This window comes from Paenibacillus sp. CECT 9249, from assembly GCF_918697855.1.
GTDB lineage: Bacteria > Bacillota > Bacilli > Paenibacillales > Paenibacillaceae > MSJ-34.
In genome coordinates, this window is sequence record NZ_CAKKLI010000013.1 from 1 (window position 1) to 57,671 (window position 57,671).

Consider the following 57,671-nt stretch of genomic DNA (forward strand, 5'->3'; position numbering starts at 1 on the left):
AAATGACTTGATTTTCGGGCTGGGTTTAGTTTGGTGCTGTCATTTTCCCTGACTCCCTTGCTTTACGGCCAAGAAAATTTCCAATTCTCAAGAATCAGGGACTTGACATCTTACCGCTGGACTTAGACGAGAGACTCTGATGACATCCGCAAGTATGCTGATCGCAATCTCATCCGGGCCTTCGGCTCCAATGGGCAGGCCTACGGGCGAATGGAGCCAGCTTGGGACATCTCCTCCGAGCAATCGCCGGGTTCGTTCTTTCGATCCTAATAATCCGATATACTGCAGTTTTCGCAACCGTAAAGCATGGATAATTTGTCGATCCTTCTGAAAATGGTGTGTCATCACAATCACGGAATCGCGTTCCGAGAACGGATAATCGGCCGCAATCTCCTCCGGCAAACCGGTGACCCATTCCTTCGCTTCCGGAAAACGAACGTTATTGCAAAGGGCCGGACGCCAATCGGCAACGACAACGCGGAAACCGGCTCTGGAGGCAAAGTCGGCAAGGGGCTTGGCGTCCGGACCGGCGCCGAAAATGATAAGCCGCGGCTTAGGCTCGAACCGTTGGATAAAGAACCGCTCCGAGGGTTCCATTCTTTCCGCCCAACCGGCCTTTCGGTGTGGAATGAACCGGTTCAAATCGTTCGGAACCGCGCCGCTCCATTGGCCAAACCACCGATTATTCCCGGAATGAAACAGATAATCCGTAACCGTTCCCCGGTCGGAAAGCCTCTTGACGTGAAGCACGGTCCTTCCTTCATTCAGTTCGCGGCGCACAAGCGCAAAATGCTCCGTCAGCTCTTCATTCACCGGCTCCATGAGAACATGGATGGTACCGTTACAGCCGTTTCCTTGTCCCCAGGACAAATCGTCCTCCGAGCTCAGATCGTATACCAAGGTTTGGGAAACATTTTCTATCCTTAACCGAGGGGCTCTTTCCGCAAGATCGTCTTCCAAGCATCCGCCGCTTAAGATCCCATATCTCTTACCATCTTCCGTAAGCAGCATCATCGTTCCCTCTTTGCGGTACGCTGAGCCTTCCACCCGAATAATGGTGGCCAGCATGGCCCTGCCGTTGGTATTGGTCATCGCGTCCAATATGCAGTATTGGTCTCCCACGTCGCATGCACCTCGATTGAGAAAGGTATCCTTATACAATATATCCAATTGCAATTTCGGCTAATCGAGCACAGGGCGTCTGAATAATCTTGGATATATTGAGTAAAATACCATGCAATCAGAGTGTTCCAAAAATTGACAAGAGGTCGGCCGAATGACGATAGGAGACAGCATTTACAGAAAAGAAGCGCTGGAGAAGGTGACCGGCGCAGCGAAATATACGGACGATTACCTGAATCCGGCGATGCTGCATGCGAAACTGGTCATCAGTCCGCATGCCCATGCGAGGATTCTATCTATCGATACATTGGAGGCGAGCAAGTCTCCCGGCGTACGCGCCATTATTACGGGACAAGCGGATTTTCCGCTTACCGGCGAGGAAATTCACGATCGCCCGCCGATCGCATACCGTAAAGTTCGCTATCATGGCGAGCCTGTTGCGGTCGTCGTCGCCGACACCCCTTACTTGGCCAAGAGGGCTGCCGAGTTGATATCGGTCCGTTACGAGCCTTTGCATGTCGTCAATTGTCCGTCTGATGCAATAAGCACAAGCGCTCCGCTCGTTCATGAGAACTTGGCGCATTATGCCAAGATCCAGCATGTGTATCCGGAACCGAATACCAACATTGCAGACCGGATCAAAATACGCAAAGGCAATATGGAGATTGGCTGGCAGGAAAGCGAAGTGACGGTGGAAGCCCGTTTCTCGTTCGCTCCTTCCGATCATGCCGCCATGGAAACCCGGTGCGCAACTGCGGAAATTCGTCCGGACGGCCATATTCTCATCTCCTCTTCTTCCCAGGCGCCGTATATGATTAAGAAGTTGATGAGCGAATATTTTAAACTGGATGCCGGGAAGATTACGGTGACCGCGCCTCTTGTCGGCGGCGCATACGGGGGAAAGGTACCTACCCAGTTGGAGATCATTGCGTATTTGGCTTCCAAAGCGGCCGGCGGGAGGCCCGTAAAAATATTCAACGAGCGGGAAGAAGACATGATTGCGTCTCCCGTTCATATCGGACTTGAGGCGACAGTCAAGCTGGGCAGCACAAGAGACGGTAAATTAAAAGCCGCCAAACTGTTTTACTTGTTCGATACCGGAGCCTATTCGGATAAAGGGGCGACGATCAGCCGCGCCGCCGCCGTATCTTGCACGGGACCCTATTCTATCGACAACATTTGGTGCGATTCGCTCTGTGTCTATACCAATCACCCCTATGCAACCGCATATAGGGGGTTCAGCCATTCCGAAGTATTGTTTGCGTTCGAACGAACCATGGATATGCTTGCCGAGAAACTGGGCATGGATCCCCTCGAGTTGAGGGAGAAAAACGCCATTCTTCCCGGCCATACGACACCGACGCAAGTCGCTTTGAATGACAGCAATGTAGGGAATTTGCCCGAATGCGTCAGAAAGCTGAAGGCTTTGATGAATTGGGACGAAGGAAGGCTCATTCAAATCGATGCGAGAAAAGTGCGTGCCAAGGGCATCGGTTGTATATGGAAAACTTCGACGATTGAGACGAACGCAAGCTCCGGAGTCGTTCTGACATACAACCCGGACGGCAGCTTGAACCTGCTGTCGGGCGTCGTCGAAATCGGCACAGGGACGAAAACGGTTCTTGCGCAAATGGTCGCTGAAAAAATGAAGATGGATGTCAGTCAAATTCATGTCCGCATGGAGGTCGATACCCAGACGATGCCGGAACACTGGAAGACTGTCGCAAGCAGAGGCACCTACATGGCGGGGAGAGCGGCTTTGCAAGCGGCGGAAGATCTCATCCGGCAGTTGAAGGATATCGCTTCGCGCGTATTGGTTTGTTCTCCCGACGAATTGGAGGTTGGATACGGTAAAGTATATGTAAGGGACGAGCCTGCCCTCTATTGCAAGATCGCCGATATCGCTTACGGCTACAAGCATCCGAACGGCAATGCGATCGGCGGACAGGTAATGGCGCAAGGCAACTTCATGTTCAGGCATATGACGCATCTGGACCGCGGGACCGGAGCCGGAAAGCCGGGGCCGGAATGGACGGTAGGAGCTCAAGGAGTAGAAATTGAGTTCGATACAAGAGATTATAATTACCGCATTGTTAAGGCTTATTCCGTGATCGACTGCGGGAAAATATTGAATCATAAAGGGGCGGTCGGGCAAGTTATGGGCGCCATGAATATGGGGCTCGGATTTGCGGGCAGAGAGACGTTCATCTTCGACAGTCAGGGCAAAATTCTTAATCCGCAGCTGCGCAACTACGTCCCGCCCCGATATGGCGAGCACCCGGAGTATGTCGTGGAATTCGTGGAAACTCCCCATAAGGATGCACCGTTTGGCGCACGCGGCTTAGGCGAGCACGGCTTGATCGGAATGCCTGCGGCGCTGGCCAACGCTCTGTCGGTCGCTGCCGGCGTACAACTGAACAAGCTGCCTCTCGTTCCGGAGTTGATCTGGAAGACGAAACGAGAAGGAGGTGCGGGATGATCCCCTATGACTTCGCCTATTATAAACCGTCGACTGCAGAGGAAGCGGTCCGGTTGTATTGGTCCTTGAGGGAGCAGGGAAAGCGCCCTCTTTACTATGCCGGCGGGACGGAAATCATTACGCTTGGCAGAGTGCATGAAACTTATACGGACGCCGTAATCGACATGAAAGGCATTGCGGAATGCCAGACGCTGGAACTTCGGCATAATCAATTGATCATGGGAGCGGCCGTTTCTCTTACAAGACTCCGGGAGTCGAACCTTTTCCCGCTGCTGGGCCAAACGGTTAGCGAAATAGCCGATCATACGGCGCGAAACAAGATTACCTTGGGCGGCAACTTATGCGGTCAAATTCATTATCGGGAAGCTGCGCTTCCGCTTCTGATCGCGGATACTGAAATCGTCATTGAGGGGAGAAGCGGTAGAAGGAACGTTCCGTTGAATTCGATTTTCGACGGACGTCCGCGTCTGGAAGACGGGGAACTCGTGATTCAGCTTATTACGCAAGCGGACGATCTTGAGTTGCCTTATTATAGTGTAAAAAGACGGAGACAATGGAGCGTCGGTTACCCTTTGATTACGGCCGCAGCGCTTAAAAAAGACGACAAGATCCGCATGGCATTCAGCGGAATATGTCCTTTTCCTTTCCGCAACGAACAGATGGAGGAGATTTTAAACGATAGCCGGATGAATGAGGAAGAGAGAATCGAGCGGGCTGTTCAACATGTGCCCGGGCCCATCTCGAACGATGCGGAAGGGACTCCGGAATACCGCCTATTTGTATTGAAAAATACGCTGCTGGATATTTTGCAGATACTGGGAGGAGAAGCGCATGCACACTGCTGAAATTACTTTGCATGTTAATGGAGAATACCGCTCCGTCTTTGTAAGGAACGCCGATACGTTGTTATATGCGCTCCGGGAGAAGCTGGGTCTGACCGGCGCCAAGCCCGGATGCCTGAATGGAGATTGCGGTTCCTGCACGATCGACATGGACGGAATGCCAATGAAATCTTGCTTGATGCTGGCCGTTGAAGCGGAAGGCGCCAGCATCACGACGGTGGAAGGTCTGAAATATACGTCCTTGCAATCGCAATTCGTCGATAAATTCGCTTTTCAATGCGGATATTGTACGCCCGGTTTCATTATGAATGCCAATGCTTTGATCCATAAATATCCTTACGCGGACGACATGATCATAAAAGAGTGGCTCGAGTCGAATATATGCCGCTGCACGGGATATAAAGAAATCGAGGATGCCGTCAAGGCAGCGTTGGCTGCCGCTCAAGCCGCATTGGGACAGCAATGATCCGACTATTCATTTCAATTGAGGAAAAGCTCTCGCGTGGATCAAAAAAAGAAAAATTCGGCGGCGCGGAATGACTATAGGTGCATGACCAGTAGGTAGACTAGATGATATAATTGCTGGTGAAACTCCCGCACAAGGTATCATGAGGGAGGTGAAAGAAGAAACCGGCTTAATGATACGTCCGGAACGAATTATAGGGATTTACGGCGGGGAAGAATACAGGTATACGTATGGGAACGGACATCAAGTAGAATACATAAGCATCGTTTTCGATTGCAAGGTTATAGGCGGAGAGTTGAGTCCGAATAATGAAGAAATGAAGGAGTTGCAGTACTTTTCCGAAGAGCACATACCGCCAATGGCGAACCGTTATCCGGGGACAATATTTACATCAAAGCAAGACAACAGAACCCATTTTGATGTTTAATTAGGTGAATGCTTGGATCTTGGATCGGACAGTTCAACGGGATGCCTTGATCCAATTTTTTGCCGCCTTCTGCATTAGCGTGACATGAAATCTGCTAGCTGGGAGGCAGGGCCTATGAAAATAACGGATTGCCAAGGTCTTATTTTTCAAATTCAAGTCGATTTTTTGGAATTAACGGATTTTCGAACCGTTAACATGTCGCGATCGGCCTGAGAATGCTCGGTTTTGGGAAGTTTCGGCAAAATAGCGCCCTCAAAATCCGCTAACTCCGCCAAAACAGCGCTAATGGACAAAATAAGGCCTTCAAAATCCGTTAACAAAAAAAAGTGGGATGAAGTACAATTGTTTGTGGACAAGTGTCGGCGTGAAAAGGAACAGATAAATTGATAACAAGAATATTTGAATAACATGCGGCATATCAACGAATATAAACGAAAGGGAGTGCTCTATATGGTATTTTTTCCGAAACCCGATGCCGGGCAATTTCTTCGGACGCTCGCGATTCAGGATTTCGCGGTTAGCCCGGACGAGAGACAGCTCGTGTTCAGCACCAATTTGAGCGGCAAATATAATCTGTGGGCGATGAATTTGCCGAATACGTTTCCTTATCCGCTCACCTTCGTCGACCAAAGTTGCCATGCGCTGCTGTACGACAAAAAAGGCCGTTTTATCGTTGCAGGTTTCGATCGGGACGGCGACGAGAATGCGCAGTTCTACGCGGTTCCGCCGCAGGGTGGGACGATGAAACCGATCGTATACCATGAAAATACCCGCAACTTCTCGCCGATTTTATCCGAGGACGGCAGCAAGATCTATTACACATCGGCCAAGGACAATCCCAAATTTTTAAACGCGTATTGCAAAGATATCGAGTCGTGCCGGGAAGAGATCGTGCTGGAAGGAAAGGAAGGGGCGACGTTTTTGACGGAGTTGAGTCCGGACGAAACGTCGTTCCTGTACTACAGACACTTCGCCAACACGCATACGCTTATGTACGCCTGCCACGAGGGTGAGGACATTTTGCTGACGCCGCCGACCGATAAGCAGCATATGGTAGACGGCGGTACGTTCGTTTCGGATTCGCTCGTTTATCTGACAACCAATTACGATTCCGATTTTGCCTACTTAGCGTCGTTCGATTTGGAGACGAAGGCATTCCGCAAGGTCAAAGCGCTTGAAAACGAAAGCTTGGGAAGTCTGAGATTCAATAAGGAACAACAGATGCTCTACCTGGTCGGCGAACGCGGCGTCGAAGACCGTTTGTATACATATGACATTCATACCGGGGAATGGAACGAGCTTCCGGCTCCTTGCAGCGTGATCGACAAGCTCGTGACGGCTCCGTCGGGTACGCTGTATGTGTTGGGGCGGAGCGCGACGAAACCTCATAACATTTACAGGCTGGCAGACGGGGAATGGGTGCAATTGACGAAATACAACGTTCCCGGCATCGATCAGGACGAATTGGTGGAGCCCGACACCGTGACTTACACCTCTTTTGACGGTTTGGAGATCGAAGCCTTATTTTTCAGAGCCAAAAAAGAAAACGACAACGGCGAAATTATCTTCTGGCCTCACGGCGGCCCGCAGGCGTCGGAACGGAAGTTTTTCCGGGCTTCGTTCCAGTTTTTCCTGAACCATGGGTACAGCATCTTCGCCCCGAACTTCCGCGGTTCATCCGATTATGGACTGAAATTCATGAAGATGGTGGAAGGAGATTGGGGGTATGGACCGCGGCTCGACAACGTCGCCGGCCTGGATTGGCTAATTGATAACGGATATGCGGAAAAAGGCAATATTTTATTGATGGGCGGAAGCTTCGGCGGGTACATGGCTCTTCTCTTGCATGGCCGCCATGCGGATTACTTCAAGGCGGTTGTCGATATATTCGGACCGTCCGATCTGTTCTCGTTCATCGAGTCCGTTCCGGAAGATTGGAAGCCGGCGTTGGACCAATGGGTAGGGAACCCGGAGCGGGACAGAGAGAAGCTTATCGAATTTTCTCCGATCACTTATTTAGAGAATATGACCAAACCGATGCTCGTTATTCAAGGGGCGAACGACCCGCGGGTCGTGAAAGCGGAATCCGATCAAATCGTGAAAGCGCTCCGGGACAAAGGCCGGGATGTCGAATATATGCTGCTGGAGGACGAAGGTCACGGTTTCTCGAAAAAAGAGAACGAAATCGCGGTCTACCAGAGGATCCTCGCTTTCTTCAGTGCCCGCAGCGGCGCGTAGCTTAGCGACTACAAGAGAAAGTAAAAGCCCACCCCAGGTTTCCGCCGAAGGTGGGCTTTCGAATGTTCATGGTTTGCTGGGAAAAAGGAGCTGAATCGATGCTTATACGGATACTGCAAGAATCAGACGCTCAAATGTAGCAAGAATTACGATTGATTGGATTGCAAACGAATCCGGCCGGAAGCTTTCGGTTCAACATACGATCGGGAATTAACCATTTTCATCGAGTTTTGGTCTGCATACGAAACACAGTATCGCTATTCAGGCAAGATGGACTTTCTATATTTTCTAAGGAAACTAGGAATCGCTATTGACCAAAATAGAAGGTGATGGAGCAGGATTTCGCACTGATAACGCTCCTGAGTTTCGCTAGATTTGAAATGGCATCGTTTTTGCGGCAATAGCGGTTCTGAGATTCGTTGGGCGAGGCATTTGACTCTTCAACCGCGAGAAATTCATATGAATTGTGTTATAATGTCGAAGCGAAGATGGAAGACTGAATCTTACAAGCAAATCTAGTAAGGATGATCCGCAAATGAAAATTTTATTAGTGGAAGATGATCGAACGATTGCGTCCGGTCTTGAATATTCATTGCAGCAAGACCACTTTTCTACCGTTCTTTGCCATGATGTCGAATCCGCCAGGAAGGTGCTCGCCGAAGACATCGATCAATTCGCTTTATGTTTGTTTGATTTATCGCTTCCGGATGGAAGCGGGTATGAATTATGCAAAATGGTGAAAGAGCAAAGGGATATACCGGTCATTTTTTTAACGGTGATCGACGATGAGGTCAATGTCGTGATGGGGCTCGATATGGGGGCCGACGATTATATTACCAAGCCCTTTCGCATTCGCGAGCTTCTCTCGCGGATCAAGTCCGTCTTGCGGAGATACCATAAGCCGTCGCAAACCAAAGCGATCATTGATATAGACCATATCCGCATTCATACGCTGGAAGGGAAAGTGTATAAAAACGGCGCTGAAATTGCATTGACCGCTTTAGAGTATCGCTTATTGCTGATCTTCGGCAACCATATGGGACAGGTTCTCTCAAGAAGTCAGCTATTAGAGCAGATTTGGGATGTGGCGGGGGACTTCGTTAATGACAATACGCTAACGGTTTATATCAAAAGGCTGAGGGAAAAGCTGGAGGATGATCCGCAACATCCGACATTGATCAAAACCGTGCGCGGACTAGGATATAAGGTCGGTGATTAGATGCTGCGCAATCGCGAGATTCAAATTGTATTGCTGCTCATGTGTTCGATCGGCCTGGCGGCGATTGTGGCTGCGGCCTTTATTTCGCCGGTTGCCGCGGCGCTCGTGTTCGTCGCGTCTGTGTTGCTTATTGGAAGCAGCTTGATATTCACCAGATGGAGATATCGCGAACTCGCGAAATTGTCCTTCTATTTGCGTGAAATTAGCAGCGGCAACGATTCCCTCGACGTTCGCGATAATCAAGAAGGCGAGCTTAGCATTTTGAAGAATGATATCTATAAAGTGACGCTTATGCTCTCGGAGCATCGATCGCTGTTGCAGCAAGACAAAATTCAACTGACGGATGCCATTTCCGATATATCCCACCAGCTCAAAACGCCGCTTACCTCCATGACGGTGATGGCGGATTTGTTAAGCGACCCTCACTTGCCTCCAGCCAAAAGAACGGAGTTCACCCACAATATTCGCATTCAGCTTGAACGAATCGATTGGCTTGTTTCATCCTTATTAAAACTATCGAAAATCGACGCGGGGACCGTTCCGTTCAAAAAGGATCAAGTAAAGGTAACAGAGCTTATCCGAAAGGCATTAGAACCGGTTTCGATTCCGATGGAGATTAAAGAACAAACGGTTTCGATCCAGGGCGATGACGCCGCCGCTTTTGTCGGCGACTTCAATTGGACTGCCGAAGCGGTCATCAATATCTTGAAAAACGCTGTAGAGCACACGGAGGAAGGCGGAGCGATCGCCATTTCTTATTCCGAAAACGCGCTGTTTACGGAATTGGTCATTGCCGATAACGGGAAAGGCATTCCCAAAGAAGATTTGCCCTATATTTTTAAACGTTTTTATAAAGGGAAGAATGCCGGCGAAGGCAGCATTGGCATCGGTCTGGCGATGGCCCACAGTATTATTGCAAGCCAGAACGGAGTAGTCGATGTGACGAGCGACAGCGAGAAGGGCACGCAGTTTCGGATTAAATTTTATAAACAAGTGATTTAACCGTGAGTGACTAAATTGTCATCTTCCCAGTCACTTGAAAGTCATTTTAGACAGATATAATGATATCCATCAGCAATACTATGGAGGTTTTACAGTGGAAATTTTAAGAATAGAACATCTGTCTAAAATATACGGGAAGGGCGAATCGGCGGTAAAGGCGCTTGACGACGTGTCATTCACGGTGCGCAAAGGCGAATTCGTCGCCATTATCGGCCCGTCCGGATCGGGGAAATCGACGCTTCTGCATATGTTGGGCGGCGTGGATCGGCCGACCGGCGGCAAAGTCTTCGTTGAGGATACGGACATGTATCATCTGGACGAAACGCAGCTTGCCATCTTCCGGCGCAGGCAAATCGGCTTGATTTACCAGTTCTATAATCTGATTCCCGTCTTGACGGTGGAAGAGAATATGACGCTGCCGCTCTTGCTTGATAATCAAAAGGTCGATAAGAAGCAGTTGGACGGCCTCGTGAAGACGTTGAATCTGCAGCAACGTTTGCACCATCTGCCGAATCAATTATCCGGCGGACAGCAGCAGCGGGTGTCGATCGGCAGAGCGCTTATCGCCAATCCCGCCATCATGCTGGCGGACGAGCCGACCGGGAATTTGGACAGCAAGAACAGCCGCGAGATCGTCGACCTATTAAAAATGTTGAATAAAACCTATCATCAGACCTTGATTGTGATTACTCATGACGAACGAATCGCTTTGCAAGCCGACCGGGTCATTTCGATCGAAGACGGAAGGATTGCCAAAGACGAGGTGATTCGTCCATGAATATTGTCAATAAACTTACTGTCAGACATTTGAAGGAGAACAAAAGACGAACGCTAGTCACCATCATAGGCGTCATTATTTCGGTTGCCATGGTGACGGCGGTTGCCACGCTTGGCTTTTCTTTTTTGGATTTAATGAAAAGGCAGTCCATCGCGGATCGAGGGGAATGGCATGTCCTGTACCAAGATGTAAACAAGGAACAGCTTGCCGCGATTCGAAACGATGACGCAACCAAAGCCGTTGCGATCACAAACGATCTTGGCTATGCCCTTTTGGAAGGCGGGCAGAGCATCAACAAACCGTATTTGTTCGTCAAGGAGTATAATGCCCAAGGTTTCGCGCAATTCCCGGTTGAATTGATTGAGGGGCGCCTCCCGCAAACAAACGAGGAAGTCGTCGTCTCAGAGGCCGTTGCGGCGAACGCCAAGGTGAAATACGAAATCGGCGATCGTCTGTCCCTGCAAGTCGGCGAGCGATTCATCGAAAGCAAGGATCATCCGCTGGATCAAACCGAGCCGCTGCATGCGGTCGACGGTAAATTAACGGAAACGTTGGAAAATATAAAGGCAAGGGATTACACGATAGTCGGCACTATGAAACGTCCCGTGTGGGAACCGGCATGGGCTCCGGGATATACGATCATCAGCTATGTGGATGAAAAGATCATGGGGGCAAACGATCGGGTCGATGCGGCGGTTGTCTTGCAAAAAGTCAATCGCACCTTGTTCGCTCATGCGGAACAATTGGCACAGAACAATAACATCGACTCCGTCCAATATAATTACGATTTGCTTCACTATTACGGCGCGGTCAAAAGCGAAGTGTTGCAAAGCACGCTGTTTTCTTTATCGGCCATCATTATGGCGGTTATTATGATCGGTTCGGTTTCCTTGATCTATAACGCTTTTGCGATTTCCGTCTCGGAACGTTCCCGTCATTTGGGAATGCTTGCAAGCGTAGGGGCTACGAAAAGGCAGAAGAGAAATTCAGTGTTCTTCGAAGGGGCCGTCATCGGGATAATCAGCATTCCGATTGGAATCATATGCGGCCTTGTCGGGATTGGGGTTACCTTCTGGTTCATTAACTCGATTATTCAAGGGGCATTGGGAATTACGGAAAAGTTAACGGTCGTCGTCACGCCGTTATCCCTTCTGATTGCGTGTGTCGTTTCGATGCTGACGATTTTCATTTCGACGTATCTCCCGGCCGTCAAAGCATCCAAAATTTCCGCCATTGACGCGATTCGGCAAACAACCGATGTGAAGCTTACGGGGAAAGCGGTGAAAACATCGAGATTCATTCGCAAGCTCTTCGGAATTGAAGCGGAGATCGGATTGAAAAATTTAAAAAGGAACAAACGGAGGTACCAAGCGACCGTATTTTCGCTCGTCATCAGTATCGTTCTGTTTTTAGCGGTATCGTTTTTTACCGCCAACTTCAAACAATCCCTGCTGCTCTCGCAGGAAGGCGTCAATTTCGATATTCAAGTGGCGTACGGCAATGAAAAAAGTATTGACGATCGGTTAGTGCAATCTATCGTATCTCTGCCCGATGTAACGGAATACAGCTTGATTCGCGAGTTGTACATGGAGGCCTGGATTCCGGCAGCGTCTGTTGCCGATGAACTGCGGGAGAAAATAAAGAAGGACAAGAGCATGCTTAAAGACGGAAAATATCCTTATAATCTGAAGATCCATGCATTAAACGATTCGAATCTGCAAGCTTACGCCAAAGCGGTCGGCGCGGATTACGAACAGCTGACGGATCCGGATCGCCCCGCTGCCATCGTATTGGATACGATCCAATATCGGGATATGGATACGGAAAAATATGTACAAACGAAAGCCATTCACGCGAAGGCAGGCCAAAGTATCGATGTAACGGCTTTCGAGGCGGAGACGGTAGATGAGACGGAGGGAGTCCAACTGACCGTTGCAGCCTTGACGGATCAATTTCCTATGGGAAAGAATCCGATCGGAGTCGGCGGATTGAATATCGTCGTTTCGGAACGAGTTATGAATCGACTGGCAGATTCCAAGGGGATGGCCGACATTGGGACATATCTCTATCTGAAAAGTACGGATCCGATGAAAACGCAACAGGAAATCGAAGAAATGAAAGAGCCGAATCTGTACCTTTACAATTTGCATCAATCCAGAAGACAGGAAGAACAAAAGATACTATTGATGTCCGTCTTTTCGTACGGCTTTATCGTCTTAATTTCGGCGATTTCCATTGCAAATATTTTTAATACGATATCGACGGGCATCGCCCTTCGAAAACGGGAATTTGCGATGCTGAAATCCGTTGGAATGACGCCGCGCGGCTTCGCGAAAATGATGAACTACGAAAGCATTTTTTATGGGATCAAGTCGTTGCTGTTCGGGCTGCCAATCAGCTTTGTCGTGATGTATGCGATCTACAAGACATTAACGAACAAATTTACCTACGGATTCGCCTTTCCGTGGATGAGCGTACTTTCTGCCATTGCCGCCGTCTTGGTCATCGTTAGTTTCGCCATGTTATATTCCAGCGCGAAAGTAAAAAAGGAAAACATCATTGATGCATTGAAGCAGGAGAGTATATAGAAGATAAGCCTGTCAAATTGTATTTCTATCCCGGAGATACCTTTAACGTCTAAAGAACCTATCATCCGCGTGTGGATGATAGGTTCTTTTCTATGGTTGAGGCGATGTCGCGAATGATAACTTCGAATTCGCTGTCAGTCCATCCGTTCCCGGAGAAAAAGAACGATCTCCTCGAATGCTCTCTTTACCTGGGGATTCGCGAAATCCTGATCGAATACATGCTCGCCGTCCTTGATCACGATAAGCTTGCTAGGCACGCCCAATTCCTTAAGTTTCTCATGGAAGGCGATCGATTGCTCAAGGGGAACGTCGGTGTCCCGGTCTCCGTGAAGCAGCAATGTTGGGGGGAATTGCGAATTGAGAGTGGAGAGCGGACAGTATTGCATCAGCAACTCCGGTTTTTGTATGGCATCGAATCCGGTCACTTCGGATAACCAAACACCGTGCTGTCTGCAAAATAAATAAAATTGGAAACGCGCCCAAGGACCTTCGGATATCTCCGTTTCGCCAATCGCCCGGTACGCATCCGCTTGGGCGACGATCGGTTTCCGGCGGTAATGTTCGCTTGGGGAAGCAATCCAATCCCCCGCGATATCGCCATAACCGTAAAGGGAGATAACGGCCAACGGCTTGACGGCCATCGTTCCTGCCAGCAGGCTTAAGTAAGCTCCGGCCGAGCTCCCGATGACGGCTACTTTGTCCGGATGGAACTGATAGTCCGGAATTGCAGTATGCCTTGCCCAGTTCAACGCGTCCTTCAAGTCTTCGACGATCTGCTCAAGTTTCGTTTCCGGCGCCAAGCGGTAATCGAAACTGATGATACTGAATCCTTCCTGCGTGAAATAGTCGATTTGCTCCCGGGGCAGCCAATTCCGATCCCCGAAGATGAAGCCGCCGCCGTGAAAATAGAGAAGCACGGGCGAGCCTTTGCCTCGATTGTAAACATCCGCGCGAATGGCAGCCCCCTGCTTCGTACGCTTGTAAATATGAGTGGTTTTCAAAACCGTTTCTCCTCTCCAATTGTTGACATTAATTCTATTATACAACTATTGTTTATTTCAATCTCTTTTTACATAAATTTCGGGGTACCTGCGAGTTGTGAAATAAGTTTTTGTACAAATGTGATGCGGCTCACAAGGTTGCCGGTCCATCCTCCTTATAATCGACTTACAAGGTTATAAGCCATATATAGGAGGTTGGTGGAAATGAACCGAGTGTTCGACGGAACCGATAAGATCGGCGACATTGTCGCCGAATTTCCAGGCGCTAGCAACTTGTTCAAACAATATCGAATCGATTTCTGTTGCGGGGGCGACCGTCAGTTGTCCGCCGCGCTGCGGCAGCGGGACCTTCATGAAGAAGAGTTCCTCGGTCAACTGAACGAAGCGTATCGGTTAGCCCGGCAGCAGCCGGACCCGAACCGGGATTGGCGCCATGTTCCTTACGGCGAGTTGATCGATCATGTCATCCATACGCATCATGCCTACTTGAACAAAGAACTGCCGCTGCTCAGCGAGTTTGTGACGAAAATATTGCGCGTTCACGGGGCGGGCCATCCCGAATTGACCGCACTCCATAAGCTGTTCCATGAGCTGAAAATGGAGTTGGAGCAGCATCTGATTTCCGAGGAAACGACGATTTTTCCGAAGATTCGAGAATACGAAGCAACGGGCTCGCAACAAACGCTTAGGGAAGCGGTCGATGCAATCGATAAGCTGGAGTCGGAACATGAATATGCCGGAGAATTGCTGAAGGAAATGAGGGCCGTTACAGAGCAATACCGCTTGCCGGAGCAAGCATGCAGAACCTATACGCTAACATTTCACAAGCTGGAAGAACTCGAATCGGATATGTATCAGCACATCCATCTCGAGAACAACATTTTGTTTCCCAGGATTGAAGCGGAAGCATAAAATCGCGCAAGGGGCAAGGGGATGTTTGAGGCCGACATCATGGGGCCCGGACATCCCGTTTTTTGCTTAAGGCGACTGGTTCATCTGCGACAGCGCTTCATAATCGACGATGATCAGCTCGTGAGTCTTCATGCGAATCACGCGCTCTTTCCGCAATTGGTTTAACAATCGATTGATCGTTTCGCGCGTCGTTCCGATCGCATTGGCCAGTTCCAAGTTCGTCATCGGCATTGGAATCGTAATCATGCCGTCCTTTTCCTCGCCGTAGCGATCCGCCAGTTTCAACAGGAAGGAAATGAAACGATTGTGCACGTCTTTGCCGGTGATGTGCTGAATGGTTTCCTGCAGTTCGCGAATCTTCTCTCCCATTAACTTGAAAATGTTGACGGCAAGAGCGGGGATGGAGAGGATCGTTTGTTCGAACGCCCCCAAAGGGATCGCAATCAACGTACTGTCGACGAGCGTTTCGGCGGTCGCGGGATAGGGATGCGGATCGAAAAAGGCCGTATGGGGGAACATATCCCCTTCTTTCAGAAACGATACGATATTCTCATGCCCGTTCGCATCGGTTTTGTAAGTTTTGACGAGGCCGTTGCATATGAAATAAATCGCTTCTTTATCGGCCCCTTCGTGGAAAATGACCGATTTCTTATGATAGGAGCGCAAAATGGCAATAGGATAGATTCGTTCAAGTTCCTCTTCCGACAAATCCTGGAATAGGGGGAATGATTGTAACGCTGTCAAGCTTTGATCCTGTTTCATGAAAGGCCTCCCGGCAAGCGGTTTTTATATACCTTTCATTGTAACATACGGATCGAGGAAGGTGGAAAGCTCGAACAGTTCTAAGAAAATATTAGGTAAATTTGATATCCGATACCATTTATGGTATGGTGGATCGTAAGAAGGCATTTCGCTTGGACAGAGCGGGGTGCCTTTCACGCATATTTTAGGCTTTTTACATTAAATGTCTATCCAACAACGTATGGAGGCGGTGATGACATGTAGCCTTTGGGAGGAAGATATCTTGTCGGACATGTCCTGTTGAAAATCATGAAATCGAGGAGATGATGATTGTGAGTACGACATTTACGGCGGAGAAAAGAACACATTTAACGCGTTCCGGCCTGCGGCAGTTGCGGGAAAAGGGCAGGCTTCCGGGCGCAATATTCGGGAAACGAACAAACACCGAATCGATCCACATTTCGGCCAAAGATTTTACGAAATGGTTGAAAAAAGGAGATTCCGGACTCATCCATTTAGAAGTAGCCGGCGCGGGCACGATCCCCGTTTTATTGGAAGGAATTCAGCGCGATCCCGTTTCGAAGGATGTGCTGCATGTGGACTTTTTGCAAGTTCAGATGGATCAGGCGGTGCGCACCAAAATACCTGTAGAATATATAGGCACGGCCCATGGCGCGAAAAAAGGCGGCATTGTACAGACCCAAGGCACGCAAATCGAAGTGGAAGGACTGCCGGGCAAGCTGCCGCCTTCCGTCAGCGTCGATATTAGCGGACTGGACATCGGCGACAGCATCATAGCGGAACAGTTGACGCTTCCTGACGGCATCGCGTTAGTATCTCCTGCCGACGAATTGCTGGTTTCCGTCGTTCATCCGGTATTGGAGAAGGTCGAATCCTAATTGAATATAAATGTCCGGCGTTTGTCGGGTAAATGATAGCAGCAGGCTCGTGCGTTATGCGCGGGCTTGCTTTTTATTTCATCCATTATTGTTGTCGGATTTTTGGGAATATTAGCTAAAGAGCGCGGGTTGCCCGGTTCAAATATGTAAAAGAGGAGTTCTTTATGGAAAAACCAATGCCGATTCCCCAACCCAAAACATATGGCGTTCTCGGAAACGTTCCCTTAATTGATAAGGATTCGCCCACGTTGTCTTTCTGTAAACTTGCTGATGAGTACGGTCCTATTTTTCGATTCGAGGTATTGGAAAGATCTGTTATTATCGTCTCCGGACCTGACTTAGTGGCCGATGTTTGCGATGAATCGCGTTTCGACAAAGCCATAGGCCATTTATTAAAGGTGCGTGATTTTGCCGGAGACGGCCTCTTCACAAGCCTGACGGAAGAACCGAATTGGAACAAAGCGCATAATATTCTGATGCCTTCATTCAGCCAACAAGCAATGAAGGGGTATCACGATATGATGACAGATATCGCGCTGCAGCTTGTGCAAAAATGGGCGCGGTTGAATCCGGACGAAAGTATCGACGTTCCGGACGATATGACGCGGCTCACTCTAGATACCATTGGCTTATGCGGATTTAATTATCGTTTCAACAGTTTCTACAGAGAAACACCGAATCCTTTTATTGTGAGCATGGTTCGCGCCCTGGACGAAGCCATGCATTTCGGCAGCAGATTACACATTCAAAACATGCTGCTGATCAAAACAAAACGTCAGTACGAGCGCGATATTCATTCCATGTTCAGCTTGGCGGATAAAATCATTGCAGAGCGTAAGGCAAGCGGGGATCAGGGAGAAACCGATTTGCTCGCCAGAATGCTGACCGCCAAAGATCCCGAGACCGGAGAACCATTGGACGATCGGAATATTCGATACCAAATGATCACTTTCCTGATCGCCGGTCATGAAACGACAAGCGGATTATTGTCATTTGCGATTTACTTTTTAATCAAACACCCGGAGGTTTTGAAAAAAGCTTACGCTGAGGTGGATGAAGTACTTACGGAGCCATTGCCGACCTATGAGCAAGTTCTGAAACTTAAATATGTAAGAATGATTTTAAACGAATCTTTACGTTTATGGCCAACCGCTCCTCAATTTAGTCTGTTCGCTAAGGAAGACACAATGATTGGAGGAAAGTATGCAATCAAGAAAGGGGAGGTCGTTTCGATTATTTTGCCCAAGCTTCATCGGGATCAAGGAGCATGGGGGGATGATGCGGAACAATTCCGGCCTGAACGCTTTGAAGACCCCGGTAAAGTTCCGAACCATGCATACAAACCCTTTGGGAATGGACAGCGAGCTTGCATCGGCATGCAGTTTGCACTTCACGAAGCGACATTGGTTCTCGGTATGATCCTTCAGAAATTTGAATTGATCGATCATTTGAACTATCAGTTGAAGGTAAAACAAACACTGACGCTGAAGCCGGACGACTTTCAACTGCGTGTCCAATTACGAGATAAGACACCAATCACTCCGTATCCAATGAAGCCGAAAGAAGACCTTGCCAATACCCCCAGCCTTGACAATCCAATGCCAAAAGCTTCTGTGATCGGAGTGAACAATAGACCGCTGCTCGTTCTTTACGGTTCGAATATGGGAACGGCGGAACGAATTGCCAAAGAATTGGCGGACCTTGCCCGTTTGCACGGCATACGAAGCGAAGCGGCAACACTGAATGATCGTTTAGGCCATTTGCCAAAGGAAGGCGCTCTATTAATCGTCACCTCTTCTTATAACGGCAAACCGCCGAGCAACGCGCGGCAATTCGTTCAATGGTTGGAACAGGCCGGACCGGATGAGCTTCGGGGTGTTCATTATTCGGTATTTGGCTGCGGGGACCGCAACTGGTCCTCTACGTATCAGGAGGTACCGAGATTCATTGACGAGCAGCTCGCCGAGAAAGGAGCGACAAGATTCTCTCTGCGCGGTGAAGCCGATGCGAGCGGAGACTTCGAAAAGCTGCTTGAAGAGTGGAAACGTCAAATGTGGACCGATGCGATGCAAACATTCGATTTGAAATTGAACGAAAATGCGGAAAAAGAACGGAGTACGCTGAATATTCAATTTGTCAGCGGCTTGGCAGAGACTCCTCTCGCTCAATCGTACGAAGCGGTTCACGCAACGATCGTGGAAAATCGCGAACTTCAGCAGTCTGGCAGTGAAAGAAGCACACGGCATATCAAGATCGAGTTGCCGGACGGGGTTGCGTATCAGGAGGTCGATCATCTTGGAGTCTTCCCAAGCAACAGGAAAGAGAATATCGACCGCATTGTGCGACGGTTTGGTTTGCGGGAAAAGGATCAAGTGATTTTGACAGCAAGCGGAGTGAGCGCATCCCATCTGCCATTAGAACGACCTGTATCGCTCTACGACCTGCTTAGCCATAACGTAGAGTTGCAAGAAGCGGCAACTCGCGCCCAAATACGCGAAGCAGCCGCTTACACGGTTTGTCCCCCGCATAAACGCGAATTGGAAGCCTTGTTAGAGGAGGGGACGTACGAAGAGCAGATTTTGAAGAAACGGATTACAATGCTTGACCTAGTAGAAAAATACGAAGCGTGCGAAATTCCGTTTGAGAAGTTTCTGGAACTGTTGCCTCCGTTAAAACCCAGATATTATTCGATATCAAGTTCCCCTCGGATGGACAAAGAACGTGCCAGCATTACGGTAGGCGTAGTCCGCGGTCGGGCTTGGAGCGGGCGGGGAGAATATCGCGGCGTGGCCTCGAATTATTTGGCGGAACGCAATCCGGGAGACGATATTGTCGCGTTCGTCCGCACGCCGGAATCCGGATTCCAACTCCCTGAAGATTCGCAGACCCCTATCATTATGGTGGGGCCGGGGACGGGGGTAGCGCCTTTCCGCGGTTTTCTGCAAGCTCGCGCAATCATGAAGCGCGAAGGAAAATCGCTGGGCGAAGCCCATCTCTACTTTGGCTGTAGGAACGAAACAGACTATATATACCGTGAAGAGCTTGAACAATATGAAAGAGACGGGGTGGTTACGCTTCATACGGCATTTTCCCGTAAGGAAGGCGTACCTAAAACTTACGTGCAACATTTGATGGCGAACCATGCAGCGGAAATAATCCGAATTCTTGACGGCGGCGGACGGCTTTACGTGTGCGGGGACGGCAGTAAAATGGCTCCGGATGTGGAGAATGAGTTGCAGAACGCCTATCAATCCGTACATCGAGTTGACAAACAGGAAGCGGAAACATGGTTGAGAAATCTGCAGTCCAATGGAAGTTATGTGAAAGATGTTTGGACGGGCATTTAAATCTTGTCGCATTCTCGTTTGACATTTTGAAATGAACGAATTATAGTAGGTAGTAATATAACTACTTATATCCGGGTGTGTTGTCAGAGGGCAGCCGAACGAACGGTTCACGTCTTGTTGAACCGTTTTTCTTCCGCTCATTTTAAGTAGTTAGTGATATAACTCCGATGAGGTATGGTTCTTAAGAGGTTCAATTTGAAAACAAACTAAATCGATCGGACGTGAAATAATGGAGGACATTTTCAAGGAATTGCAAAAGCTTGGCTTTTCGCCGTACGAATGCAAAGCCTATGTCGGTTTGCTCAAGGTTCATCCGGTAACGGGGTATGAAATCAGCAAGCGATCCGGCGTGCCCCGTTCCATGATTTACGAGGTGCTGGGCAAACTGATGGACAAAGGCGCCGTACATCTTGTGCCTTCCGAACCGGTAAAATACTCCCCCGTGCCCGCTGAGGAATTAATCGACCGGTTGAGGAAGCAATTCGATCAGTCGTTTTCCTATTTGGAGAAAAAGCTGACGATGCTGCAGCGGGAACGGGAAATGGATGTGATCTGGCATATCCGCAGCGACGATCTGGTTTTGCAGGAAATGGGAGAGATGATTGCAAGGGCCGAAAAGGAGTTATGGCTTTCCGTCTGGGAACCGCAGATTCCGGTGATTCAAGAGTCGATAGAACGAAATCTACGGGAAGGAGTTCATGTCTTCTCCGTCCTCTTCGGGGCGCCGGAAGCGAAAATCGGGGCAACGTTTCATCATGATTACATGACACCGGACGTCGTCAAAGATCGCACAGGCGGCCATTTGACGATAGTAGCTCGTGACGGAGAAGAGGTATTGATCGCCAATTTTTCCGATGAATCCACCTCTTGGGCGGTCAAGACACACGACCCGGTACTTGTATTGGTGGCGACAGAATATATTCGTCATGACATCATGATCGAGGAAATTACGGCCCGGTACGGTCCTGAGAAGTTAGACGACCTCTGGCGAAACCACCCCGATTTGATCCATGTCGTGACGGGAAAACGGTTCGATGAGGAGGAATCATGAGAGAGAAGGAAGCTGCCTTGGATCGCAGGGTAAGCAACGACGAAAGTTTTATGCAAGGTGTGAAAGATTGCTTGCCTACGGTGTTAGGTTATTTGAGCATCGGATTTGCTGCCGGTGTGGTGGAGAAAACTGCCGGTATGTCCTTGGCCGAAATCGCTCTGATGTCTTTATTGTTGTATGCCGGGTCGGCTCAGTTTATCGCTGCCGGAATGATGGTGGCGAGCACCCCGGCAACAGCCATTATTTTTACCGTATTCTTTGTCAATTTGCGCCATTTGTTGATGAGCGCGGCCATGGCCCCTTATTTTCGACATCTCCCTGTTTGGCAAAACGTCTCGATCGGAGCCTTGCTAACGGACGAAACGTTTGGCGTCGCCGCTACCCGGCTGTCTGGAAAGTCGAAGGGAAGCTATCAGTGGATGTCCGGGTTAAATCTTACCGGTTACATCAACTGGTTGGTCGCTAATGTGGCGGGAGGGATTTTCGGACAGTGGATCGCTACGCCGGAAAAGTTCGGTCTGGATTTCGCTTTGCCCGCCATGTTCATCGGCTTATTCATGTTGCAACTGATGGAACGTTCCAAGTATCGTGTTGATCTTCTTGTAGCGATCAGTGCGGTTGTAATAGCGGTCGCAGGAACGGTTTACGTATCCGGAAGCGCCGGAGTGCTAATCGCCATCATCATCGCTGCTAGTATAGGAGTGTGGGTCGAGAAATGGAAGTAAGATGGAGTTTTCTCTGGATGCTTTTGGGAGCATCGCTTGTTACTTTGGTACCAAGAGTGCTGCCGCTTCTTGTGCTAAGCCGGATTCGTTTGCCGAATTGGGCGCTCCGTTGGCTTCAGCATATTCCGATTGCCGTTATGTCCGCATTATTGGCGCAGGAACTGCTCGTATCGAATGGCTCCTTCTCGCCGTCGCCTACTGGGGTGATCGCTGCTCTACCGGCGTTTGCCGTCGCTTTTTTTACCAGAAGTTTGCTCGCTACGGTATTGACAGGGATTGCGGCATTGATGCTGTTGCGTTATATATCGCCGTTTGTTTCGTAACGATGTTCCTGAAGACGAAATCCAACTGCCAATAACACCAACCCAACCGACTGACTTGACTATTCCGATGGCGTGTAGTATAATAAAACCAATTTTTACTAAGGGGAGAACTTGATGTCCGGGGTCGTTCTTAACTAATTAAATTCCATACTTGAAGTTTTCAACCGTCCTAGGGACCAAATGCTGGAATAGCATGGTTTATTTTGTCATGGGCATTTGAAGGCTTCGGAATTAGTTAAGAACAGCGGATATATTCAAACCTTAGGGCTGCCTATCGTTATACACCCAATCCGAGTTGTGTTCAGCTCGGATTTTTTTATTTATGGGTGTTTATTTAGGCGGTTTCTCCAAAGGGCAGGAATGACGTATGTTCATTCCTGCCCTTTTTGTATTTTCTTTGAGGGAGTGATGACATGTCGAAGGTGGAAGACGCGGTGCAAGCAGAACGAAAGAATCGTAAAACAGAACAATTTTTAGGAGGGATTGGGTGAAAAGTTATATTGAACAAGCAAGTGAGCATACCCGGCTGCAAGAAGGAACGCAAGTTATAGAGCAATTGCTCCTCGAATGCTACCTGAATCCGGGGATTTCTACAAAAGAGTTGGCGCGTAGAACGCTGCTGCCTACTCCTGTGGCTGCGGCAATCAAACGGGAATTGATGAAAGCGGGGGCGCTTATGCAAGACCGCGGCGTTCGATGCACGTCCAGCGGATTGGCATGGATCGAGCGGGAATGGGGATACCGAGGGCTCGACCGTTCGCTTTATCGCGATTTGCTCCATGAGACGGAATGGACCGAGGGGCTCGAAGATGTGCTCTCCATATTGGAGGAACTGTTTCCGCTGCGTCCGTCCGTGGACGTTCAGATCGATCAATCCAAATGTACGCCGGAAACGAGTCTGCGCCGGGCGATCCTCTGTTTGAAGCAGCATGCGTTAATCGGAAAGAAAATTCTATGCGTTGGCGACGACGATCTGGTGAGCGTGTCGATCGGTCTGCTGTTGCAACGGTTGTTTCCGGCCGGAGGACATCGCGTTACGCAAGTGGATGTACTGGATATTGACGAACGATTCTTGGGCTATATTGAATCGATTGCGAAGGATCGGGGACTCCCGATTCGATGCCGCCGGGTGGATTTAAGGGAGCCGTTGCCGGACAACCTGCACGGGCAATACGATTGCTTCTTCACGGATCCCCCTTATACGCTTCAGGGGATGAGCCTGTTCATATCGCGCGGGATTCAAGCTTTGAAGCGGGAGAAAGGGCTGCCGATTTTTCTGTCTTTTGCCCATAAATCGCCTGCGTTCATGTTGGCCATGCAACGGGAATTCGTCCGGATGGGGCTGACGGTCGGCGCTAATTTTCCGCGATTCAACGCCTACGAAGGCGCGGAAATGATCGCCAACCGGAGCCAGATGTTCATCTTGCGGACAACGGATCAGACGATGCCGGAATATCGCGAAGCATTCACGGATGCCTTGTACACGGGCGAAGTGAACCAGACGCTGCGCACTTACCGCTGCAAGCAGTGCTCCAGAGATGTGTATGTCGGCAAACAAGGGGAGATTGCGACAATCGAGCAGCTTAAAAACGAAGGTTGCGCAGGCTGCGGCCACGATACGTTTGAGATGATCGCCAAGAAACCGGTACTCCAGGAAAGGAATGACAAGGATGATCGTACGACAGATTGAAGAGCATGATTTGACCGAAATAGCGAACTGGGAACGAGAGATTTCCATGATCTCCTTTGGCGAAGAAGCCATTACGGACATCGCTTTTCACTTGCGGAAGCTGGAGAAGGCCATGATGCGCGAACGGCCCGGGATGCTGGTCTTGGACATGGACGGCCGCGCCGCGGGATGGATGTGGATGAGTCTCAGGGTGAATTCCGTCACGCAGGATGCGTATATGCAGTTCCGAAGCTTCTACATCAGCGAGCCTTTTCGCGGCACGGCAGGCGTAGACGCGTTGTTCGAGGCGGGCATGCTGTTCGCCAAGCGAGAAGGAGCCCGCAGAATCGTAGGGCATGTCCATGTTCATAATTTGCCGATGCGTGCCTTATATAAAAAATACGGCTTCGCACCCACGCATCTGACGATGGAGTATAGCGGCTGCGGCGGCACAGAGGAGCAGAATCATGATTAAATGCTTGGTCTGGGATCTCGACGATACGTTATGGCAGGGCACCTTGTCCGAGGACGAAGATGTTGCTCTGCGTCCGGGGGTCCGGGAGGTATTGCTTGCGCTCGATCAGAGGGGCATTCTGCAAAGCATTGCCAGTCGAAACGACCCGGATCTCGCATTTCAAAAATTGGTTCAGCTCCGAATCGATCATTTTTTCCTATATCCGCAATTCGGTTGGGGCTCCAAAGTCGCCAGCATTCGAAAAATCGCTCAAGAGATGAATATCGGCATCGATTCGCTCGCATTTATCGACGACAATCCGTACGAACGGTATGAGGCGAGTACGTATTTGCCGGACATTCATGTCTACGCAGCCGATGCCGCGGCGGGACTGCCCGAGCTTCCCGAATTTCAAACCGTCCTCTCGGAGGAAACGTCGGGACGACGGCAACAAATGATGTCGCGTTGGGCGCGGAACAATGCCGAGCAGCGGTTTAACGGAACGCGGGAGGAATTTCTGAACTCATGCGAAATGGTCTTGTCCGTACGAGCCGCACGGAACGAGGATTTGCCGCGGATGGTCGAGCTGGCGTCTCGTACGACCCAATTCAATAATCTTGTTCAGTCTCCGTCGGAAGCTGTCATACGTTCCTATTTGGATTCGGAGCGGAAAAATATTTATATCGGACGAATGAAGGACCGTTTTGGAGATCATGGGACGGTAGCGATGGCAATGGTACATGTTCATGGTACGGCAGCGGAAATCGAGCTTTTTTGCATTTCGTGCCGGATGGAGGGGAGGGGCGTCGGTTCCGCTTTTCTGGGAGCCGTTCTGGCCCGAATCCATCGGGAGCGTCCGCTGCTGACCGAAGCGGTGTGTCTTTATCGGCCGCAGCAACGGAATCGCCCCGCCTTACTGTTGCTGCAACTGTTAGGTTTTAGGCGCCGTTCGCAAGTTCAAGAGGAATCGGTCTATGCGTTGCCGTTTCCCTATTTCTATTCAGGTCCGGAATGGATCCGTGTGGAGGAGTGTTGTTAAATGATTGAAAGTAAACGTCCTAACGATCGATTGGATGTGGAGCATCGTGTTGTGCAAATTGTACGAGCTTTATTGGAAACAACAGAGGTATCGGCGGAAACTTGCCTGCTCGGTCCGCGCGGCGTACTTGATTCCGTCACGGCTCTGGCGCTGGTCGCTGAGTTGGAGCGGGCGTTTGACATCAGCTTCGGCGATGAAGATCTTACGTTGGATAACTTGTCGAGCGTGGGAAGTGTCGTCTCTTTTTTGGAGACTGTAACTTGATGATGACCCGTGTGTATTAGGCGATTGTAAATAAGCTTCGAATACCTCCCGCTTGTTCGTAGACATCCATGCGTGCGGAACTAAGATAAGTGAACAAATGGGAGGTACTATCTATGAAAAAGGATCGTTCCGTTTGCGGGTACCGGCTCCGAGTGGTTCATCGATTTCAAATCCTCTTTACGATATTCCACAGTCTTCTCATGTATAACATCCTGTTCCCTGATTCGTTTCGTTCCGGGGAAACCGCGGCCGCCGTTAATGTGCGGTATTTGTATCTCGGTCTGACATTAGTCTTGCAATCACTTCTTCTATGAAGATAAAGAATACGGTTCGAGTTTTCTCAAAGGGCAACAAATTTTCATTTTGGGTAGATTTTGTTAAGTAAAAAATATTATCAATTTCTAAAGCTAAAGAATTATTATATTCTTCTAAAATGAGCAATACTTCTGTCCCATAAGACTTTACTGTATTGAACAGGTTTTCAAAGGAAGTAAATTTACCGGTTACTGAAAAAACAATAAAAAGAGTTTCTTCATCAACCAAATGTTGAGCATGAGTTTCGCTTTGGGACACAAAAATACTTTTTCCCGATACTAGAGCGAGTTTATAAGCAAAGTATTCCACACAAATAAATGACGGACCTAGCCCGAACAAAACGATTCTGTTGAATTTCTTGAAAATCGTTATAAAATTATCGACCAAAACCGGATCGAACGTTTCTAAAAAGTTTTTTAGCCTCTCTAGCTCGCTTGACTTTTTTTTGTCTTCAGAAACGATGCGCTGACCTCCAAAAAATAGCTTATACTGTTTGAAATTTTCAAATCCTAGTTTTCTTACAAGTTTTGATATTTTAGAAGGAGATACATTACAATAATCAGCCGCTTCTAATATTTTAAGATTATGATTTTGTTCGACCATTTTAGAAAGTTTGTTATGGATAGATAGCTCCAACTGATTTAATTTGTTTACATTTATATTTATCATATTTCCTCTTTTTTAAATATTTTGGAATTCGTTTCATCTTAAATTGAACTAATGAATCGCGTTTTTGTCAAGGTCGTTGTCGCATTTATGAAGCATAAGAAGAGTTACAACGGCATAGAAATGGAATTGTCAATTAGAAATTTTCCAAAAACGAATGACAAATGTTAAGAAACTAGAAAATTTTCTTTGAATTTAGATTTTTTTATGTTAGAATGACCTTGTCAAAAAGAAATTTGAGAGGAAGCAGGTGTAAACTTGAGTACGGAAAAAACCGATATCAAAGATTTCTCAATGGATTTTTTCAGCTTAAAAGGAAAAGTTGCAATCATCACTGGAGGAAATTCCGGATTGGGGCAAGGTTTTGCACTGGCGTTTGCAAAAGCAGGGGCGGACATTTTTGCGGTCAGCATAGCTGATGATCATGATGAAACGAAAAAAATGATTGAAGCGGAAGGCGTTCGTTACCATCTTATGATTGCGGATATTACTAAAGATGGCGCTTGTAAAAAAGTTGCGGAAGAATGCATTAAAACTTATGGAAAAATCGATATTCTTATGAATAACGCGGGAATGTGTATTAACGAACCGGATGTAACCAAGTTTACCAGAGTTCAATGGGATAAAATGATCTCCCTCAATTTAACAGCTTGTTTCGAATTGTCTCATGAGGCGGCTAAGTACATGATTCCACAACGAAGCGGAAAGATCATTAATACGTGCTCTTTGTTTTCGTATCTTGGAGGGCAATGGTCGCCGGCTTACGCTGCAAGCAAACACGGTTTGGCAGGTTTCACCAAAGCGTATTGCGATGAATTAGCTCAATTTAATATCCAAGTTAACGGTATTGCGCCTGGTTATTTTGCTACCGAACTTACAGCGGAGACAAGAGCTAACCCTGCAGCCAATCAACGTATTTTAGACCATATTCCGGCCAATAGATGGGGATATATTTTAGATTTAATGGGTACGGTTGTCTTTTTAGCTTCAGAAGCTTCAAATTATGTCAATGGCACCTTAGTAAATGTTGATGGCGGATACTTAGTACGATAAGAGAAAATAGCCTTTAATAAAAGGAGAAAGCGATACTATGATGAAGGAACAGTTATTAAAAGATTTAGCGACTATGATTTCAGCGGAACAAATCAATACGGATTATGAAGCGCTTTACGATGCGTCGGCAGATCGTTACAAAAAATATGCTAAAGCGAAAAAAGCCCTTGATGTTCCAATGCCTATGGCAATTGTTTATCCATACTCAGCCGAAGAAGTGAAGTCGCTTCTAATGTTCTGCAATAAAAATAATATTAATGTGATTCCTAGAAGCGGAAAAACAGCTACGGAAGGAGGCCTTGAAAACTGGAAAGAAATCGCTTTAGTCATTGACGGATCGAAAATGAACCGAATCCTCAACATTGACACCTATAATATGCAAGCAACAGTACAAGCCGGTGTCACGCTGCAAACGTTAGAAGATGAGTTGCGTAAACTCGGCTACACCACAGGTCACTCTCCGCAGTCAAAACCGGTTGCTCAATATGGCGGATTATTGGCAACCAGAAGTATTGGACAATTTTCAACGTTATACGGCGCAATTGAAGACATGGTTGTAGGATTGGAATGCGTATTTCCAAGCGGACATATTTCCAGAATAAAAAACGTGCCAAGAAGAGCCGGCGGTCCGGACATCAGGCATATTGCAATCGGTAATGAAGGAACGCTGTGCTACATTACGGAAGTGACAGTGAAAATCTTTAAATACTACCCTGAAAACAATGTGTTCCACGGATATCTCATAAATGATATTGATACAGGTATTAAAATTCTAAGAGAAGTTATTGTAAACGGTTTTAAACCATCCGTTGCACGCGTGTATTCTGAAGAAGATGCAAGACAACATTTTTCTCACTTCCATAAAGACAAATGTGTTTTAATTCTTATGTCGGAAGGACCGAAGAGTATTGTGAAGGCAACTGTAGAAGCGATTGAAGAAGCGGTTTCTAAATTTCAAGAAGGCGTAATAGAAAAAGTTGAGGACAAATTAATAGAGAATTGGTTTCATAACTTGAATTGGACGCAACAAGACATTGATGATGAATTCCAAGGAATGATTGCTCATGGCAAGCATGACGGTTTCACAACAGAAGTATCGGCGGATTGGGACAATATTGTTAAGATTTATCATAATGTCATGAGAAGAGTAAGGGAAGAGTTTGACAGAATAGAAGATATAACAATGCTTGGCGGACACTCGTCCCATAGTTATATGAATGGAACGAATATGTATTTTGTATACAACTATAAAATAAATTGTGCGCCTGAAGATGAAATGAGAATTTATCATCATCCAATCCATTCCATTATTATCGAAGAAACGTTAAAACTTGGCGGATCCATGTGTCATCACCATGGTATTGGAAAATATCGCACTCAGTGGACAGAAGAAGAGCACGGTTCCGCTTACTACATGTTGCAAAAATTAAAGGAAGCTTTTGACCCTAACGGCATCATGAATTTCGGTACGATTTTCCCTCAAGAAGAAGGCATGAAATTTATAAAGGGTCGGAAATGAGGTGAATTTGTGAGCAGGTATGTAATGGGGATTGATAATGGCTCGCAAAGCACCAAAGTAGCGATTTACGATTTGGAAGGAAATGAAGTGGCTTTCGGTTCGTATCAATTACAAGACACTTTATCGCCTAAACCGGGTGTAGTGATTCATCCTGACGATGATTTATGGGACAGTGTGTATGAAGGAATGAAAAATTGCCTTGCCAATTTCACGGGCAATTCGAAAGATATTGCCGGAATCGGCTTATGTACAATTAGATGTTGTCGCGTTTTGTTACAAGAAGATGGCCATCTAGCTTATCCTGTGATAAGCTGGATGGATTCTAGACTGGCGAAACCATATGAACATACCGATGATCGGGTAAAGTATGTAACGACAACTTCGGGTTATCTAGGCTTTAGACTGACAGGGCAACGTAAGGACACGGCTGCAAACTATGAAGTTAACTGGCCGTTAGACCGCGAAACGTTGGATTGGTCCGATGACGATGAAGTCATGAAGGCAAACGGCTTGAAAAGGGAAATGCTATTTGATCTCGTAAAACCTGGAGACAAGCTAGGAACGCTGCGACAAGAACTGGCTTATGAATTTGGTCTGAATACAGATATACCGGTAGTAGCCACAGCAAACGATAAAGCTGTAGAGGTTTTGGGTGCCGGAATTAAGGACGAAGGATCCATTATGATATCGCTAGGAACGTTCATTTCCTCTATGTTGCTCAGAAATGAATACTTTGAAAATGCTCGAAATTTTTTTCCAACGCTTGCGTGTATTCCATTTAAATATGTTTATGAATCGAATGGAATCAGACGCGGTATGTGGACCGTGAGCTGGTTTAAAAAACTAATTGGCGAAGAACTGGTTACTGAAGCTGGAAAGCTAGACATATCGGAGGAGGAGTATTTGAATAGGAAAGCCCAAGATGTTCCAGCGGGCAGTGACGGTTTGATTACCATTCTAGACTGGTTACCTACGCCATCTATACCTTATAGAAAAGGAATTATGATAGGTTTCGACCAGCGCCATACAAAATTCCACATTTATCGCTCTATATTGGAAGCGATTGCATACAATATTAAAAATAATATTGACGATATGTTACAGGAAATAGATGTAGAGTTAAATGATTTAGTAGTCATAGGCGGCGGATCCAAAAGCGATTTGATGATGCAAATGATTGCCGATATTTTTGGATTGCCGGTGCAAAGACGCGAAGGAAGCAGTACTGCGTGCCTGGGAGCTGCTATATGCGTATGCCAATATTTAACCGTTTACAAAGATTTCTATGAAGCTGCAAGTAAAATGGTTAAAACGCAACAAACGTTTATGCCAAATCGCCAAAATCATGAGTTTTACAATAAAATTAACGATACTGTCGTTAAAAATGTGAGGGAGCATACGGATGAGATTTTAAAACGAACCTATCCGATTTTTAAATAAAAGGGAGTTATACTATGGCAGCGAAAAACTTTAGCAGGTATTTCCAATTCTTTCTTATCGTCTTAGCAGCAGGATCCATCTATCCGCTCATTTATTTAAAAACAAATTATCAGGAAACTATTTTACAAGTTTTTGGAATCACTCTTGTAGATTTGAATGCTATATTTTCGGTTTTGGGTGTAGCTTTTATCTTAGGATATTTTCCAAGCGGTTGGCTCGCCGATCGATTTTCCTCCAAAAAACTGATATTTATTTCACTGTTGATTTGTGGACTTACCGGGATTTGGTTTGCTCAAATTCCGAGCCATTCCATGGTTATCGTCATATTTACGATTTGGGGAATTTTTTCAGTTTTCACTTTTTGGTCAGCCCATTTAAAGCTTGTTAAGCTAATTGCCAAAAAGGAAGAAGAGGGACGGTTCTTTGGTGCTTTAGATGGCGGAAAAGGGGTTATAGAGGCTATTTTAGCTAGTGTTGCCATATTAATTTTTTCTAGCATATTAGGTCATAGTACGGAATATATTCACAAAAAAGAGGCCCTGCAAGCTGTTGTCTACATGTATTCCACTGTGCTTATATTGGTCTCCATCCTATTTCTAATCTTTGTTAAAGAAGATAAATCTTCTACCGAAAAAGTAGAGTCTTCATCTAACGCAGAAAATAATTTTAAACTTGATGTTAAAGTCTTCAAAGAAATATTTAGGAATAAATTTGTATGGCTGCTAGGCGGTATCATATTTATGTCCTATATTGTGGCATGGTCTGTTTATTATCTAGGCGGATTTTTGCAGACGAATATAAAAATTGATGCGGCAACTGTAGGTCAAGTGACCGTTATCATGCTTTGGATGCGGCCAATCGGCGGATTATTAGGCGGATTTTTAGGAGATAAATTTGGGAAGAGCAGCATCTTAATATTAGCCTTAGGGGCAGCAGCAGTTTTCTTATTTATTGTAGCATTTTTGCCTATTACTTTGCCTCATATGTACTATAACGTTCTGGTAGTATCTACTGGATTAATGGTTTATATGATTAGAGGTCTCTACTGGTCATTGCTGGGTGATTGTAATATAAAAGAAGAGATCCTGGGTCTTTCAATCGGATTTATATCGCTTTTAGGCTATTTACCAGATATTTTAATACCTATCGCAAACATTTACTTCTTTAATACTTATGGAGACAACGGCGGCTATAATGCATACTTTACGTTCTGTGCATCGGCAGGTGTAATCGCGATCTTATTAACGTCTATCTTTAAAATCTCGGTGAAGAGAAACAGTAAAAAAGGAATTGAAACAGAACAGTTAACAAGTGCTTCCTGAACGATTATATAAGCCGAACCATGATGCCGATCGAAGCGGCGCGCGGTTCGGCTTTGCTATTGCCGTAAGATTTCCCTGTTTCATTTGACATCTGCGACGAGTTGTCGTACTATAGAACTGCGACAAATTGTCGGAGTAAAAAATCAGAGGTGCGCGCCAATGAAAAATTTAGGAAGACTGTCTGAAACAGAGATGGAAGTGATGGAGGTGATATGGGAATTAGGAATGCCCGTAACGGTTGCACAGCTTTTGGATCTTTTCGACAGCAAAGGGTGGAAGACTTCAACCGTATCGACCATACTGAAGCGGCTGATTGAAAAAGGGTTTTTGACCAAATCTATGAGCGGCAAGGTGAACTATTATGATCCTGCCTTGACGCTGCAAGAGTACAAGAAGTACGAAACAAAGACCTTTTTAAACCGCCTGTACAACGGGAAGGTTAAAAATTTTATCGCTTCTCTGGTTGATGACGAAGAACTCAGCCAAAAGGACATCACGGAGCTAAAAGAGTGGTTTGCACGCAGGGAAGGTGGAAAATGATCGGTCTCCTCTCGTCTCTCGTCATTGCGTCATTCGTCGGGACGATCATTTGGATCGTGCAAACCAGTGTAAAGCCAATTACGCAAAAACTGTTTTCGCAGACTTGGCATTATTACACCGGTTTTATTCCTGTGTTCTTTCTGCTTGGCGGTTCGGCGATCATTGGCCGGCTTGGTCCGCTTATTCGCTCTATTGTGCCCGATACCGGCACAAGCCCGCCGGCGAGGCAGACGACGGAACCATATCTATACGATATGCATGTCCTGGCAATCGAACAAACGGCAAGTCACCGTTCGTTTCCCAATGAACTGTTTGCCAGTCTGCCGCGGATGGAAAACCTTCAAGCAATCGTTTTAACCGCCATGCTGATTTGGGCAGCGGGAACCATTGTCTTTCTTGCTATGAATGTGAAAAAATATCGGGCTTTCAAGCGGTCCATTTTGCAAAAAAGCTTCGTATGCGAGACGGTTGACTGCCCTGTCAAGGTCATCGTCAGTCCCCATGCGACAACACCCATGGTCATGGGACTGTGGAAACCCATTGTTGTTTTGCCGGATACCCCATTGGGAGATAAAGAGCTGGCCATGATTATTTCCCACGAGCTCGTTCATGTAAAGCGCGGCGACCTGCTGATGAAACTGATCGTACTGGTTGCCAACGCGGTTCATTGGTTTAATCCGGCGGCCTATTTGCTCAACAAGCAGTTGCTTACGCTTTGCGAACTCTCCTGTGACGAAAAGGTCGTTCAGGACATGGATACGGAAAGCCGCAGGGTATACGGCGAAACGCTGTTAACCATGCTGGAGTATGGCGTTATGCAAAGAAATGTGGTTTTTACCAGCGGTCTTTGCAATGCCAAAAAATATATGAAAAGGAGACTTACGAACCTGATGCATGCGAAGAAACTAAATAAGTCGATTATGATACTCTCTCTTGCCGCAACAATCTCAATGGTTGGAATTGGCGGACTTGTTGCGTCCGCTGCCGAATCGGCCGTGCCGGACAGGGCAGTGCCGAACGAAGTCGTGCCGCCCCAAATTCCGACGGATAAAAAACCTCAAGGCCGCAATGTTTACGTTCAATTGGAGGACGGAACGGTCCTCTATTACGATAAGGATGGAAATGTAACCGAGGTACCCGAAATGAGAAAAAGTTTAACGCCGCCGGAATATACAACTGAGGAGATTGTAGAGATGATGAAACAATTGATTAACGATCATTCTTCTGCACCTTATAATTCTTCCATACCTATAGATCTTTTCATACCTCAACATTTTGTCGATCAACTCCCGCAAAAAGATTTGGATGAGATCAATGAGACTTATGGCTTGGAACTGAAAAGGATAGAAAGTTTTACTACCGAGGAGCTTGTAGCGATTACCAAAAAAGGTATTGAGAAAAATTCCGTACCTCAAGCCTATGTCGATGCACTCCCGCAAAAAGAATTGGATGCGATCAACAAGACTTATGGCTGGGATCTGCGAAAGTCAAATTAATAAATTAGAGGTACCGGGGAGATGATGATTTTGTTGCAAACAAAATGGAAACTTTCAACGATGTTCGGATTGGTTGTTGTCCTGTTGATCGGAAATACGGCGTATGCGGCGAATCCGGCTGACAATTTCTATTGGTCGGATGGTGTTCCCACGCTTTCCTGCTCAGACGGTGGGAATAATAAAGGGGGTGTGGTCATCGATGGAAAGAAAGTAGCAATAGACCTTCCCACTTGTGAGGAAGCGAAGAAAAACCAAGTCAAAGTCCTGGTAAATGGGCAATACCTGCATACCATATTCGGAAGCGGAGCGGAGCCGTATAGCGAGGACGGCCGGACGATGATTCCGTTAAAGGCCCTTGCGGACGCATTCGGGTTTGAAGTAAATTGGGAACAAAGCGAGCAAAAAATTACGTTGAAAAATGACAAGAAAAGTATCATTCTGCATGTTGGAAAATCGGAAATGCTGGTTGACGGGGAAAAGGTAATGCTTGAAAAGGCAGCGCCGACGGTGAAAAACAACGTGACCTTCCTTCCCGTCAGGCCTCTTGCCGAATTGCTGGGCGTAAAGGTTGACTGGGATGCAGCTACACGGACGGCGACGTTTGCCAACGAAACGGCGGAGCAGTCTTCGGAATCCTGATGCCAAAGATGCAATTGACCCCTGGCTCGAAAGGCCAGGGGTACGCCCTTTATGAAACAAGCTTTAGTCCTGTGACGCCAATGATGATCAGGATTAAGCTGGCAATGCGGGATGCGCTTTTGGACTCTCCGAAGAAGATCATATTGATCAACACGGCGCCCGCCGTTCCTATACCGATCCATACGGCATAAGCGATACTCAATTGCAAGTAGCCGAATGCCTGATACAGCAGACCGAATGACAGTGCAAATCCGCCCGCGAATAATGCGCCGTTGCGAATATTCTTATCCCGGCTAAACAGCTTCAAACCGACAACGCCGGCTACAAGCAGCCCGATGAAGAGCAATGTAACCATGTTCATCGTTCCGCCAAATAAAAACGAATCCATGACTACCGTTCCGATCGAACCTGCTCCCGCGAATACGGCATAGACCGTTCCGGTAGGCAGGCCTTCGCAGGCTTTGGACAAAAAATAAAAATCAACGATAATAACGCCTGCGAGCAGTATCCACTGCCATAGAGAATCCGCTGTGCTAAATCCGAAAACCCAAACCATCTCTAATACACATGTGATGATTACATACATCCAATACTTGTTCATCTCCCACACCCTCCAATATGAATGACGTTCAGTCATTTTTTTTGATCAAAAGACAACATACTTCACGGACGCAAAGCATGCTCTAACAACGTCAATAATTCTGCCTTCTGATTGGATTCATTTTGAAAATCGTACGCATCGTATAAAAAGACTTGCTCCGCAGCGGATTCAATCAACCTTTATTTTACAATTGAATTACAAAAATCAATAACAGATTTAATTCTTGTTTAGTACCATAAAGTCGCCAAGAAAGATATAAGAGGAGGTTTTATGGGATGAACAAGAAATTGCCGATTAATCTGGCAGCCGCATTGATCGGAGTCAGTCTCGTTTTTGCCCAAGCTGTCCCGATGGGCGCGTTTGACGAGGCCGCGCAAGTCAAGCAGGAGACGGAGGCTTCGCTTACGATTTTACCGATCGACCGTGCAACCATACTTGCCGGGCAGAAGTTCGATTTCAGAGTGGAACTGAACCATGGCAATGTCAAGCCTCAGAATATTCAAGTGACCGTTAACGGGAAAGATGCCGAGCAATATTTCGGCAAGAACGCGCAACTTACGAACGCCAATAAGGACAGCGCGGAATTCACGATCCGCGGCGTCAGTTTCCCCCAAGCCGGCAATGCGACCGTCCATGCAGCCGTCAAGGTTGGAAACAAGACCGTCTCCCAATCCGTCAATTATGAAATCTATGAAGCATACGGAAACGGCAAGAACGCGAAAAACATCATTCTGATGATCGGCGACGGCATGAGCGCCAATATTCGGACTGCGGCGCGCGTCGTTTCTAAAGGAATAGAGGAAGGCAAATTCAAAGGTTGGCTGGAAATGGAACAAATGGACCATATGGGAATGGTCACGACCTCCGGTATGGATTCCATTGTAACGGACTCCGCCAATTCGGCTTCCGCTTATGCGACCGGCCACAAGACGGCGGTCAATGCGGAAGGGGTCTATCCGGACAACACGGCCGATCCGCTCGACGACCCTAGAGTCGAAAATATAATCGAGCTTGTTAAACGAACCAAAGGCATGGCTACGGGCGTTGTAACGACGTCGGACGTAACCGACGCCACACCGGCCGCCATGGCGGCGCATACCCGCAAACGCAGCACTTCCGAAGCGATCGTCAATATGTATCATGAGATCCATTCGCGACCGGATGTCATTATGGGCGGGGGCTTGGAATGGTTCTTGCCCGAGAGCGAGGGCGGCAAACGGAAGGACAATAAAAATATGATCGACGCATTCAAATCGGAGGGCTACTCTTACGCTGCCAACGCAACCGAATTAAACCGGATAAACGGCGCCGATCAAATCCTCGGCCTGTTCAAAAAAGGGAATATGAATGTGTATTTCGATCGGGAGTATACGCAGCCCAATAATCCCGACATCGTAGGCAAGGATAACGATCAACCGACTTTGAGGGAGATGTCGGCCAAAGCGCTCGACGCGCTCGACAACAACAAAAACGGCTTCTTTTTAATGATCGAAGGCGCGTCCATCGACAAAATGGCGCATCCCATGGACTTTGAACGACTGATTTGGGATACGATCGAATTCGACAAAACGGTCGGACTGGCAAAAGAATACGCGAAACGGCATAAAGACACTTTGGTTATTGTCACTGCCGATCACGGCCATTCTATGACATTGAACGGGACGTACAACACGAAAGAAGCGGCCGGCAAAAGCGGGGAAGAATTGAGAGAGCTTGTCGGAACCTATGAAAAATCGAAATTCCCGACCTATGTCGATTCGGACGGGGACGGTTTCCCGGATAACCCGGATGCGGACTGGAAGCTTGCGGTCGGTTGGGGCAACCATCCGGATTATAACGAAGATTATTTGACCAATCCGCAGCCGATCAGCCCTACCGTTCAGGATCCCAATGTAAAGGATAAAACTTGGTATATCGCAAATCCCGATAAGGATCCGAACGGCATTCATTTTAACGGCAATATTCCGCATGATGAAAGCGTAGAAGTGCATACCTTCGACGACGTGCCGATCAATACGATGGGTCCCGGGTCGGAATTGTTTACGGGTTACATGGACAATACGCAAGTTTTCCGTTATATGGTGACAGCGCTCGGTCTGAAGACCGACTAATTCATATTGTTATCCAAGCCGTAAAGCCCGGCGAACAACATTTCTGTTCGACCGGGCTTTGTGCATCTTCCTAATCCTTTCCGCAATAACCGTCATACCGAACCGTTCGGCCAGGCGACGAAAACGACTAGTTCTTTTCCTTATACTTCAAATGTAAAATCGGGTAGGGGCGGCCTGTGGCATCCGTCAAATCCTCGCTGACAATTGCAAAGCCGCTTTTTAAGTAAAACCTTGTCGCATTCTCGTTCTGTTTATTTACATCAACGGTTGTTATCCCAAAATCATTGATTAATGATTGAATGATTTGTTGTCCGTACCCTTTTCCAATTTCATTCGGATCCAGAAACAACATCTCCAAGTGATTTTTATTGATTGCGCTAAATCCAATCAAAGCATCTTCGGCATACCAAAGACGTACATCAAGTTCGGGCAAATACAAGGGTATTTCTTTTTTGAACTCTTGTTTATCGTTGGGATCCAAAAAAAGATGGGTGGCAGTTACGGACGCTTCCCATAGATTTAGTATTGCATCAAAATCATTAGCGGTTGCTTTTCTATTTTTCATCATATCGTTCTACTCCTTTTCTTTTTTTATCACGCTCCTTTCCATGGCTTATTTGACGATGGTAATCGTATGTCTCCAATCCCTATATACATTCATGCTTACCGCCCATTTCTTATTAATTTCGATCGCCTTATTATAGCATTTTTTGCAAGCGACTTATAACATAATGTTGTGATTCGGGCGATATGGTTGAACCCTCATTCTAACAATAGTAAGATGATGTCATCATAAAGAGGAGCAGATGTGAAACAAAGGTTGCCGGAATTCGAATAAATGAACTCAGTTATTATTCAATATGGAGTGGTTGCCTATGCCAAAACCTTTTACAAAACCGGTCATCATAGACCCTTATTTTGACGCCCCGGCCTGGATGGACAATAATGTGGACCGTGAAGAGTTGATTATTCTAAGCGCGGATAGTACGGATGAGGATGTAGAATTATTTTTTAGAAGAAGTGGCAATGTCCGGCGGAGTCGCTTTTTTTGCAGATCAAGACACTAAAATAGTACCCAGCTGTTGTTGCGGACTAGAAGCTTGGACAGAGGTTTACCATGCGGTTAGAGAGAAATCCAGTCCTTGGCTGGGGCATGATCCTTCTCCGGGGATCGCTTATCAAGGCGATGTTGCCATGGTTTGTTCGGATGATCCCGAATTTAATCATGATAATCAAACGAGAGGGGTACCGTTTTATATAGAGTATCGGTATGAGGATTTGCTGCAATCCCTGGATCAAACAAAAGAAGACCTCGTTCATTTCATTGAAGGGCCTTTGTATCAATGGGTTTCCCGTAGAAATGCAGAAATCGGAAATCGATTGAAACAACATATGGAGCGGTGGTTTACAAGAGCCTGAGAATCCGTCTGTTTGGTACCAGTGTGCATGGGTTCATGATGCTATGGGGCAAGAAAAGGAAGCAGTTCCTTTTTATAAGAAATCATTAGAATTAGGTCTAACAGGGGAAGAAAGACGCGGCGCGTTATTGGGACTGGGGAGCACTTATCGCACACTAGGCATGTACGAACAATCCAAAGCAATTTTTGAAGGAGCGATCCAGGAGTATCCCGATCAAAGAGAATACTTCGTTTTTTTAGCTATGGTTAAGTATAATCTTAAAGAATATAGTGATGCCATGGAAATTTTATTACGGCAACTAGCTGAAACAAGTGATCATAAAGGCATTCAAGCTTATAAGAAGGCTATTCTCTTTTATTCGGACAAATTGGATCAATTATGGGACTAGGATTCGATAGTTGCGCATCAAGAATCTCGTTTTGTATGATTTTTCGTCTACATTTTGTCATGCCTATGCTGATTCGTCATCCCAACTGGTTTGGCGCTAAACGAAACTGACAATCTTTATTTGGGCTCAAAATGAAGGCGTTCCCAATCCAACGAAAGTACGCATCGTTATTCATTGGAAATCGGCCGTTTTACCGCCTTTTTCCCCTCAATAGCGTGTTTTAGTTTCGTTATACGAGCAACAAGGTGATTTACAGGCGATTAGCGTGTATGTGTTTCGTTAGCCCCCGCCCGACGGGTCGTCAGCCGCACCGGTATAATGAAATCGACTCCAGTTGTAGTTTTTGAATGTAAGGTCCTTCATTGCCGGGCTTTTCTTTCCCGCAGAGGCGGATATGCGGAATCTTCCGAGACATAAGGATTACGACTCGAACTTTAAAGGAGACCTCTTATGAAAATACGTTATGCTACGGAATTAGCGACAGAAGATTGCATCTACGAGCTATATGAAAATCTCGGTTGGAATCAATACTTGAAACTTAGTAAAGATCAACTGCTGACCGCCATGAAACAAAGCTGGCACGTCATCTATGCTTATCATGAAAATCGCTTGATCGGTACCGGAAGAACTGTTTCCGACGGGGTGATCAATGCGTATTTATGCGGTCTAGGGGTTCATTCCGATTACAGAGGTCGAGGGATTGGCGCCGAAATGACCCGATTGCTCATAGAGCAATGCCAAAAAGCTCATTTGCATCTACAGCTTCTATGTGAAGAAGAGTTGGTGCCGTACTATGAAAAGATGAACTTTCACGTGTTTGCGGTTGGGATGAAAAGATCTTAAAAACAATGCCGCTCATCCCTTAAGGTTGGCTCAGGGAACATTGCACGAATCCGCATTGGAGCCATTGTTGAAGGATATTACCGTCACGGAGCTTCATATTGCGGATGCGATCGGCCGCCTGGAGCCGGTCAACGGCATAACGGTATCCAAACAATCGGGCATTCCCAAAGGCACCGTAATTACGCGAAGGCTGGTTTTTTGCCAGCTATTGACATGACCATTCATTTCGTATACAGTTGTATACGAAATCATATTGTATACATTTGTATACGAAAGGGGTTGTGAAATGAGAGGCGGATATTACGAACGCGGCGAAGGCAGGCATCGCACCGAAAGCGGAGAAAGCCAGGAGCATCGCGGAGACCGCCATGGACGACACGGATCCCGTCACGGGATGCATGGCGCCCAAACGTTCCGAAGAGGGCGGATTCTTGCTTTTCTCGAGCAATTGCAGGCAAGGCGGACAACGTTGGCCAGACAGCTTGGCGAGCCTGAATTCGAAGCGATTAAACAAGTTATATCCGGAGAGCTTAAAGCGCTCGATCATGTGATCGAAGAATATATCCGCTTATTCGATCTGCAAGAGGTTGATTCCTCAAGCGGAACAATACATGAAACAGGGAGGAAATGATACAATGCTTATTCAAACGAGAACGATTGTCGTCAAGCAAGGAAACGCCGATAAGGTCGTCGAACGCTTCAGCCAAGAAGGGCTGCTCGACGAACGGGAAGGGTTGATCGATATTACCGTCATGGTGAACAAACGCACCAAGGAAGAGGAAGAAGTCGTCGTCCTCATTCGCTGGGAGTCGGAGGAAGCTTGGAAAAATTGGGAGAAGAGTCCCGAGCATATTCAAGGCCATCGGGACAACAAAGGCAAGACGCCGCCGGAGTACGTGCTCAGCACGAAGGTGAACATGTATGAGGTGAAAAAGATCAGGATCGGCAAGTCCGGTCGATAATTTCTTGAACCCCGGGTTTTCGATCCGATCGAGAGCGCACCGTTGACGCCAGAGAGGAGAAATAGCAAGAATGTTGCGATTGTTGCGACGATTTTTTTCATATTACCGGCCTTATAAAGGCTTATTTATGCTTGATTTCTGCTGCGCGGTGATCGCGGGTCTCATGGAACTCGCGTTCCCGCTTGCGGTGAGCAAATTTATCGACGATCTGCTGCCGGGCGGCAACTGGCGGATGATCGTACTGGCTTGCGTAGGGCTGTTATGCGTCTACGCGCTGAATACCGTGTTGAACTATATCGTCACTTATTGGGGGCATATGCTGGGCATCAATATCGAGACGGATATGCGGCGGAACATGTTCGAGCACATCCAGAAACTGTCGTTCCGGTTTTTCGACAACCACAAGACAGGGCATTTGGTCGGCAGGGTAACGAACGATCTGAACGAGATTGGAGAGCTTGCCCACCACGGGCCGGAAGACGTGTTCATCGCCGTCATGACGCTCGCGGGTTCTTTCACACTGATGGCTTACATTAATCTGGAGCTTGCCTTGCTGACCTTTATCATCATCCCGATTATGGCTTGGGTGATTATCGTGTTCGGGGGCAAAATGACCGGCACTTACCGGCGCTTGTTCGCCAATGTCGGCAATTTTAACGCCCGGATCGAGGAAAACGTCGGCGGCATCCGCGTCGTGCAATCGTTCGCCAACGAAGAGCATGAGAAGAAGTTGTTTGCGGCGGACAACCGGAATTTCCGCGAGACGAAGCTGAAGGCTTACAAGACGATGGCGAGGAGCATTTCGATCAGCTATATGCTGATGCGATTGATCACCATTTTCGTCATGGTGTGCGGAGCGTGGTTTTTCATTAAAGGGAAGATCGAGCTTGGGGAATTCATGGCTTTCATCCTGTTGTCGAATATCTTTTTCCGCCCGATTGAGAAGATCAATGCCGTCATCGAGAGTTATCCGAAAGGGATTGCAGGATTCAAGAGATATGTCGAGATCATCGACACCGAACCGGATATCGCCGATCGGCAAGACGCGGTAGCGGTCGAATCGCTGCGGGGCGACATTCGCTTCGAGAATGTGACGTTCGGCTACGAGCCGGACCGGAATATTCTGGACGGCATCAACCTGTCGATTCGTCCGGGCGAAACGGTTGCGTTCGTAGGCCCTTCCGGCGCCGGGAAAACGACGATCTGCAGCCTGCTTCCGAGGTTCTACGACGTAAGCGGAGGCCGGATCACGATCGACGGCTTGGATATCCGGGACATGACGCTGCAATCTTTGCGCAAACATATCGGCATCGTTCAACAAGACGTCTTCCTCTTCTCGGGAACGATCCGGGAAAATATTGCGTACGGGGATCTGAAGGCTACGGAGGAGCAAATCTGGGAGGCGGCCAGACGCGCGTCGCTTACGGACGTGATTCGCCAATTGCCGGATGGGATGGATACGGTCATCGGGGAACGGGGCGTCAAGCTGTCCGGAGGACAGAAGCAACGGCTGGCGATCGCCCGAATGTTCTTGAAGAATCCGCCGATCCTCATTCTGGACGAAGCGACATCGGCGCTCGACACCGAGACCGAAGCGGCGATCCAGCAATCGCTGTCCGAGCTGTCCGTCGGACGGACGACGCTCGTCATCGCGCATCGGCTGGCGACGATCAAGAACGCGGACCGAATCATCGTCGTCGACGAGAGCGGCATCGCGGAACAGGGACGACATGCCGAACTTGTCGCTGCCGGCGGCATCTACAGCAGGCTGCATCAGGCGCAATATGCGCATGTGTGAACGTAAGCTCCCGATTTGGGAGCTTTTTTCATGGAACCATGCCTCGATTGACGCTTTATCCCGAACCGCGCAGCGATAGACCCGGTCTTCCCTATCATGTTAGTGTTTCCATAAAGTACACGGTTTGAAGCTGGGGGCCGACGACTATACGCTTGATCCGCCAAGTATTGCCGTCAATGTAATGGACGAAGCTGCGGCCGTTTATGCATCGTGGAACGGCTCGACGGAAACGGCCGCTTGGCAGGTGCTGGCCGGCCCAACTCCGGAAACATTGTCGCTGGAGGTCAAAAGCGTCCCTCGCATCGGATTTGAGACAGAAATCGATGTGAAGTCGCACGGGCCGTTTTTCCAGGTAAATGCGTTGGATTCATCCGGCCGGATCATCGGTACGTCGCGGGTTGTTTACGCGGAGGAAGATGACGAAGAATAGGGGTTCCGAAACGACCGTTTATCCGTTCGGGGTACGGTCGTTTTGATCGTTGCCCGATACTAAGTTATGGATTTATTTGCCGATCTATCTTATGAAAATGCTAGTTTGTGAGAATTTGAAAAAATTGTTTTTCTTGCTGTTAAATGAGTCCAGTTATACGCCAAAGAAGTGCAGACGATGATGCGCCGGAACATTCCCAGCTTATGCTAAGCTTTATTGTAAGCGATTTCAAACGGGGGCGGGCGCCGATATTTTACACAAAACTGCGTGAATCTTTACGATCCATGTATAGAACGCCCTTACGCCAGATCGTATAATTTCTAGGATCCATATCATGCTTGTTGGGAGGGGAAAAGAAAGTGAAAGGAAGGATCGCGCTGACAAGCCGTGTGCTTGCCATCGTCATGTTGCTAGTTTCGCTATTTTCAACGGGGTATGTTCCGGTGAAGGGGGCGGATGCGGACTCCGCGGCGACGAACGTTTTTGCCGCAGACGGGGTAACGGCTACCGCAAGCGGGTACATATCGGACGAATTTGCCCCGTCCAAGGCGACGGACGGAAACAGGGCCAGCGGGAAGTGGAGCTATGAGGGAGAGACGAATTTGCCCGATGAAGGCCAACCCTATTGGTTGAAAATTGACGTGGGCGCCGAAGCGTCCGTGCATCAATTTGTACTGGCTCATGCCGGAGCCGGGGGAGAGCCTGAGAGCAGCAATACCCGGGATTTCTCGATTGAAATCAGTCATGACGACGTCCGCTGGACGCCTGTTGTCGCCGTAACGGATAACACGTACGGGACGACAACGCATATCTTGGATCATCCGGTAAAGGCCAGATATTTCAAATTGAATATAACCGATCCGGGAGCCCCGGATGCATCGACGGGCCGTTATACCGCCAATATTTACGAATTTGAAGCCTATGGCTCTCTGAGCGACGATCCGGCCGAAGTTCCGGTTACGGGCGTTCGCCTCGACCAATCGGCATATATCGCGATCAACAGCGAATGGGCCTATCTCGACGACGGCTCCGACCAGGGAACGGCCTGGCGGGCGCCCGATTATGACGACAGCGGCTGGAAGAAAGCCGCCGCTCCGCTCGGATATGCAGGCAGCGGCAAAGGCAAAGATTTGAACACATGGATCTCCTATGGCCCGGATGCGGGCAAGAAGCATATGACGACTTATTTCCGCCAGGAGTTCCAGGTCGTTGACGCCGCAGCCGTCAAGCAGTTGGAAGCGTCCCTAATTCGGGACGACGGCGCGGTCATCTATTTGAACGGTCAAGAAATATATCGCTCGAATATGCCGACAGGTCCGATTGCGTATACGACGCCGGCCTCCGGCGCTGTCGGCGACGAGAGGGACGAGTACCGGTTCGCCATCGATCCCGCCTTGCTCGCGGAAGGCCGCAATGTCATTGCCGCCGAAGTGCATCAGGACCGGGGAGCGAGTTCCGACCTGTTCTTTGCGCTTGAATTGACAGGCTCGAAGACGCTGCCTCCTGCGATCGGCAAGGATCAAGGCTTGCTTGGCGAGTATTATACCGGAACGAGCGGCTTTGATTTTGACAAACATAAAGCGACGGTCATTGATTCGAAGATCGATTTTCCGAATTTGGACCCGGTGCTGCAATCGTTGACCGGCAGTCCGGATCATGCGAACGTCCGCTGGACCGGGCAAATAATGGCGCCGCAAACGGATGACTACACATTCTATATGATCGGCGACAACGGATTTCGTCTGTGGATCGACGACAAGCTGATCATTGATCATTGGGTGAATGATTGGGACAAGGAGCAGAGTAGCGATCCCGTCGCTTTGCAAGGGGGCGTGAAATACAACTTCAAAGTGGAGTATTTCGAAGATTACGGCGGATCCAATCTATATTTGCGCTGGTCTTCGCCAGCGATGCCTAAAGACATCGTTCCGGAATCCGCATTCTATCTTCCGGCCGATTATACCGGCCCGGTCTCGGGCAGCGTATCGGCGGACGGATTCAACGTTTCGCTTGCCTTCATTTCGGAACTGAATTCGCCGCCTGCCGCATTGAACGATCATATCACAGTGACAGCGGATGATCAGGAGTTGCGAGTTGCGGACGTGCGGCAAGGCGGCGATCCGTCCGACCTGACATTGAAATTGGCGGAAGCGATTAAGCCTGCTGAATTCATCAACCTTTCGTACGACGGACAAGGCGGTTTGCAATTGGCCGACGGCAAGAATGTAGGCGAATTTGCGTTTCATGTCGACAATCGGTCCGAAGCCGTGGATTATTCGCCATTTAACATCGCGATGTCCCTGCATGGGGATGCGGGTACGAGACGAAGCTTCGCCTGGTATACGGAATATCCGAATCCGGCTTCGGCTCCTGCGGGCATCTTGGACAGTGTTGTGGAGGTTGTACCGGCAGGCGAAGACTTTGATTCGCCGGCGGTGAAGTCCTTCCGGGGAACGAGCGAGGTTATCAACGTCAAAATCAGCCGCACCCAAAACGGCACGTATATTTCGCATAAAGCGCTGGCTGAGGGGCTGGAACAGGGAACCGCCTACCGGTACCGGGTCGGCAGCGGCGGATATTGGAGCAAGACGGGACAGTTTACGACCGAATCCGGCCAAGAGAACGAGTTCTCGTTCCTGTACATGACCGATTCGCAAGGATCCAATACGAACGAGTACAAAGCGTGGGCCAACACGCTGGGCGAAGGGCTGAAGCATTATCCGGATTCGAAATTTCTGGTCATGCCCGGCGATCTGGTGGATGCCGGCGCCCTCGAGGAGCAATGGGCCGATTATTTCGGGCAGCCGCAGGATCTGCTGATGAATTTGCCGCTGCTGGCCACGATCGGCAACCATGAAGGGCCGAACAACAACAACTTCTATTATCATTTCAATTTGCCGGACGAGTCGCATACGAATCCTAATCCGAAGGGAACGGTCTATTCCTTCGATTACGGGCCTGTGCATTTCATGGTATTGAACACGGGGGACATCCCCTGGGATAACGCCCAGCGGGAATCGTTCGACAAGCAAATCGATTGGTTGAAAAAAGAAGTGGCCCAAACGGATAAAAAATGGAAGGTGGTCGCCTTCCATAAAGCGATCTATTCCGTGGGCAACCACGCCGTGGACAGCGACATTCTCGAATTGAGGGAGAAGCTGTATCCCGTGCTGGACGAACTCGGTATCGATTTGGTTCTGCAGGGGCATGATCATACGTTTATGAGATCGTATCAGATGTATGGCGACAAGCCGGTTCAGGACGTCGTTATAGACGGCAACGGACGCGCGGTCAATCCGGACGGAACGCTTTATTTGATCAATAACGCGGCGGGACGCAAATTTTACGGCATTAAAGATGGCGTCGACAGATATTATGCGGCCAAGTATAGCCAGCCTGGGAAAGCGGTGTTCACGGGCATTCAGGTGACCGAGGAATCGTTGACGCTGCAATCTTATATTGTCGGCGAAGAGACGCCTTTCGACACCTACACTATCTTCAGAGACGACGATCGGCCGCAAGCTGTCGAAGGATTGTCAGCCGGCAAGTCTGGCGACGGGAAAACAGCGATCTCCTGGAAGAAGCCCAAGGATGATGATGCGGAGGATGCGGTTCGTGGCTTCAGAATTTACGAAGTCGACGGGAAACTCGGCCCGAACTGGAGCGCGTACATTCCGGCGGAAGCGGGCCAGGAATACTATCAGTATATGGTAGACGGCACGGATCCCGGCCAGACCTATGAATTCGCCGTCAAAGCGGTGGACAAGCGGGACAATTCGGCCGCAGCGACGATAACGACGGCAGGCAACATGACGGCGGCGCCGACAGCTCCGGTCGTGGACGATGGGTATAATACGTTCGGCTGGACGAATGTGCCGGGCTACGACGATCTGTCCGATTACGAATATAGCGTCGATAGCGGAACGAACTGGCTGCCCGTGGAGGCGAATCCGCAGCCGGTCGGGGACGGCGATTATGCCGCCGGCGCGGTAAGGGTGCGCGTGAAGGCGGACGAAGCCTTGGGCAGGGAAGCCGGCATGCCGCTCCTGTCGGATCGGCCGTTTACCGCGAACAACATTCATGACACCTATAAACTTACAGCCGAACTGACAGGAGACGACCAACTGAAAGTTCATGTCGCCATCGAGCAATTGGCCGACTTCGAAGGCGACTCTTATGTCGTGTTCGAACTGATGGACGGAAATACGCCGCTGTTGATTAATGCCATTCCGGTTCGGAAGGATAAGCTGGAGATCACGCAATATTTTAATGTGAGCGGAACAAAGTATAGCCTGAAAATATTCGTATTCGACGAATTCAACAGCGAGCGCGACGTTCCGGTTCATCTGGCGAGACCGATTGTGCTCCGGCCGCGGACGGAAGGAGAGGAATGAATATGGTGAGAAAATATGCGGCAGCCATGCTGGCATTGCTCTTCGCGCTTTCGCTTTCGCAGGCTTCCGTCTTCGCGGCGGATGCCTTCACGCTGGAGCTGAGTGCGAAGGAAGTCAAGCGCGGCGAAGAAATCGCGATTTCCGGCACCGTTACGGCCGAGACGGGCGATGTGGCGCTCAAAGCGATCAGCCCCAATCAAACGGTATTATATATCGATGTCGTTCCATCGGTAGACGGCCGTTATTCCGCGACCGTTACGATTCCGACCGACGAGGATCTTGCTCCTGCCGGCGTATATACGGTCACGGCCGGTACCGGCAGTCTAGCGGCATCCAAGACGTTTACGATTCCGGGCTCCACGGGCAATCCGCCTGGCGGCGGGGACGGCGAGAACCCGGGCCATGGCGGCAATTCCGGCGGAACCGGCGGAACCGGCAGCTCGAATAGCGGCAATGTGACAGTCCCGCCGAAGGAGACCGGCATACCGTCCGGCGCCGGCCAAGCGGCAGGCTCCGTCGTACGGCCGGAGCTGACTGCGGACGGGCGGTATATCGCCGGCAGTGAAACGTTGGCGGAAGCGATGCGACAGGCTGCGGATGCGGTCACGATCGAACTGCCGGCGACAGCCGGCGATACCGGCGCTGCTCTGGAGTTCCCCGCAGCTTCGCTGAACGAACTGCGGGATCGCAATTTGGATTTGATCGTTACGTCGGGGAATCGTACGGTTCGTTTCCCTGTCGGCTCCATTACGGCGCCGAACGATCGGCAAGCGTTGATCCGTATCGTGCTGAAAGCAGCCTGGACGGAAGAAGCGCGGAAGCTGGTTCAGCAATCGATAGGTTCCCGCTCTGATTATACTTCGACCGGCGTCGTTCTCTCGGTCGTGATTCAGATCGTCTCGGGCGATCAGATCACGGAGATTCATACGCTGGACAAGCCGGCCGTTGTAAGCATGAAATTGACGGAAGAACAGGAGCAACGGATTTCCGCCGATCTTGCCGGCGTTTATTACGCGGACGGTAAAGCGATTGAATATGTTCCGGGTCAATTGCGCCAAGGCATCTTCACATTCACGGCGGATCATTTCTCGTATTATGCGATTCTTGAATATAGCAAAACCTTTGCCGATTTGACAGGCCACTGGGCGGAGTCCGCGGTGAAAGCGCTGGCTGCCAAACATTTGGTGAACGGCGTGGACGAGCGGCATTACGAACCGAACCGCGGCATTACCCGGGCGGAATTCGTCACCCTTGTCATGCGGTCGATTGATTACGCAGGCAACGCGCCCGCGGCCTCTTCCGCCGCGGCGAATCCGTTCCAAGACGTAGCCGCGGGCCGGTATTATTCCGAGCAGGTGGTGAAAGCCGCAGCGCTCGATATTGTGTCGGGCTATAACGGGGCATTCAGGCCGGACGACCCGATTACGCGCGAAGAAGCGGTCGTTGCGCTTGTTCGGGCGGCCCAATATTTCAGCCTGCCGGAGTCGGGTCGCGATGAACCCGCTTTCGCCGATGCGAAGGAAATCTCTTCGTGGGCTGCGGCGGCTGTGAATGAAGCATGGACGCTCGGACTGATTCAAGGAGACGGCGCCCGTTTCCATCCGAAACATGCGGTGACCCGGGCCGAGGTGGCCATTATGATCCACCGGCTCGTCACGGACCGTTCATTATAAGATGAAAGCGAGGGAATGCATCGCAATGGGGAAAAGAATCTTTGCCATGCTCATGACGGTAACGCTGTTGTACGGCTTGATCGGGACGGTGGGTTCCGCTTGGGCGGCCGAGCCGGTCCCGATGGCTTTCGATGCAAGCGCGGCTCAGGCCGTGCCGACAACAAACGTGGCGCTTAATGCGCAGGTGACCGCATCGGGGCAATGCAACAGCAACGAAAACGCCAAATTTGCCGTTGACGGCAAAACCGATACGAAATGGTGCGACAATACGAAAGCCAAGATCAAATGGCTAAAGCTTGATTTAGGCAAGGTGTATACCATCAACGAATGGGTCGTGCAAAATGCCGGCATTCATGAAACAAGCACCAGCCCGTTCTGGAACACCAAAAATTTCCGGTTGCAAAAAAGCGATGACGGGCTCGAATGGACGGATGTCGATGTCGTCAAAAATAACGCTCAAACGATTGTCGACCGCTATCTTCCCGAGCCGGTCTCGGCCCGGTACTTCCGGTTCTATGTGAGCCAGGGAGCATATGACTCCAACACGGTTCGGCTGTATGAACTCGAATTGTACGGCGTGGAAGCCGGCCAAACGCCGGCGTATCCTCCTACGAATCTTGCTCCAATCGATTATGTGGATCCTTTTATTAACACACTCGGGGATAACGGGCAGACGAACCCGGGGCCGACAACGCCGTTTGGCCTTGTATCGCTAGGGCCTGACAGCGATGGCGGAGCGTTCAGCGGATACTACTATGAGGACAAACATTTGAAAGGTTTCTCGCATTTGCGGTTTAGCGGCGTAGGCTGCCAAGGAGGCGGCGGCAATATTCTCATGATGCCTCAAGTCCGTTCTTTCACGAAGAACAGCAACGAGTACAAGCAGCGGTACGACAAAAGCAGCGAACAGGCGTCTCCGGGCTATTATGCGGTGAATCTGGCTTCCGGCATCGGCGCCGAGCTCACCGCATCGGATAATGTCGGTTTTCACCGGTACAGCTTTCCGTCTTCGGCTGCGACGGGATCGGTGCTGATCGATCTCTCCAACTCGTATGCCGGCATGGTGGATGCCAACTTGAAGGTCGAGAGCGCAAACGAGATATCGGGCATGATCCAGTCGAAGAACGTCTGCGGACACGGATATTACACGATCTATTTTTCCATCCAGTTCGATCATGATTTCGAATCCTATACTTCTTGGCAGGGGGACGCGACCGGAACGGAAGCCGTGCGCACGGGCGCAAACAGCGGGGTATGGGTGAATTTCGATACCTCGAACAACAAGACGATTCAAGCGAAGGTTGGACTTTCGCCGATCAGCGTGGAGCAGGCGCGATACGAACGCGATCACGATATCGCGGATTGGAATTTCGACGCGCAGCATGCGAAAGTGAGAAATACTTGGAGCGAGCTGTTGAACAAAATTGAAGTCTCGGATGCCAATGAAGAGAACAAGCGGGTATTTTATACGCAAATGTATCATACGTTCCTTCATCCGAATAAGGTGAGCAGTTCGGTCGGCACCTTCAAGGCGGGAAGAGACGAGCAGACGATCCGTCAAACCTCGGAGCTCGGCGAAGACTTTGAATACTATAACGGCTGGACAACCTGGGACGATTTTCGCAAATATGCCCTGTTCTCCGTACTGGAGCCGCAAAAATACAACAATATGGTGAAATCCCTTGTCGATTTGTACAAGACGAGAGGATCCTATACGCAGTGGGGATCGGGATATTGGCCGAGCCCGACCGTAAGAAACGAATTTAACGGCGCGGTTATCCTGGACGCCTATGCGAAAGGGTTTAGAGACTTTGACGAATATACGGCGCTTCAGGGCATGGCGGTGGATGCGGATCATTTCTCCGTCAACGACAACGAGATATCGGGCAAGCTGGAGCAGGCGAGAAGCGGTTATTTTCCGATGAAATTGGCCGAGATGATCGGGGACCGGGACATGTATGAAAAATACAAAAAGGTTGCCTTGTCCTATAAGAAGCTGTGGAATCCGAATCAGGCCGATGAGAACGGGGACAAGCTCGGTTTCTTCACCCCGAACGGAACAACCGTGAACGAGGCGGATGTGACGAAAGTCAACAAATACGCTTATCAGGGCAACCTGTGGACGTACCGTTGGTCGGCCTCCCAAGATATTAACGGACTGGCCCAATTGATGGGCGGCAAAAGAGAGATGGCGAAGCAGCTTCAGGATTTCTTCAAACGAAACGAATATGTGGCGATTAACGAACCGGATTTGGAAGCTCCGTATTTGTTCAATTTCTTAGGGATGCCTTATTTGACCCAATATTATGTAAGGCAATATACAACGGAAGTCGTAACGCAAAGATATCATAACCACGGGCTGTATGCGCATCCGATCAAATCGCGCGTGTATCGCGCCGATCCGGAAGGCTATCTCCCGTCGATGGATGACGACGCCGGCGGCATGTCCTCCTGGTACGTGTACAGCGCTATGGGCTTGTTTCCCGGAATCCCGGGGGATGCCAATTTCCTGATCGGATCGCCGATATTTGCCGAGTTGACTTTGCATTTGGACGGCGGCAAAACATTCACGATCAAGGCGGACGGCGTTTCGAGCCGGAACCGGTTCATCCAATCGGCGACGCTGAACGGCCGGAACTTCGATCAGGCCTGGATCGGCTATGAGGATATTATGGCGGGCGGCATGCTGGAGTTTAAGATGGGGCCGGAGCCGAATTACGATTGGGCGGCATCGCCGGAAGCGGCGCCGCCGATGCATGACTATTCGGCGGATGTGGAGAACAATCTGTCCCGTCAGGAACTGATTGCCGAGCAATCGGAATGGAAGTATTACGACCAAGGGCGGGATGCCGGCGACGGCTGGACAAGCGCGGGCTATGACGACAGCGCTTGGGCCTCCGGTCCGGCGCCGCTCGGTTATGACAATAAAGGGTATGCGCAAACCGTTGTAAGCTATGGTCCGGATGCGAACCGCAAATATCCGACGACTTACTTCCGCACAACGTTCGACGTTTCCGATGCGAAGGATATACTCGAACTGGAAGCCGGCCTTATTCGCGACGACGGGGCGGTCGTATATTTGAACGGTCATGAAATCATCCGGACGAATATGCCGCAAGGTCCGGTGACGTATGATACCTTCGCCAACGGCACCGTCAACGACGAGCGGAATTGGAATACTTACCGGATCGACCCGGCTTATCTGACGGAAGGTGCCAATGTGCTGGCCGCCGAGGTGCATCAGGTGAATGCAACCAGTTCGGATATCGCATTCGTTTTCCGTCTGCATGCGGTGAAGCGGATGGAGATCCCGGATGCGCCGACCGAACCGGTTGTCGACGATAAAGCCAATACGTTCGGCTGGACTTTTGTGCCGGGGTATGAGAATGCGGCTGACTATCAATTCAGCACCGATGGCGGCAAGAGCTGGAGACCCGTAACCTCGAACCCGCAGACCGTGGGACCGGCGGCGTATGAGGCGGGCCAAGTGCAGGTGAGAGTGAAGGCCGATGAAAGCTTGAACCGGGCGGCAGGCAAGGCGCTGCTCTCGGATAGGCCTTATACTTCGGATATTCAGTGGGATGTATTCGATTTGGAAGCCGATGTGAAGCGAACCGGCAACATGGTGGTAGAGATTGCGGGAACGTTAAAAGGCAATTATGTCGACTCCGCCGTGGCCGTGATTCAACTCATGACCGGCGGGGAACAGGCGCTGGTATCCAGCGCCGTACCGGTAGAAACCGGAAGCTTCGAGCTTTCGCAGACGTTCAATGTCAATGCGAAGAAATTTCAGGTCAACATCTACTTGGTGGATGCGTATGACGGCAACATTTACAATTCGCTCTGGTTGGCGGAGCCGATCGTATCCCAGCCTGAGCCGGTTCCGGAACCGGAGCCGGAGGAGCCGGGAGAAGAGGAGCCGCGGCCGGATCCGCTTCCGGTGCCTGAGCCAGAGCCCGAGCTGCCGGAAGATCCCTTTGGGATCATCGAGTTCGAGCAGCGAAGCGATTGGTCGCAAGCGGTCAATTCTTTTAACGGCAACCCGCTGAAAACTGAACCAGGCAATGGCGGCACAGTCGTGGCTAATACATTTGACGGCGCGTGGTTGTCCTTTGCGGACATCGATTTCGGAAGCGTAGGGGCGAACCGAATCGCCGTCGAATATACGGCGCCTTCGGATCGGACACCGGCGGACGCCAGGCTGGAATTCCGGCTGGGGAGCGCGGAGGGCGAGCTTGTCGGCACGGCAGCGCTGCCGAATACGGGCAGCGGTTGGACGAATTTTGCCATATCCGAATCGAACTTGAGCCGAACGTTAACCGGCAAGCAGACCCTGTATATCGTAATGAAAGGCAGCACGAGTGGTTCCCGTCCTTATATCGGCAATTTTGACCGGTTCACATGGGAATATCAGAAGACAAGAAACGATTACGACGATCTGGAGCTCGAAACCTATAACGAATGGTCGACGGGGGTTAACCCGGCCAACAAAGGTCCGCTGAAGACGGAAAACGGCAAAAGCGGCCGGCAAGTGGCCAATACCTTTAACGGGGCCTGGCTGGCTTATAAAGGAATGGACTTCGGCAGTACGGGAGTGAATCAACTGTCCATCGAGTATTCGAGCAACAGTTCGAATTGCCCTGCCGATTCGACGGTTGAGGTTCGCCTGGGCGGCGTAAACGGCAAGCTGGTAGGAACCATCCCCGTCCCCCCGACGGGAAGCGGATGGGGAACCTACCAAACGGCGACCGGAAGTTTGACCGAGACGCTCACCGGCGTTCATGACGTTTATTTCGTGCTGAAGGGCACCACCGATTCCAAGTATATTTACATCGGGAATTTCGACCGGGCGTTTTTCAAGTAGTCGATCCAGAGGAGTTGTCCTGCAAGTCTCATCGCGAGACTTGCGGGCGCTCCTTTTTTATATTGAGGTTAATCCGAACAATTGTTGGGCCTTACTCGTAATTTCTAAACTAGATAGGAACGCTTGTACGTAGATGTAAATAAAGGTAAAATATAACTGCAATTGAATCTTGGGTCGGCATGGTTTCCCTTCGAAGGGAGGTGAAGCCATGGACGTGAAAGATGCATTAACGATCGTGTTCCTAAAGAGTCAATTTCATTATACCGCTGGCGGCTGGCGACTTGTCGGATGGGTGGGATAACGAAACGTAAACACGCTAATAGCCTGTAAATTGCCTTGTTGCCGGTGTAACGAAACTAAAACACGCTATTGAGGGGAAAAAGGCGGTAAAACGGTCGATTTCCAATGACAACGATACGTACTTTCGTTAGAATGGGAATGTCTTCATTTTGCGCCCTATAAGGATTGTTAGTTTCGTTAGCGCCAAACAAGAGCGCCGCGCGACTTGCCTTCGAAAATTTTAGGGAGGCGTCTTCTTCTATACCCAAACCATCCATTCGCCTTCGAAGCGAGAAAAAAAAAGATGTATGATCTTAGGCTTTGCTATAGTCAAAGATCAAAAAGGAAGGTTAGTTATGGAATCTAACCGGCTAAACAGTTCAGTGCTTCGAACCTTGCTTTTGTTAGACGAGGAGCAGAAATTGAACCTATGATGGACGTCTTTACATATATCATGGGGATCAGGAAAAGCATTGTATTGTAAAAATCTCATGGTCGGCTTGTGCCCAAACTACAAGGAGCGAATAATATGCTAGCAATTAGATTCACTCAGAAACTATTAAAAGATATGAAGGTATCTCCAGTTGAGCTAGGAGCGGTTGATCCGCTGTTTAGTTGGCATGTGAATATGTTGCAACTAAAGAGAAAGCACATCATATTTGTAAATGATTTGACTCGATTATGTTTTATCATCGATGGGATAAGAAGTTCTCAACTAGGCAAACTGCAAGAGAAATTTAAGTCAGAACTCAAAGAATACTTGCTGTTGCAGGGCCTAAAGAAAAGTCATATTGAACAATATTTCTTTGAAGCCGGAGAGATAAGTATTGGCAGAACAAATGATAAGAGTGTTCTGGGAACCATGAATGAGATGTCGCTTTATTCTAAAAATAAGGAGTTTGATCACACTTTTGATCTATGTGCATGGCTAAACTCATTCATTTACAAGCCAATTGATTATGAGGAACCCATGAAAGTATTCAAGAAAGCGCTTGAAGGAAAATATTCATAAACATTATTGTATGTTCATCACGGCGGATCGACCTTGGCTGATTCGCAATAAATTCGAACATTTGTTCTTCAAATAATTGGTAGATGATGGTATAATAGAGGAGTACATTGAATCTTGGGTGGGCATGGTATCCCTTCGCAAGGAGGTGATACCATGAAGGTAGAAGATGCAATCACAATCATGATTCTGTTCGCAACCTTTGTCCTTGCACTTTTAGCGTACATCGGGAATAACTACAAGAGAAAGTAAGAACCCACCCTAAGGTTAGCGCCAGAGGTGGGTTCTTATGCTGTTTAACTTAGAAGGGATATACCCATCCAAGCCAATTGTTCAGCCGAGTGTTTACCGCACTCGGCTTCTTTAAGAGTATGATAACACAACTGGAAATAGAAGTGAACTATAAAAACATTAATAAAACAAGAAATAAGAACGCTGATTTGTATTCCTTTTACAGGATAAAATGGAAGTACAATTGAATCTTGGGCGCGCATGGTCTCCCTTCGAATGGTCTTTGTTTTATTTAAGAATGTGATCTCATACATAGAAAGAAGGCTAAGCGAAATGCAAAAAGCGATTGTGGTTTATTTTTTAACAGAAAAGAAAAATAACCTTGATGAACTCAATACTTTATTAAATGAAGGATGGAAAGTTCTCAGTCAAAAACCAATGGGTGTTGGCGGAGGGAACAATGCCGCCTATTCGTTGGTGATCGTTGAAAGATAAACTTATTCGATGTTCGGAACAGTTGAACCCTTCGGACATTAGGTAGCGGACATCGTAACACTTCCGGGAGGAGGTTTCCTTGGCAACTCATATAATAAGGATAAGTCAGGAATCACTAATCGGCTCTTTTACGAAAGAAGCAGCCCCAGTATTAACGGTTTCCTCGGGCGATACGATCCGGTTCGAAGCATTAGACGCCGGTTGGGGGAGCGGTCCAAGCTATTATGAACGAACAAAACCATACTCGAGGAGAGCGGTCATCGACGGCGGACATGCATTGATTGGTCCCATTTCGATCAAAAATGCGATGAAAGGAATGACCCTTGAAGTACAATTTAACGATATCGTTCCCGGTTTATACGGTTTTACCGCAGCCGGTTACTATCCAAACTGGCAAAATCAGAAATTACAATTAACTGAATTTGAAGAAATTATCCTTGATTGGAATCTAGACGTTAAACGGATGGAAGGCACATGCATTGTAGGGGGAAAGCCTTTTACAGTTGCGTTAAAACCGTTTATGGGGGTCGTTGGAATGCCTCCCCAAGATACGGGGATTTTTTCTACTTTCCCTCCCCGGTTTTGCGGCGGAAACATCGATTGCAAGGAACTGGTGAAAGGAAGCTCTTTATTTTTGCCTGTTTCTGTTGACGGAGGATACTTGGCTATTGGAGATGGACATGCCTTGCAGGGAGACGGCGAGGTTAGTTGCCAAGCGATTGAATGCCCGATGGAAATCGTTGATATTACGATCTATTTACATCATAAGAAATTGTCTTATCCCCGAGCGAACACTCCGTCAGGGTGGATCACTTTTGGATTTCACGAAGATTTAAATGAAGCGACTGTTCAGGCATTAGATGGAATGCTCAATCTGATGGGGGAACTGTATGGGCTTAATCGCGTTGAGGCAATTGCTTTAGGAAGTTCTGTTGTCGATTTGAGAATAACCCAAATTGTAAACGGTGTCAAAGGCGTTCATGCCTGTTTGCCCCACGGTATTTTTAAGTAAGGAAGGAGGAATGAAATGAAAAGTATAAAGTCTCCGGGAGGCTCCATGTATCCTTATTTTTATAAGGGAGGGGAAGTTCATTGTCTCAAATACGGGGGGTTTCTAAAAAACAAACATCGATTGTTTGCATTAATGAGGGAAGAAGAAGAGTTTATTCGGAGAACGAACAAGCAACTTCGAATATGGATCGATCTTTACGAAACCAAAGTGACCAAGGAAGTACTAATAGAATTAATTCAAAGCTTGAAACGAATAAATCATCATATTCAAAAATTAACAATCGTAGGACTGCCTTTGATTACGAGATGGAAGCTGGATAGACTTATTAAGGGAGATAAGAGTACCGGTTTGAACATTACATATTTTAAAGATCCTGAGGATGCAAAGACATGGTTAGTGAATGAATAATGGCGAGGCGGACCTGGGCTGATTATGCCAGTAGCGGGTTGGAATCGGGAAGATCTTTTCAAACAAACGGCAGCGTTTTACGAGAACATAGGATTTAGAGCCGTATAGTATCTTGAGTCGGCTGAACCTCACGTTTGCCTTTATAGGGATTCGATAGAAATTGTCTTAACGAAATCCA

The 57,671-nt window shown here is 48.5% G+C and carries 49 protein-coding genes and 1 pseudogene; 43 read left to right on the forward strand and 7 right to left on the reverse strand.

Annotated elements, in window-relative coordinates; genetic code table 11:
- Positions 1 to 87: 87 nt before the first annotated feature.
- Positions 88 to 1,122, reverse strand: coding sequence for an XdhC family protein (locus LQ229_RS11855; protein WP_230191812.1), 1,035 nt, complete (start codon positions 1,120 to 1,122; stop codon positions 88 to 90).
- 154 nt (positions 1,123 to 1,276) lie between these two features.
- Between LQ229_RS11855 and LQ229_RS11860 the strand changes: the two genes are divergently transcribed.
- From LQ229_RS11860 to LQ229_RS11900, 9 genes are all read left to right on the forward strand, one after another.
- Positions 1,277 to 3,601 carry a xanthine dehydrogenase family protein molybdopterin-binding subunit gene (locus LQ229_RS11860; RefSeq protein WP_230191813.1) on the forward strand — a complete coding sequence of 775 codons (2,325 nt, stop codon included), beginning with the start codon at positions 1,277 to 1,279 and terminating at the stop codon, positions 3,599 to 3,601.
- Positions 3,598 to 4,446: an FAD binding domain-containing protein gene (locus tag LQ229_RS11865; protein ID WP_230191814.1), complete on the forward strand. Its 849-nt coding sequence runs from the start codon at positions 3,598 to 3,600 to the stop codon at positions 4,444 to 4,446. The genes LQ229_RS11860 and LQ229_RS11865 overlap by 4 nt, the downstream gene beginning before the upstream one ends.
- Positions 4,433 to 4,909 carry a (2Fe-2S)-binding protein gene (locus LQ229_RS11870; RefSeq protein WP_230191815.1) on the forward strand — a complete coding sequence of 159 codons (477 nt, stop codon included), beginning with the start codon at positions 4,433 to 4,435 and terminating at the stop codon, positions 4,907 to 4,909. Before LQ229_RS11865 ends, LQ229_RS11870 begins: the two co-directional genes overlap by 14 nt.
- A gap of 112 nt (positions 4,910 to 5,021) precedes the next feature.
- Entirely contained in the window at positions 5,022 to 5,336 is a 315-nt protein-coding gene (locus LQ229_RS11875; RefSeq protein ID WP_356710588.1) for an NUDIX domain-containing protein, read from the forward strand.
- 450 nt (positions 5,337 to 5,786) lie between these two features.
- Positions 5,787 to 7,574, forward strand: coding sequence for a S9 family peptidase (locus LQ229_RS11880; RefSeq protein ID WP_230191900.1), 1,788 nt, complete (start codon positions 5,787 to 5,789; stop codon positions 7,572 to 7,574).
- 535 nt (positions 7,575 to 8,109) lie between these two features.
- The gene (locus LQ229_RS11885; protein WP_230191816.1) at positions 8,110 to 8,793 is read left to right on the forward strand and encodes a response regulator transcription factor; all 684 of its coding nucleotides are present in this window, start codon (positions 8,110 to 8,112) and stop codon (positions 8,791 to 8,793) included.
- On the forward strand, positions 8,794 to 9,795 hold the full coding sequence (locus LQ229_RS11890) for a HAMP domain-containing sensor histidine kinase (protein ID WP_230191817.1): 1,002 nt from the start codon (positions 8,794 to 8,796) through the stop codon (positions 9,793 to 9,795).
- A 94-nt stretch (positions 9,796 to 9,889) separates the two neighbouring features.
- Positions 9,890 to 10,573 carry an ABC transporter ATP-binding protein gene (locus tag LQ229_RS11895; RefSeq protein ID WP_230191818.1) on the forward strand — a complete coding sequence of 228 codons (684 nt, stop codon included), beginning with the start codon at positions 9,890 to 9,892 and terminating at the stop codon, positions 10,571 to 10,573.
- On the forward strand, positions 10,570 to 13,161 hold the full coding sequence (locus LQ229_RS11900; RefSeq protein ID WP_230191819.1) for an FtsX-like permease family protein: 2,592 nt from the start codon (positions 10,570 to 10,572) through the stop codon (positions 13,159 to 13,161). The genes LQ229_RS11895 and LQ229_RS11900 overlap by 4 nt, the downstream gene beginning before the upstream one ends.
- 134 nt (positions 13,162 to 13,295) lie before the next feature.
- Here the strand turns inward: LQ229_RS11900 and LQ229_RS11905 are convergent, their stop codons facing one another.
- Positions 13,296 to 14,162 carry an alpha/beta hydrolase gene (locus LQ229_RS11905; RefSeq protein ID WP_230191820.1) on the reverse strand — a complete coding sequence of 289 codons (867 nt, stop codon included), beginning with the start codon at positions 14,160 to 14,162 and terminating at the stop codon, positions 13,296 to 13,298.
- Positions 14,163 to 14,366: 204 nt separating this feature from the next.
- Between LQ229_RS11905 and ric the strand changes: the two genes are divergently transcribed.
- Positions 14,367 to 15,074: an iron-sulfur cluster repair di-iron protein gene (ric, locus tag LQ229_RS11910; protein ID WP_230191821.1), complete on the forward strand. Its 708-nt coding sequence runs from the start codon at positions 14,367 to 14,369 to the stop codon at positions 15,072 to 15,074.
- A gap of 66 nt (positions 15,075 to 15,140) precedes the next feature.
- On the opposite strand, the gene LQ229_RS11915 is transcribed toward ric, so the two are convergent.
- A complete protein-coding gene (locus tag LQ229_RS11915) occupies positions 15,141 to 15,836 on the reverse strand; it encodes a Crp/Fnr family transcriptional regulator (protein WP_230191822.1) in 696 nt (231 codons plus the stop codon).
- 311 nt (positions 15,837 to 16,147) lie between these two features.
- Here LQ229_RS11915 and LQ229_RS11920 point away from each other — a divergent pair, with 311 nt between their 5' ends.
- The 9 genes from LQ229_RS11920 (at position 16,148) to LQ229_RS11960 (ending at position 25,586) form a co-directional block, all read left to right on the forward strand.
- A complete protein-coding gene (locus LQ229_RS11920; protein WP_230191823.1) occupies positions 16,148 to 16,714 on the forward strand; it encodes a 50S ribosomal protein L25 in 567 nt (188 codons plus the stop codon).
- A 164-nt stretch (positions 16,715 to 16,878) separates the two neighbouring features.
- Positions 16,879 to 20,061, forward strand: coding sequence for a bifunctional cytochrome P450/NADPH--P450 reductase (locus LQ229_RS11925; protein WP_230191824.1), 3,183 nt, complete (start codon positions 16,879 to 16,881; stop codon positions 20,059 to 20,061).
- 229 nt (positions 20,062 to 20,290) lie between these two features.
- On the forward strand, positions 20,291 to 21,112 hold the full coding sequence (locus LQ229_RS11930) for a helix-turn-helix domain-containing protein (protein ID WP_230191825.1): 822 nt from the start codon (positions 20,291 to 20,293) through the stop codon (positions 21,110 to 21,112).
- Positions 21,109 to 21,837 (forward strand): AzlC family ABC transporter permease, encoded by a 729-nt coding sequence (locus tag LQ229_RS11935; protein ID WP_230191826.1) that lies wholly within the window; start codon positions 21,109 to 21,111, stop codon positions 21,835 to 21,837. The genes LQ229_RS11930 and LQ229_RS11935 overlap by 4 nt, the downstream gene beginning before the upstream one ends.
- Positions 21,828 to 22,160, forward strand: coding sequence for an AzlD domain-containing protein (locus LQ229_RS11940; RefSeq protein ID WP_230191827.1), 333 nt, complete (start codon positions 21,828 to 21,830; stop codon positions 22,158 to 22,160). The genes LQ229_RS11935 and LQ229_RS11940 overlap by 10 nt, the downstream gene beginning before the upstream one ends.
- A 487-nt stretch (positions 22,161 to 22,647) precedes the next feature.
- Positions 22,648 to 23,850 carry a bis-aminopropyl spermidine synthase family protein gene (locus LQ229_RS11945; protein WP_230191828.1) on the forward strand — a complete coding sequence of 401 codons (1,203 nt, stop codon included), beginning with the start codon at positions 22,648 to 22,650 and terminating at the stop codon, positions 23,848 to 23,850.
- Entirely contained in the window at positions 23,831 to 24,304 is a 474-nt protein-coding gene (locus LQ229_RS11950; RefSeq protein WP_230191829.1) for a GNAT family N-acetyltransferase, read from the forward strand. Before LQ229_RS11945 ends, LQ229_RS11950 begins: the two co-directional genes overlap by 20 nt.
- Positions 24,297 to 25,322, forward strand: coding sequence for an HAD-IIIC family phosphatase (locus LQ229_RS11955; RefSeq protein WP_230191830.1), 1,026 nt, complete (start codon positions 24,297 to 24,299; stop codon positions 25,320 to 25,322). The genes LQ229_RS11950 and LQ229_RS11955 overlap by 8 nt, the downstream gene beginning before the upstream one ends.
- Positions 25,323 to 25,586, forward strand: coding sequence for an acyl carrier protein (locus LQ229_RS11960; RefSeq protein ID WP_230191831.1), 264 nt, complete (start codon positions 25,323 to 25,325; stop codon positions 25,584 to 25,586).
- Between the two features lie 255 nt (positions 25,587 to 25,841).
- Here LQ229_RS11960 and LQ229_RS11965 read toward each other — a convergent pair whose 3' ends face one another.
- On the reverse strand, positions 25,842 to 26,570 hold the full coding sequence (locus tag LQ229_RS11965; protein ID WP_230191832.1) for an SIS domain-containing protein: 729 nt from the start codon (positions 26,568 to 26,570) through the stop codon (positions 25,842 to 25,844).
- A gap of 291 nt (positions 26,571 to 26,861) precedes the next feature.
- Between LQ229_RS11965 and LQ229_RS11970 the strand changes: the two genes are divergently transcribed.
- From LQ229_RS11970 to LQ229_RS12000, 7 genes are all read left to right on the forward strand, one after another.
- Positions 26,862 to 27,620: an SDR family NAD(P)-dependent oxidoreductase gene (locus tag LQ229_RS11970; RefSeq protein WP_230191901.1), complete on the forward strand. Its 759-nt coding sequence runs from the start codon at positions 26,862 to 26,864 to the stop codon at positions 27,618 to 27,620.
- 37 nt (positions 27,621 to 27,657) lie between these two features.
- Complete coding sequence (locus LQ229_RS11975; RefSeq protein ID WP_230191833.1) at positions 27,658 to 29,139, forward strand: FAD-binding oxidoreductase; 1,482 nt, start codon at positions 27,658 to 27,660, stop codon at positions 29,137 to 29,139.
- A gap of 24 nt (positions 29,140 to 29,163) precedes the next feature.
- Positions 29,164 to 30,579 carry an FGGY family carbohydrate kinase gene (locus LQ229_RS11980; RefSeq protein WP_230191834.1) on the forward strand — a complete coding sequence of 472 codons (1,416 nt, stop codon included), beginning with the start codon at positions 29,164 to 29,166 and terminating at the stop codon, positions 30,577 to 30,579.
- A 14-nt stretch (positions 30,580 to 30,593) separates the two neighbouring features.
- Positions 30,594 to 31,901 carry an MFS transporter gene (locus tag LQ229_RS11985; protein WP_230191835.1) on the forward strand — a complete coding sequence of 436 codons (1,308 nt, stop codon included), beginning with the start codon at positions 30,594 to 30,596 and terminating at the stop codon, positions 31,899 to 31,901.
- A 159-nt stretch (positions 31,902 to 32,060) separates the two neighbouring features.
- Complete coding sequence (locus LQ229_RS11990) at positions 32,061 to 32,441, forward strand: BlaI/MecI/CopY family transcriptional regulator (RefSeq protein WP_230191836.1); 381 nt, start codon at positions 32,061 to 32,063, stop codon at positions 32,439 to 32,441.
- Positions 32,438 to 33,937, forward strand: coding sequence for a M56 family metallopeptidase (locus LQ229_RS11995; protein ID WP_230191837.1), 1,500 nt, complete (start codon positions 32,438 to 32,440; stop codon positions 33,935 to 33,937). The genes LQ229_RS11990 and LQ229_RS11995 overlap by 4 nt, the downstream gene beginning before the upstream one ends.
- A 21-nt stretch (positions 33,938 to 33,958) precedes the next feature.
- On the forward strand, positions 33,959 to 34,576 hold the full coding sequence (locus tag LQ229_RS12000) for a copper amine oxidase N-terminal domain-containing protein (protein WP_230191838.1): 618 nt from the start codon (positions 33,959 to 33,961) through the stop codon (positions 34,574 to 34,576).
- A gap of 49 nt (positions 34,577 to 34,625) precedes the next feature.
- On the opposite strand, the gene LQ229_RS27105 is transcribed toward LQ229_RS12000, so the two are convergent.
- Positions 34,626 to 35,177 carry an SMR family transporter gene (locus tag LQ229_RS27105; RefSeq protein WP_356710540.1) on the reverse strand — a complete coding sequence of 184 codons (552 nt, stop codon included), beginning with the start codon at positions 35,175 to 35,177 and terminating at the stop codon, positions 34,626 to 34,628.
- Between the two features lie 62 nt (positions 35,178 to 35,239).
- Positions 35,240 to 35,353, reverse strand: a pseudogene (locus LQ229_RS12015) (TetR/AcrR family transcriptional regulator); the annotation flags it as partial.
- 99 nt (positions 35,354 to 35,452) lie between these two features.
- On the opposite strand from LQ229_RS12015, the gene LQ229_RS12020 reads away from it, so the two are divergent.
- Positions 35,453 to 37,288, forward strand: a complete 1,836-nt coding sequence (locus LQ229_RS12020; RefSeq protein WP_230191839.1) for an alkaline phosphatase — start codon at positions 35,453 to 35,455, stop codon at positions 37,286 to 37,288.
- A gap of 127 nt (positions 37,289 to 37,415) precedes the next feature.
- Here LQ229_RS12020 and LQ229_RS12025 read toward each other — a convergent pair whose 3' ends face one another.
- Positions 37,416 to 37,853, reverse strand: coding sequence for a GNAT family N-acetyltransferase (locus LQ229_RS12025; RefSeq protein ID WP_356710591.1), 438 nt, complete (start codon positions 37,851 to 37,853; stop codon positions 37,416 to 37,418).
- Positions 37,854 to 38,314: 461 nt separating this feature from the next.
- On the opposite strand from LQ229_RS12025, the gene LQ229_RS12030 reads away from it, so the two are divergent.
- The 16 genes from LQ229_RS12030 to LQ229_RS12105 all read left to right on the forward strand — a co-directional run bounded on the left by LQ229_RS12030 (position 38,315) and on the right by LQ229_RS12105 (position 57,493).
- Positions 38,315 to 38,707, forward strand: a complete 393-nt coding sequence (locus LQ229_RS12030) for a hypothetical protein (protein WP_230191841.1) — start codon at positions 38,315 to 38,317, stop codon at positions 38,705 to 38,707.
- Entirely contained in the window at positions 38,679 to 39,095 is a 417-nt protein-coding gene (locus LQ229_RS12035) for a tetratricopeptide repeat protein (protein ID WP_290370029.1), read from the forward strand. The genes LQ229_RS12030 and LQ229_RS12035 overlap by 29 nt, the downstream gene beginning before the upstream one ends.
- 450 nt (positions 39,096 to 39,545) lie before the next feature.
- On the forward strand, positions 39,546 to 39,938 hold the full coding sequence (locus LQ229_RS12040; RefSeq protein WP_230191843.1) for a GNAT family N-acetyltransferase: 393 nt from the start codon (positions 39,546 to 39,548) through the stop codon (positions 39,936 to 39,938).
- Between the two features lie 25 nt (positions 39,939 to 39,963).
- Entirely contained in the window at positions 39,964 to 40,155 is a 192-nt protein-coding gene (locus LQ229_RS12045) for a hypothetical protein (protein ID WP_230191844.1), read from the forward strand.
- Positions 40,156 to 40,224: 69 nt separating this feature from the next.
- The gene (locus tag LQ229_RS12050; RefSeq protein WP_230191845.1) at positions 40,225 to 40,569 is read left to right on the forward strand and encodes a hypothetical protein; all 345 of its coding nucleotides are present in this window, start codon (positions 40,225 to 40,227) and stop codon (positions 40,567 to 40,569) included.
- Positions 40,570 to 40,573: 4 nt separating this feature from the next.
- Complete coding sequence (locus tag LQ229_RS12055; protein WP_230191846.1) at positions 40,574 to 40,900, forward strand: antibiotic biosynthesis monooxygenase; 327 nt, start codon at positions 40,574 to 40,576, stop codon at positions 40,898 to 40,900.
- A 79-nt stretch (positions 40,901 to 40,979) separates the two neighbouring features.
- Positions 40,980 to 42,698, forward strand: coding sequence for an ABC transporter ATP-binding protein (locus LQ229_RS12060; RefSeq protein ID WP_230191903.1), 1,719 nt, complete (start codon positions 40,980 to 40,982; stop codon positions 42,696 to 42,698).
- A 124-nt stretch (positions 42,699 to 42,822) separates the two neighbouring features.
- Entirely contained in the window at positions 42,823 to 43,128 is a 306-nt protein-coding gene (locus tag LQ229_RS12065) for a hypothetical protein (RefSeq protein WP_230191847.1), read from the forward strand.
- A gap of 359 nt (positions 43,129 to 43,487) precedes the next feature.
- Positions 43,488 to 47,522, forward strand: coding sequence for a PA14 domain-containing protein (locus LQ229_RS12070; protein WP_230191848.1), 4,035 nt, complete (start codon positions 43,488 to 43,490; stop codon positions 47,520 to 47,522).
- Between the two features lie 2 nt (positions 47,523 to 47,524).
- Positions 47,525 to 49,195 carry an S-layer homology domain-containing protein gene (locus LQ229_RS12075; RefSeq protein ID WP_230191849.1) on the forward strand — a complete coding sequence of 557 codons (1,671 nt, stop codon included), beginning with the start codon at positions 47,525 to 47,527 and terminating at the stop codon, positions 49,193 to 49,195.
- A gap of 25 nt (positions 49,196 to 49,220) precedes the next feature.
- Positions 49,221 to 54,059: a glycoside hydrolase domain-containing protein gene (locus LQ229_RS12080; RefSeq protein ID WP_230191850.1), complete on the forward strand. Its 4,839-nt coding sequence runs from the start codon at positions 49,221 to 49,223 to the stop codon at positions 54,057 to 54,059.
- Between the two features lie 808 nt (positions 54,060 to 54,867).
- Positions 54,868 to 55,350 (forward strand): hypothetical protein, encoded by a 483-nt coding sequence (locus LQ229_RS12085; RefSeq protein WP_230191851.1) that lies wholly within the window; start codon positions 54,868 to 54,870, stop codon positions 55,348 to 55,350.
- Positions 55,351 to 55,530: 180 nt separating this feature from the next.
- Positions 55,531 to 55,599 carry a putative holin-like toxin gene (locus LQ229_RS12090; protein ID WP_230191904.1) on the forward strand — a complete coding sequence of 23 codons (69 nt, stop codon included), beginning with the start codon at positions 55,531 to 55,533 and terminating at the stop codon, positions 55,597 to 55,599.
- A 312-nt stretch (positions 55,600 to 55,911) separates the two neighbouring features.
- Positions 55,912 to 56,073: a hypothetical protein gene (locus tag LQ229_RS12095; RefSeq protein WP_230191852.1), complete on the forward strand. Its 162-nt coding sequence runs from the start codon at positions 55,912 to 55,914 to the stop codon at positions 56,071 to 56,073.
- A 79-nt stretch (positions 56,074 to 56,152) separates the two neighbouring features.
- Positions 56,153 to 57,085 (forward strand): acetamidase/formamidase family protein, encoded by a 933-nt coding sequence (locus LQ229_RS12100; RefSeq protein WP_230191853.1) that lies wholly within the window; start codon positions 56,153 to 56,155, stop codon positions 57,083 to 57,085.
- A 15-nt stretch (positions 57,086 to 57,100) separates the two neighbouring features.
- Positions 57,101 to 57,493, forward strand: coding sequence for a hypothetical protein (locus tag LQ229_RS12105; protein ID WP_230191854.1), 393 nt, complete (start codon positions 57,101 to 57,103; stop codon positions 57,491 to 57,493).
- Positions 57,494 to 57,671 lie beyond the last annotated feature (178 nt).

Coding starts and splice junctions, on each gene's coding strand:
- ric (WP_230191821.1), top strand. CDS start 14,367: ATGAACCGAGTGTTCGACGGAACCGATAAGATCGGCGACATTGTCGCC.
- LQ229_RS12105 (WP_230191854.1), top strand. CDS start 57,101: ATGAAAAGTATAAAGTCTCCGGGAGGCTCCATGTATCCTTATTTTTAT.
- LQ229_RS12040 (WP_230191843.1), top strand. CDS start 39,546: ATGAAAATACGTTATGCTACGGAATTAGCGACAGAAGATTGCATCTAC.
- LQ229_RS11870 (WP_230191815.1), top strand. CDS start 4,433: ATGCACACTGCTGAAATTACTTTGCATGTTAATGGAGAATACCGCTCC.
- LQ229_RS11995 (WP_230191837.1), top strand. CDS start 32,438: ATGATCGGTCTCCTCTCGTCTCTCGTCATTGCGTCATTCGTCGGGACG.
- LQ229_RS12020 (WP_230191839.1), top strand. CDS start 35,453: ATGAACAAGAAATTGCCGATTAATCTGGCAGCCGCATTGATCGGAGTC.
- LQ229_RS12095 (WP_230191852.1), top strand. CDS start 55,912: ATGCAAAAAGCGATTGTGGTTTATTTTTTAACAGAAAAGAAAAATAAC.
- LQ229_RS11970 (WP_230191901.1), top strand. CDS start 26,862: ATGGATTTTTTCAGCTTAAAAGGAAAAGTTGCAATCATCACTGGAGGA.
- LQ229_RS11940 (WP_230191827.1), top strand. CDS start 21,828: ATGGAAGTAAGATGGAGTTTTCTCTGGATGCTTTTGGGAGCATCGCTT.
- LQ229_RS11960 (WP_230191831.1), top strand. CDS start 25,323: ATGATTGAAAGTAAACGTCCTAACGATCGATTGGATGTGGAGCATCGT.
- LQ229_RS11900 (WP_230191819.1), top strand. CDS start 10,570: ATGAATATTGTCAATAAACTTACTGTCAGACATTTGAAGGAGAACAAA.
- LQ229_RS11885 (WP_230191816.1), top strand. CDS start 8,110: ATGAAAATTTTATTAGTGGAAGATGATCGAACGATTGCGTCCGGTCTT.
- LQ229_RS12025 (WP_356710591.1), bottom strand. CDS start 37,853: ATGAAAAATAGAAAAGCAACCGCTAATGATTTTGATGCAATACTAAAT.
- LQ229_RS11930 (WP_230191825.1), top strand. CDS start 20,291: ATGGAGGACATTTTCAAGGAATTGCAAAAGCTTGGCTTTTCGCCGTAC.
- LQ229_RS12055 (WP_230191846.1), top strand. CDS start 40,574: ATGCTTATTCAAACGAGAACGATTGTCGTCAAGCAAGGAAACGCCGAT.
- LQ229_RS11925 (WP_230191824.1), top strand. CDS start 16,879: ATGGAAAAACCAATGCCGATTCCCCAACCCAAAACATATGGCGTTCTC.
- LQ229_RS11975 (WP_230191833.1), top strand. CDS start 27,658: ATGATGAAGGAACAGTTATTAAAAGATTTAGCGACTATGATTTCAGCG.
- LQ229_RS11985 (WP_230191835.1), top strand. CDS start 30,594: ATGGCAGCGAAAAACTTTAGCAGGTATTTCCAATTCTTTCTTATCGTC.
- LQ229_RS11955 (WP_230191830.1), top strand. CDS start 24,297: ATGATTAAATGCTTGGTCTGGGATCTCGACGATACGTTATGGCAGGGC.
- LQ229_RS11860 (WP_230191813.1), top strand. CDS start 1,277: ATGACGATAGGAGACAGCATTTACAGAAAAGAAGCGCTGGAGAAGGTG.
- LQ229_RS12030 (WP_230191841.1), top strand. CDS start 38,315: ATGTCCGGCGGAGTCGCTTTTTTTGCAGATCAAGACACTAAAATAGTA.
- LQ229_RS11915 (WP_230191822.1), bottom strand. CDS start 15,836: ATGAAACAGGATCAAAGCTTGACAGCGTTACAATCATTCCCCCTATTC.
- LQ229_RS11865 (WP_230191814.1), top strand. CDS start 3,598: ATGATCCCCTATGACTTCGCCTATTATAAACCGTCGACTGCAGAGGAA.
- LQ229_RS11935 (WP_230191826.1), top strand. CDS start 21,109: ATGAGAGAGAAGGAAGCTGCCTTGGATCGCAGGGTAAGCAACGACGAA.
- LQ229_RS11890 (WP_230191817.1), top strand. CDS start 8,794: ATGCTGCGCAATCGCGAGATTCAAATTGTATTGCTGCTCATGTGTTCG.
- LQ229_RS27105 (WP_356710540.1), bottom strand. CDS start 35,177: ATGAACAAGTATTGGATGTATGTAATCATCACATGTGTATTAGAGATG.
- LQ229_RS12050 (WP_230191845.1), top strand. CDS start 40,225: ATGAGAGGCGGATATTACGAACGCGGCGAAGGCAGGCATCGCACCGAA.
- LQ229_RS11990 (WP_230191836.1), top strand. CDS start 32,061: ATGAAAAATTTAGGAAGACTGTCTGAAACAGAGATGGAAGTGATGGAG.
- LQ229_RS11880 (WP_230191900.1), top strand. CDS start 5,787: ATGGTATTTTTTCCGAAACCCGATGCCGGGCAATTTCTTCGGACGCTC.
- LQ229_RS11950 (WP_230191829.1), top strand. CDS start 23,831: ATGATCGTACGACAGATTGAAGAGCATGATTTGACCGAAATAGCGAAC.
- LQ229_RS12085 (WP_230191851.1), top strand. CDS start 54,868: ATGCTAGCAATTAGATTCACTCAGAAACTATTAAAAGATATGAAGGTA.
- LQ229_RS11965 (WP_230191832.1), bottom strand. CDS start 26,570: ATGATAAATATAAATGTAAACAAATTAAATCAGTTGGAGCTATCTATC.
- LQ229_RS11980 (WP_230191834.1), top strand. CDS start 29,164: ATGGGGATTGATAATGGCTCGCAAAGCACCAAAGTAGCGATTTACGAT.
- LQ229_RS12075 (WP_230191849.1), top strand. CDS start 47,525: ATGGTGAGAAAATATGCGGCAGCCATGCTGGCATTGCTCTTCGCGCTT.
- LQ229_RS12000 (WP_230191838.1), top strand. CDS start 33,959: ATGATGATTTTGTTGCAAACAAAATGGAAACTTTCAACGATGTTCGGA.
- LQ229_RS12080 (WP_230191850.1), top strand. CDS start 49,221: ATGGGGAAAAGAATCTTTGCCATGCTCATGACGGTAACGCTGTTGTAC.